This window comes from Streptomyces sp. WELS2 (assembly GCF_013870595.1).
In the GTDB taxonomy this organism is placed as follows: domain Bacteria; phylum Actinomycetota; class Actinomycetes; order Streptomycetales; family Streptomycetaceae; genus Streptomyces.
The window spans coordinates 1-51,554 of sequence record NZ_JACBWZ010000001.1 but is presented as its reverse complement, the minus strand read 5'-3'; the positions used below and the strand labels follow the sequence as shown (position 1 = coordinate 51,554).

Sequence of the window (51,554 nt, the reverse complement as noted above, 5' to 3'; positions counted from 1 at the left end):
GCTGATGGTGTAGTCGTTGCCGCCCGCGCTGGTGCTGTTGCGCAGGTACACCATGTGCTCGCCGCCCGCCTCGCCGCCGCCGGCCCCGAGGCCACCACCGGCCTCGCCACGCTCCCGGCCCGTGCCGTGGGACCGGCCGACCCGGCGGGGAGCCCGACGTGAACCACGACCAGGAGCCGGAGATCGTCGCCGTCTGGCACACCGCCAGCGCCGTCGGCCGGGCACTTCGAGGAGTTGCTCGCCGACGACACCATCCACGCGAGGACCGAGCCACCCTTCGGCGAGACATACCACGCCGCCGAGGAGAACCCCGACTACAACCCCTCTGCGACTCCCCGCCGCCCCACACGCGTTCCGCATGAGCTGCGCGGCCTGTGCCGTCTGCCGGCCGTGCACGTGCCTGCCCCGCCCTGGTGTCCTGTGCCATCGAACTTTGAGTGCGAGCCATCGAAGTTTGAGTGTCCAGGTTGTCCGGCCAGGCTCGGGCGCCGGAGCGGTGTCGGTGGTGGGCGGCAGACTGCGCGCTTGGATGCGTCTCGCGACACCGATCGCTGTGACCGTGCTGGGCTGGTGGGGGTGCGGTCGATGGGTGGCCCCTTGATCGTCGTTCCGCAGTCCTCGGTCAACGCCTGGGGTGGATGCACGGAGGACGGTTCCGTCCTTGGTGATACCGATGGCCGTGATGACTACGACCGCGCCTGCGAGGTGGGGGGCTGGGCCGGTGTGATCGCCGTGGGCGCGGGCTCCGTCACTGCGCTTGTACCGGCCGATGAACCTGCAAGGACGTGCTTCCTGCCGGAGAAGTTGCTGTATGTGCGGTGGCTGGCTGCGGACTCCGAGGCCGAGTTGTTCACGGCAGTCGAGGCGGTTCTGGCCGATCCGGACACTGCTTGGGAGGACGGCGGCCTGTGGGTCAACGATGGTCCGGCGGTGTTGATGGATTCGGCCGTAGCGGGCGCCGATCTGGGAGTGGAGTGTCCCGACGGGGGCGGCCGGACCAGGATCCGGTGCAGATCCCCGCAGGCCAGTGGAGGGTGCGGGCGGTCCATAAGGGCGGCGCGTTCCCATGGTCCGACTTGGTGCAGCTCGTCGCCGAGGACGGTCACCCCTGACGCTCAGTACCTCTGCCACTCACACTTCGGTGGCAATCGGTCAAAGTTCGATGGCGCAGGACAGCGGGATGGAGCACGCAGCACCGCAGATGCCCGTTCTCACCGAAGCCAGTCGTCGTCTCATCTAATCCAGTCGGGATACAGCTGGCTTCTGCGCGTCCCCGAGCGCGGGCTTGCTGCCGGACGGCAGGTGCTCACGGGCGGCCATCGTGGAGGACACACTGAGCATGCGCACTCAGGAGGTTTGAGTACGAGACAGGATCGCCGGGCGCGGGCCGGCTCGCTGGGATGGGGACATGAACACCGCCCCGCAGCCCGCCGCAGCCCGCACTGTCACCGGATGGTCTGTCGCCGGCCTCGTCCTGCTCGTGCCGACCGTCGTCGTCGCGTGGATCGCCGTACTCGCCACCAACCGCGGCAGCCGCTGCCTGACCTACGGCGAACAGTGCTCGACGGTCCCGGGCGAGGCCCTCTATGGTTGCTTCTGGATCGCTCTCGCGGCCGGTCTCCTGGCACTGATGTGGCCCCGAGCACGGTGGACGGGCGCCAGGATCGGGGTCGTATTCCTGCAGTGGGTTACTCAGCTCACGCTGGGCGCTCTGATCCTCAGCGGCGCGTGATGCCGACCCTCCGCAGGCCACGCCGCTGGCTTTGTCCGCGAGAACGGGTTCTGGCTCAACTTCTGTGACGCGGCCACGTTGAGTGACAGCTGAGCCCCTTTGAGTAGTAGGTGAAGTCGCCCGAAAATGACTCGTGGTATCCGGTTGGGATGACAGTTCGGGCCCGTGGAAGAGATCGTGCTCCGGTTGAAGGAGCTGTTGTTCCCGTCGATCGCGGACGTTGCGGTGCTGTCGGTGGATGTGAGCATCGCAATAGTGCGGGTCGACGCGGAATGCACTTCGAACGGTGCCGCTTGCCCGGCATGCGAGGTCTGGTCGAGGATCGGAGCGTTGGCCGACCTCGGCTTCCGCGGCCTCGACAACGGCATCCGCCCCGTGATCGTCACCGGCTACACCGCAAGCCGCACCCACAATCTGACCTCGGGCCAGAAGCAAGCCAACCGTGTCCTCGCCGTCGGACGCGCACCGGTCGAGCACGGCTTCGCCCACCTCAAGAACTGGCGGATCCTCACCAAACTCCGCACCGACCCCGCACACGCCACCCGCCTCCTACGGCGCTCTAGTCGTCCTGACGAACCTCGAGATCAACTGCTGACGCATGATCGCCTCCGTGGACTTACGCCCGCGACCGGCGTGAGCACCCCGAGAACCGATCACGCCAGCCCTCTGACCTGCTGCTTCAAGTTGGCGAAGGCTCACGGAGCATAACCACCGCACCCTCGCCATCATCGCCGCTGCTGCTCACCGCCCGCTGCGCTGACATGCAGGCCGGCACCGGCCTGGGCGCGGAGACCGCTGGCCGAGACGTGGTTGGCGAGTACAGGCCGGTTTGTGACAGAGCATCGTGCACCGTCTGCGCCCGGAGCAGCACGAACGCGGACCGGCACATCAGCCCGCCCGGCCTACTCCTCTCCGGTCCGCAGGAGCGTGCCGTTGGCGTTTGGGGCATAGGTTCGACGCGCATTCCTCTCAATCTTGCGGGCGACTTCCTCGTCCAGGTCCACGCCCTGCATGTGGGCAAGCCCCACCAAGTACAGGAACACGTCGGCCAGCTCTTCACCCCGGTCGGGAAGCTGCTTGCGCCAGGCCGCGAAAGATTTACCGACCTCCGCCGTCAGGAGCCCGAACTCCAGCGGCACATCGGCTCGGACTACGCCCACGAACTGCGCCACCGCCCATGACCGCCAACCCATCGTGACGTGCCGGCAGAAGGCGTGCGGGCAGGCGCAAAGCCAGCGGAGATCACCGCCGTCGGGGCCGGTGTCGTGAAACCATCAAGCGATGACCGAAACGAGCAGTGACGACAGCCACGCTTACCGGCGTGAGACGGAGCGGGTTGTCAACGAGATCGCCCAGGGGCTGCGCACCTTGGACGCTGGTGTGGGCTGGTTCTCCGCTCTGGCCCCGTCACGCCGGCAGGCGGTACTGCAGGAAGTCACCGGCTATGCGATGCAGGCGCACATCACGGCTGCGGACGGACGTGCAGGGGTGGCCCGCTCCGGTGTGAAGCCCACGGCCAACCCCTCGGTGATGATCTGCATGGACCCACCCCGCTACGGGTTCGCGGGGCTCCCCGCCGCCGAACACGTCAACGCATTCCGCGTCCTCGTTTCCGCGTTCACCATTGCCGACACGCGCCGCCGCGAGAGCTACTGCAAAGGCGCCTGCGGGCATGCATGGCACAACCTGCCGGCGGCAACCGACCAGCCGTAGCAGGCCGAGCCGGTCACCGACGAGCCGGGCCAGCTCGTCGGCGGTGTGAGCGCTGGTGGAGCATGGCTGGTGGGGCCGGGAGCAGACCGCGCGGGGGAGGCTCCGGCGCTGGATCGGCGAGCGCGGCGGCGGGCCGGGCACCCGCGCTTTCCGGCTGTCGTGGGCCCGGTTCGGCTACAGCTCGAACTCGAGGTCGATCAGGTTGGTGAGTTCGACTTCGAGGCCGTGGGCGCGGTGGCCGTTGTCGCGGAAGTAGATCTCGCCCAGGGCCTCGGCGGCGATCTGGCTGGCGGAGCTGGTCCCCGGTGGCGCCTTCCTCCCGGGCCGTGAAGAGGCGGGCGGCGTGCTGTGGGGCAGGGCGAGGGTGAGGTGGCGGATGCGGGCGTCGTCGGTGCTGCCGGGGGCGGCGGTGTAGCCGAAGGGCCCTGGACATCGATCATGATGCCTGCGGTGGTGGCCGCGGTCTGCTTGGCCTTGGCCTTGATCTGTGGCTGCCAGTGTGCGCGGACCTCACGCTCCAACCGGTTAGCGAGCTGGGGCCGGGGGGTTTTGATCTGGTTCTTCACGTCCCGCTCGTCGGTGCGCTGGCTGATACCGGGCAGGTCGGCCACCCGTCTGGTGCTGCGCTGGTGCCGGCGGACCAGGTAACGCATCTGTGCTCCGGCGGACTTCGGGATCGGGCGCGTGAACGCGCCCTGCACCGCTTTGTCGAGTCCTTCCCCGACCGTGACCATGCCGCGATTCCCCCCTTATTCTCCGGTGTCCTGGTCCCCCCTATGCTCCGGTGCCCTGGGCGGCGTGCTCGCCGGTCTTGATGTAGCGGGCGAGGTTGGCGACGTGGCCGTCGCCGGCGAGCTGCTCGAGAACGCCTGAGCCCCACAGCACGCTCTGGGTGCCCTCGTGCTTGACCATCCCCGGGGAGACACCGAGCCGGAACGATCCCGGCACGGTCTTGCCGTCGGCGCCGTAGGGCAGGCCGTCCAGCGGACTGGGCCCGTCGGCGGCATACACGGCGCAGTCGGACAGGACCGCGACCGGATACTGCCCGGTGGCCGCGGCAAGGGCGACCATCTTACGGTGCATGTTGATCCGGGCCCGGGAGATCACGGCGGCCCGGATGTCGGGCCGCCACGTGGGCCGGGCCAGCGCAGGCCAGGCCTGCCCCGGCTTCCAGCCGCCGCCGCGCGCTGCCCAAGCCGCCCGTGAGCTCGGTATCGAGTACACCGAGCAGGTGAAGCAGGCCGACCGGGACGCCTGGGCGAAGATCCGCGCCCACCAGGCCGGCGGCGCCGCCGCATGAACCTGACCGCGGTCCTGGACCACACCGCCCTGGCCGCTCTGTTCCGTGCGGACCCGTTCTTCACCGGCCTGTACATCGAGGCCTCGCGCGGCACCGGCCGCGTCATCATCCCGTCCCTGTCCGTGCCGGCCGCCGAACGGCAGGTCGCCGGCGCGGGCAGGCACGCGGCCACCCTGCGGTTCGCGGAGAACATGCCGTTCACCGCCGCGCACGCGGTGGACGCGATGGACTGGAAGAACACCGACTGGCCGGTGGCCCACGCCGCGGCGATCGCCCTGGCAGGCGGTGAAGGCCGGCGAGCCGCTGACCGTCCTGTCACGCGTCCGGGCGGGCGAGAAATCTACCTGCAGCCCGGCACAGCAGTGCAGCAAGATGTCACTGAGGAACGAAGGGGGGATCAACATGCCGAACAGCGGAGCCAGTATCACCGACCAGCTGGGCCCGTACGAATGGTCGAACGAGGAGACGGCCGCGTTCGAGGCGGCGATCGAGGCGGTCAACGGGGCGGTCGGCGCCTACAGCGCGCTCATCGCCTCTGAGGAGGCGAAGCCCGAGCCGGACCAGGCGGTCATCGCCGAAGCCCGGACGGCTCAGGTTCGGCTCGCCCACGAGCGCGAGGGCCTGCGCCCTACCGACCGCGAGCGGATCGCCGAGGCTCGCGCCAGCTACGCGCAGCTCGCACGCGAGGTACTGGGGAGGATCGCGTGATAGACCCGGCAGAGGTTGAGCGGTACCGGCTGCCCGAAGCGGAGAACCAGGGCGCGTATCGGGTCGTGATCACCGGAGCCGTCAACGGCTTGATCTGCGGCCAGAGTACGGCCGAGGAATGGTGTTGCCCTCGCCTGCGGTGATCACTAAGGTTAGTCGGGTGACTGCCGGGTCGGCCTTGGGCCATACACAAGTGAGTTCTCCGGCCTCGGCGTGAGCCCGAGGTGGGCCAGAGGCCCGCCCCCTTCTCCGCGTCTTTGCTCCCAGCGCCCGCATGTGGCGCCCTTTCCAGCGGATCCCAAGACCGGAGACACACCACTGATGCCCTATGACCAGCGCTACGCACATCAAGTCGACCTGCCGACGGCCGGCGTGCAGCTGAACCACACTGCCGTCTACGCAAGCGACCGATACCTGTCCGCGGAGTTTCTCGCCGCGGTCCTGGGCCTGAAGGTCGGCGCCCCGTTCGGGCCGTTCCTGCCCGTTGACCTCGGCAACGGCGTGACGCTCGACTACTACGAGAAGAGGAACGAGGCGATCCAGTCACAGCACTACGCCTTCCTCGTGCCTGACGAGCAGTTCGACGCCGCGATCGCCCGTCTGGAGGCGGTCGGGGTTACCTACTACGCCGACCCGGGCCACACCGACCCGGGAAGGATCAACGGCCTGTTCGGTGGCCGCGGCGCCTACTTCGACGACCCGGACGGCCACAACATGGAGATCATGACGCGGCCCTACGTCCGCCCGTAGGCTGCGACCGAGCCCTGCTCAGGTGGCGGCCCGAGTGAGGTCTTCGATCCAGATCATCGAGGCGCGTAGGTGGAGGCCGGCGAGGTAGCTCTCCAGGGACTTGTCGTACCGGGTCGCGATGCCTCGCCAGGCCTTCAGCTTGTTGATCAGCCGCTCGACGGTGTTCCTCTCCTTGTAGAGGTCGGCGTCGTGACCGAGGGAGCGGCCGCCCCTGGAGCCTTTCTACTTCCGGTTGGCGGTCTGGCCGACGTTCTCCGGGATGACGGCCTTTATATGGCGTCTGCGTTGGTATGCGCGATTGCCGCGGGACGAGTATGCCTTGTCCCCGGCGACCGCGTCCGGCCGGGTGCGCGGGCGTCCCACGGGCCCCGGACCCGGATCTTCCCCAGCACCGGGATGAACTGCGGACTGTCGGCGGCCCGTCCAGCGGTCAGGACGAACGCCAGCGGGCGGCACTTCCGGTCGGCCGCGAGGAGCACCTTGCTGGTCTGCCCGCCCCGAGAGCGACCGAGCAGGGCGGCCTTCAGCCGGAGCTTCCGACGGCGCCGGACACATCGCCGCTCCTCCCGCTCGGGATCGGCCTCGGCGTCCTGCCCCTTTGTTCTTCGAGGCTACCCCCTTTGACCTGGCCTTCTCCTCCTCGGCAGCAGCCTTCTCCAAGATGGTGAGGACGTCCCCGCTCATGTACATCCCGGGCGGCATCGCGGTGGGCACGTGCGGTGGTGGAGTCGATGCTGACCAGGGACAGGTCCACCTCACCCCGCTTCGCCGCCTCCGCGATCACACCCTCCAGCAGGGCCTCGAACCCGCCGGCGTCACGCCACTGCCGGAAGCGATTGGAGAGCGTCGACCAGGCCCCGAACTCCCGTGGCATCTCCCGCCACTGCCCGCCGGTCTTGAACCGCCAGATCACATCCTCGAACTGCTGCCGCAGTCGCTCGGGATACGGGCCGTACTCACCGATCGGTAAGTAGGGCCCGATGAACTCCCACTCCGCATCAGTCAAAGGATTCGAACAGACCGCAATCTGAAGCGTAAGCTCCTGAGTTCACGACGCAGACGGGCTGGTCCCCATGAACCAAGTGTGGTGAGCCGATGACGGACTTAGCTCAGGGGACGGTCTGTCCGGGTCAGATCGCGCTATCGATCGAACGCATCGCGGGCGTCTGGGACGAACTCCTGCTGCCTTACCAGGGACTCAAGCTCTGGCTCGCTAAGCCAGTCGTGCCAGGCGACTTCCTGGACATTTGGCCGGACGGATGCCGTGATGACGACCTCGTGCAGTCCGAGCCAGTAGGGACTGATTGCCCCAGCACACAGAAATTTGAGCACGAAGCGCGGGGCAGCATCAACGCCGAGTTCCTCCGACAGTTCCCGGGCCGCGGCCTCCTCGTACGATTCACCAACATCAGCGGCACCCCCAAGCATCCAGTTGTGCTGACCCGGAAAACGGGACGAATCGTCCGGGCGGCGATGAACAAGGAACCGTCCGTCTTCGTCGCGGCACACGATCGTGGCGATGCGATGAAGCCAGCCCTGACGAATCGCTTCGGCTCGGTCAACGACCCCCAGCACCTGGTCCTGCTCGTCGACGCGCTCAACCAGTTCACCCATGGGCCACACGATGCCAGGGGATGCTCGCGTCGAAGCCAGTGGGTTCTCACGCTGGCTTGCCCCGCCGGCGGGGCCGACACGAGGGGGCTGACAACCCATCGCAGTCCATCTGCGAGCCGCGCCGTCCCAGGCCATCCACATTCGAACAGAGCCGGAGGCAGGTGCCTCCCGAAGTGGTGGACATCTGCCGTCCGTTCTCGTAGACAAAGCCAGGGGATTGATGGGGTACACCGCCGTTCACCCGGTGTGGGGTCGGCTGGACGCGTCGATGGACGACCTCGGGTGTGGCCGTGCCTGTTCGGACGACCACCGGGTCAAGGGGCTGCGGCTGGCGTGTCCGGAGTGCGGCGGGCGGGTCTTCGCCCGGCCTCCGGGCAGGTCATCCGGCACTTCTACCACCAGGTTCGGCCTCGGGACTGCGAACTGGCGAACGAGTCGGCGGACACCACCTGCTGAAGCTGGAGCTGGCCATGGCCGCCCGGGCGGCGGGATGGCGGGCCGAACCGGAAGTGAGCAGCGAGGCCCGGAGCTGGCGGGCCGACGGGATGGTCTTCGACGAGCACGACCGCCCCTTCATGGCGCTGGAGGCGCAGTTGTCGCCCATGACGCAGGAAGAGACGCTGATGCGTACGGACCGCTACGCCCGGAACGGTGTGGCGGTGTGCTGGGTCGCCGTGCAGGACCGGCCGTGGCAGCGCGTCGTGTCCTCGCTGCGGGTGCGCTTCCCGAGTCAGCGGGGCGAGACCTGGACGGTGTGGCATGGGATGGCGCGCTACGCCTGGGAGCCGCGCACGCTGAAGGCGAAGGCGAAGTAGGTGCACATCGCCTGCCCGCTCGGTGATGCGATCAAGTGGGTCCTCGACGGGCGGGTGCGTGTCCACCCCGCAGCGAACGGAACGGCGTGGTGGACGGCTCCCGCGTACGAGGACCTGGCCCTCGTGCGCGCCCTGATGGAAGCAGACGCCGAGGCTATCAAGCGGGCTGCTGCCGCCGAGCGCCGCCGGAAGGACGCCGAGGAGCGCACCACCGCGGCCGCCCAGCGCCGCCGGTATGCCGAACGGATGGCGCTGGAGCGGCAGGCAGAGCTGCAGGAGCGACAGGCGGAGTTGCAACGCCTGGCGGGCTTCACGCAGCAGGGAGACTCGCGTGGACCACACGCCACCGTGCCCACCTCGCCGGAGCGTTGGACGGCGCCGACCCCGACCTGCCCGTGCTGCTCCTGGTGCGCCAGCCCAAGTTCATCGACCGGGCGGCAGCCGCCGGCATCGACCTCCAGCTCTCCGGGCACACCCACGGCGGCCAGATCTGGCCCTTCCAATACCTGGTCCGCATCGACCAGCCCGCCCTCGCCGGTCTCAGCCGGCACGGCGCCCGCACCCTCCTCTACACCAACCGCGGCACCGGCTTCTGGGGCCCGCCCTTCCGCGTCTTCGCCCCCAGTGAGATCACCCTGCACGTCCCCCGCTCGCGGTAACACCGCCGCCCGTGGCGGGTGGTTCGACCTGGTCGTTGCGGTGGGTATGGGAGGTGAACCGGCGACCAACTCCGCCTTCATGCCGATTTCATCGGCCTTCGCACACTCAGGGAGTGAGGAGTGCGACCAGCCGGTGGCCGCCACCACGGCGCGGACAGCGGACGACACGTCCGGGGTCCCCACAGGTGCGCCGCGCTCCGCCAGGAAGTTCACGGGCTCCCTACGGAAGGTCGACATGCACAGACAGATCAAGGACGTCAGGCGCCTTTTGGCCGCCCCGCTCGTCGCCCTGGCCATGCTCACCACCGGTGTCATCGCCTCCGCCACCACCGCGCGGGCGGCCGACTCCGCCGCCTGGACGTTCACCAACCCGGACGGCACCCTCAACGCGACCGGCACCGGTGACGGAGCGCAGATCTCCGTCACCCCCAACGGCACCAACTACACGAACTGGCGCCTGATCGCCGCCGGTACCGGCACCTTCCGCGTCGCCAACACCAACACCGGCAAATGCCTCTACTCCGTCCAGCCGCTCGTTCAGCGCTCATGCGGCGGAGGCGACAGCGACGACGGCCAGCTGTGGCACTTCCACCCTGTCACCGGCAAGCCGAACGCCTTCCGGCTGGTGCGCACCGATGAGAGCTACTGCCTGGACAACCGGGGCGGCCTGCACCTGTGGGGCATCCTGGCCCAGCCCAACCCCTGCGACGGCTCCGCCGGGCAGGAGTGGACGGTGCCCCAGGCGAAGGCGCCCGAGGCGCTGAAGCTCGCGCTCGACTACTACGCCGACCTGTGCTCCCGGAAGACCAGCACCTGTTCGTGGACGGAGAAGTCCGAAGGGCAGCCGGAAGTCCTGCCCCGTCAGCCCGCTTCGTCGATCTGGTACAACGACACCGACGCCACGATGAAGCAGGTCTTCACCACGATCTACCACTCCGGCTGGGCACAGTCGTACTCCGCGGGTCTGTCGTCCTCCGTCGGCGTCTCCGCCCCGGTCCAGGCGATGGTCACCAGCCAGCTCAACGCGACGCAGACCTACACTTCCGACGAGACCACCGTGAACGGCATCTCGATCGACGTCCCGCCCAAGAACTACGGATGGGTCGACTTCGCCGCCGTCGGCAAGAAGGTCACCGGCACGTGGACCTTCGACGCCGACCACCAGCCGTGGACGGCCGACGCGACCGTGACCGTCCCCGTCATCAACTCGGCGGCCGGGTCCACGATGTACGTCGCCCGCACCGGCGCGGACGCGCCCGGCACCGGCACCGGCGGCGCTGACGTCAAGCCCGCCGTCATCGCGAGGACCGCGTCGGCCGCCGTGGACGTGCCCGAGGGCGGCAGGCTGACCGCCTACCAGGGCGGGATCAGGGTGAGTGACGCGGACGGCTCCACGGTGGCCACGGTCATGCCCGGCACGGTCATCGATACCGACGGACAGATCCACAAGATCTCCTTCACCCTGAGCGGGACCACCGTCACACAGAACATCGAGGGCGTCACCGGGGACACCGTCACCGGCACGATCACACCCCCGGCCTTCTCCTTGGGCGACAGCGCCTCCACCGGCTCCGCCGTCGCCGAGAAGAGCGTCCGGACGATGTCGGCGGCGTCCTTCAAGGCCGCTGCCGCTGCCCGGAACAGCGACGCGCACGACAAGTGCATGGCCGCGAAGATCGGCACCAGCATCGTCAGCGGAGGGGTCATGGGCCTCCTGAGCGGGCCTCCCGGAGTGGCCACCGGCATGATGACCGGCGCCTTCAGCGGCATCGTCATGGGCCTCGCGACCTGCCCGAAGTAGTCCGACCGGACCTGAACCCCTGGGTCCCCCCGCCTGCGGTCCGGCAGGGGGAGCCGGGGGTTGCGACCCCGGCGCTGTGGCGGCGTGCCGCACCTCGGAGGTGGAGTCGGCGGACACCCGCCGCCCCGGCCGGCAGGTCAGCACCGCGGCCGTGCCGCGGCGGCGAGGTCGTGCAACAATGCACACGGATCTCGCCCGCGGCGTGCGGGCGGGTCAGGTAGGCCAGCAGGGAGGCGATCGCCCGCCGGTGGTCGACCCAGTTCAGGCGGGAGATGTAGTCACGGCGCGCGGAGCGGGCCGCACCCCATCCCTTGGGCAGGGCGATGGCCAGCAGCATCGGCAGCAGCGCCCAGTGCAGCGACGCCAGCGCGATCGCGGCCGCCGCCATGCCGATCACCACGCTGCCCACACCCACCGACCGGAGCATGCTGCGCGCCGAGTCGGTGCCGAACTTCCCCGCCTCCTCAGTGCGCTTGCCCTGTTCCAGGGCGGCGTGGGTCTTGACCAGCTCGCCTTCGTGGCAGACCTGGACCATGGTGGCGGTGGAGCGGACGTCGACACGGCCTCCGATCAGCTTCCAGGGCACCGAGTAGAGGGTGCGGCCGACCTTGATGTGGATGTCCGGGCCGACCATCGCGGTCGACCATCTGGCCAGCACGAACGGTGTCTGCGGCAGAGGCAGGAGGCCCTGGGACTCCATGGCCTCGAAGACCGCCATCGGCTTGGCCCCGTCCAGCGGCCGGCACTGCCGTTGCCCGGCGACGTTCCTCGCCCAGGTCAGGGTCTCGGCCTGCATGTGTTCCAGCGAGGTGAAAGTCCGCCCGCTCCAGAACGAGTCGCGGACATAGGGCATGGGCCGCTCCACCCTGGGCTTGTCCTTCGGCTTCGCGGCGCGAGCAGGATCCACCAACGTACCGTAGTAGGAGGCAAGTTCGGCGTACGACTTGTTGACCTGTGGGTCGTAGAGGTCTGGCTGTCCACCCCGGTCTTGAGATTGTCCGGCACCAGACGGCGTGGGACACCGCCGAAGTAGCGGAAGGCTTCCGGGTGCGCGAGGGTCCAGGCATGCTGGTCCATGTGCACCACCGGGCGGACGAACATGTGCCGCGAGGTCGGCAGCACCATCACGAATACCCAGATCCGGTGCCGCTTGCCGGTGGCCGGGTTGATCCACTGCCCAAGGAATCCGTAGTCGATCTGAGCCTCCGAACCCGGCTCGACGTTCTCCCTCCGCACCGTGACTTTGGAACGGGCGGCCTCGTCGGGCAGGTTCTCGTGCACCCAGCGCCGGAACGTCGACAGTGACACTCTCAGCTTTCCTTCGTCCCACAGGCGTTGGTGGATCGTGGTGACCATCGTCGTTTTCAGCAGCTCCTTGACGTAGTCGCGGTGCGGCTCGATCTCCTGCCACCTGACCTGGTTCAGCTTCCGGCTGGCCAGCTCCGGGAACCAGCTCTTGAGCAGCTTGGCCCAGTCCGCCTCACTCATGGGCGGTCCGCCCGGGGTGATCCCCGCTGCCTCCGCCGACGCCAGGTACTTCTGAACCGTCTTGCGGTTTCCTCCCAGCGAGGCGGACACCTGGCTCTTGGACCGGCCCGCGTACCAGTGCACGTAGATCTCGACGATGTCGACCACGGTGAACGTTCTCCTTGCCATCCGGTGCGTCCGTCGGCCTCTCGGCTCACGGATCGAGGTGCCGGTACGACTCCGAGAGGTCCAGACCCTCAACCCGGGCACCGGCATGCCCATGGGGAAACCGAATAATTCGCAAGGAATGCCTAACAAGCGATAAAATCATCCGAAACGTGGAACGTTACGCCAGTTCGAGCATGGTCGGCGGCACCATCGATGGTCGGCGCCCCGGTGGGGGATCGTGACCACGCGGGTGGGGAATTACGTGACGCTGATCATGTAGATCGTGGGGAATTACGTGACCGCCGACAGCGCGCCTGGTGTAGATGACTGGGCCGTCATTCGTCTGCGTTCTTGATTGCCTTTCGGGCCTCGCCCGTGAAGGCGGCGCGCTTCAGCAATCGTGTGTCGTGATCGGGGCCCTGACCCGGGGCGTGCAGCTGCGCCGCGATCCGGCTGTCACCGACGTTGTCCCTGAGTACCTGCATGATGACCTCGAACTCCGCCCATGCGTCAAAGTAGAGTTCTGCTGCAGCATCTTCGATGGACGACGGACCGTGCAGCCCGGCGACGTGTAGAGCATGGTCCAGATGCTTTAGAGCCGACAAGGCCGCCTGGATATCCGGCCGCTCTGTGTCATCCGCGTCTCGTGGCGGTACGAGCCGCCACATCGCATCGATCGCATGCCACGCGTCCGTAGAAGCGGCGAGCAAGTTGTCATACGCGGTGCGTCGCGATTCCTCACGCGCGCGGCTTCGCTCAGCGTCAGTTTGTTGACGCTGCAACCGGAGAGTGATCCATCCAGCCAGACCGGCAGCCGACAGGGTGGAAAGTGCCGTGATTAAGGCGACCGCGATGGTGTCCTGCATGGAGTAAGTCTCACCGGATCGAAGCCGATGTGACGCCCTCACGGGATACTTGGTCGATCGCGACCAGCGGGAGAGGGAAGGAATCGAGCAGTCCCACATCGAGCTGGGCTGGACGGGCAGGTCCCAGGAGCAGGAGCAGGCTCTGCCCGGGCAGAAGGCCCAGGGCCGCTGGTTCTCCCGCTTCTGAAGGCGACCCGGGCAAGCCTCTCGGATGGGAGGCTTGCCCACCGCGGGTGGCAATCAGGGGTGGCAACGGAGGTTGCCCTACAACTTGCCCCTCAAGTTGCTCTAGCGCGCTCGGGGTCAGCCGCATTCCCAGCGGTGGCTGCGACGGCGCAGCTTCGAGTCTCGACGGCCGTGGCGGAGGTGCTGGGGCAAAGGCGGCGACGGCTGCGTCCTGCCTTCTGGTGAACACGCCTACCGCACCTGGCGAAGCGGTGCTCCGGACTGCCTGTCGGGTGCGATACTGCTCGGTTGCTCGCTCGTTGATCACCGGACGAGTCCGAACGAATGAGGTGTGAGCGGCCGTGGCCATCGAGATCACCGAGGACTGCATCAATTGTGGTGCGTGCGAGCCGGAGTGCCCGAACGAGGCAATCTCGGAGGGTGACGAGGTCTACGTGATCAACCCCAACGCCTGTACGGAGTGCGTGGGGTTCTACGACCACCTCGCCTGCCAGGCGGTGTGCCCGGTGGAATGCTGTGTGCCCGATCCGAACAGGGTGGAGACCGAGGAGGTTCTGATCGATCGGGCCCTGAGCCTGCACCCCGACGACGAGGAACTCCGGCGCAAGGTGGAGGCCAACGACTACCCCAGCCACTTCCGGAAGTGAACCTGCCAGGCCGGCCGCCAAGGGAGGCGCGCCGGCCGATGAAGCCGTGAGGGGGAGGGGCTCAGAGCTTCGCGCCGGTCCCGCGAGCGTGCTGCTGGCGCACGAGTGCGGCGTGCATGCGCACCACGGCGGCATGGTCCGGTACGCGGTAGACGCGCGCGTCCCGGGCGTAGTTGTCGAGCATCTGCCGCCCGACCAGCAGCTTCTTCCCGGGGTCCTTCCCGCACGCGTTGAACAGTTCGCGGTAGCGGGCCTGGTAGTCCAGGCGGCTCTTGCGGCTGCTGCGGATCTGCGTGGCTGCCGCGGCTTGGCCGATACCTGCGACGCATGACGCCGCAAGGCCGGCGAACGTTGCTTGGAGCGCCTGGCGGCGCGTCGGTTCGTACATCACGTGCGGAAAGTAGCAGATCGAACATACACGGTCACCGGCTGAGTGGCGCGCGCGGTTGGCCCTGGCGCGGCGATGCCGCCCTACCCACCCCAGCGGGAAGCGGTACAGGTCAGGCCGGGGTGGCCTGCTTCGCGAGCGGGGGAGCGGGGAGCGGGGAGCACCGGCCTTTCTCCGCCGTGCGCGGCTGTTTCTAGTCGACTTCCGGGTGGGCGGGGGCGACTGCGTCGATGGGGCGGTGGTGCAGAGGGCGATGTCGATGGCCCCGGCCCGGCTGGTGCCGAAGCGGATCTCGATCGACTGCGGCAGGCGGACCCAGCCGGGCAGCACCGTCCGGTCGGGCTCGATCCTGCGCACCCCCGAGCCGGGCTCGTGGGACATCAGTGCGACTGCGAGTGCCCTTGCGGGTGAACTCGTCGGCATCCGCGTCTGTCCAGGTGGCGGGTCTGTTGGACTGCTGTCTGTCCAGTCCGGGTGATCACGCCCTGCCACCCTGCCCCACTCGAGTGCTCAGTCAGGGAGTCGGTCTTGAAGACTGCGTTCCGTGCGCTGTTTGCCGTGCCGTTGTCGGCGGGCACTGTGGCTGCTGTTCCCGCCGCGCCGTCGTCAGCCGCGCAGCCGGCTGGCGTCTCGTGTGCCCACGGTGTGTGCCGGGCGGAGTTCACCAAGACCGGGTGGACCGAGTTCACCGTGCCGCAGGGCGTGCACACCCTCACCGCGTATGCGTGGGATGCCGGTGGTGGTGGAGCAGGCGGTGCCACGGGGGCGGCGGCGGTGGTGGCGGGGGCACCGACGCGGCCTTGATCATCGCCAAGAACGTCCGGCACGGTGGTGGGGCGGCGGCGCCGGCGGTGCGGGCGGCACCGGTGCGGGCGGCTGCACGTTCGCCACGGGCCGCATCACGGTGGAACCGGGACAGAAGCTGAAGGTCTTCGTCGGAGAGGGCGGCGCGGGCACGTTGGGCGGCGCCGGCTCGCAGAAGCACCCCGGCAAGCCCGGCCCGGACGCCTACAACCCCGGCGACGGGCAGCCCGGCGGCGGTTCGAATGTCACCGCCCCCAGGATCGGCTGGCTGCTGGACGTCTCCGGCGGTTCCGGCGCCCACGCCGCCGGTGGCGGCCGGGGCGGCGAGGGCGGCTGCAACGGCGACACCGGGCCGAAGTGCGAGCGGTACCAGCAGACGCCGATCCCCACCCCCGACCCGCCGACCTATGGCCTGTGCGGCGGAGACGGTGGAATGTCCGGCCGAGGAGGCGCGGCCAGCAAGCCCAGTCCGGCAGGGAACTGTCAGATCGGCAAGACCGTCCGGGATGCCCGATGGGTGGTTTCGGACCCTGCCGAACAGGGCCATGGCGGAAGCCCGGGGGCACCTGGCGGCCAGGGCGGCTGGGGTGATTGGCCCGCGAACCCGGACGAGGTTGCTGCCACGGGCGGGCAGGACGGTGCCGGTGGCACCGGCGGGAAGGGCGGCATCGCCAAGGACACCACGGTCACTCCCCCGGGAGATGCCGGCCGGGGTGGCGACGGCGGCTCGGGAGGCCGTGGCGGCGACGGCGGAACCGGGGCACGCGGTGCGGCCTCGGAGTACCTGCCCGAGAACTACGGGAAGGACAGCCAGGGCGCACTGGTGGGCACCAACGGCCGGCCCGGCGCAGACGGGCTACGTTCCTGTTCACCTGGGGCGCCCGCACGTCCTGAGGAGTGCCCGGTGGACAGGGCCGTGTCCTTCACCTTGATCGCCGGTGGCGATGTCCTGATCCATCCTCCGCTGATCGAGCAGGCCGCCCGGGATGCCAGGGCGGCCGGTGGCCAGGGGCTCGACTTCCGGCCGATGCTGGCCGGGCTGAGGCCGGCGGTGTCCCGGGCCGATCTGGCGATCTGCCATCTCGAGACACCCCTCGCGCCGACCGGGGGACCGTTCACGGGCTTCCCGAGTTTCGCCGCCCCGCCGCAGATCGCCACAGCCTTGTCGGACGTGGGCTTCCACAGCTGCTCGACAGCGTCCAACCACGTGCTCGACCAGGGCGAGGCAGGTGTGCGCCGGACCCTGGAGGCCCTGGACGCGGCCGGCCTGCGGCACACCGGCTCGGCACGGAACCGGGCGGAGGCGGACCGGCCGAACATTATCGAGGTCAAAGGCGTCCCGGTCGCGCACCTGTCCTACAGCTACGGCTTCGGGGGCAGACTCCGGCCGGCGGACAAGCCGTGGCTGGCCAACGTGGTCGGTGAACGCGTCTTCGACGAGGCCCGCCGGGCTCGCCGCGCGGGTGCCGAAGTGGTGGTCCTCAGCATGCACTGGGGGCGGGAGCACGTGCATGAACCGAGCCCGCGCCAGCGCGCCTGGGCTCGGGAACTGACGGCCGGTTCGGCGGTTGATGTGATCCTCGGCCACCACGCCCACGCGGTCCAGCCGTTCGAGCGGGTCAACGGCACCTGGGTGGTCTACGGCCACGGCAATCTCCTTGCACGGCACCGTGTTCCACGAGGCACCACCGAGGAGGGCCTGCTGTCCTGGTTCCGGTTCGTGAGGGCCGACGGCTCCTGGCGGATCCGGCGCCTGGGCTTCATTCCCACGTTCATCGACCTGACCGGGCCCGTCCGCGTCGTCGCCCTGCCCGCCGCGCTGGCTGAGCCCGGCCTCCCGCCCGAGCGCCGGAGCCGCTACGAGCGGGCGTCCCACCGGACACGGACCGTCGCCCTATGCCGCGGCGCGGGGCCGACTGCTGAGTGCGGGAGAAGGTGTGCCATGCACCGGACGGCCTGGAACGCCGGGGACGCCGTTGCAGAAGCCACCCGCCTCCAAGCCGCCGCACCGCCGGAGCCACAGGACGACCAGGAGCCGGGCCGTGGCCGCGGCTGGTTCCGCCGGCGGATCTGACCGCACAAGCCCGCTGTGCGGCCGGCAACCGCCAAGCCGCACAGCGGGACCGGTCCCGAAGTCACCGCGCCACCGGCGGACGGACAGGCCCCCCCCGACGTCGACAGCCCACCCAAGGCCCTACAGGCCGTATGAGACGCAGCCGAGAAGAGACCGCACCCCAGGACCTGCCGGGCGATCTGTGGCACTCCCTGCCCCAACTCCAGCACACCCACCCCGCCCCCGTGGGCCACATCGGGCCGCTCGCCCGCCCGGTCGGATGGCTGTCCTTCGCCGCGGCCGCGGACACCGTCCTCGCGGCCCGCGTGCAGCTGTCCGGCACGGAGACGATGCACGAACCGAACAAGACGCTCCGTGCGATCACCGGGGGCATGCACGCCCACTTCACCGGCCCCGACGTTGCGCTGGAAGTCACGCTCGGCAGACAGCAGGAGCTCCCGATACACGCGGCATACACCGCCGGCCTTACCCGGCTCTTCCGCCACGCTGCGGGCACCATCGGTGCCCGCAGCGCGCCGGGAGGCGGCCGGTGCTTCCACTGCGACGGGACCGGGCGCGCCCGACCCTTGTGGTAGCCGGCTGCCGGACACGCGTGAGCAACACGCAAGAAGAACGCTCGCGCCCGGCGCCGTCCCGAGCGGTCTGTCCTGTGCCAACGAACATTGATCGTCTGCCATCGATGTTTTGGGCACCCTGTCAGACTGCCGGCCGGTGCGTGTGGTCGCGCCCGAGGGGAATTTGCAGACGCGACTATACGCCAGAAGGACTATTCGGCACGGACCTGCGCCGCCTGCATGCCCTTCTGGCCTCGTTCGGCGACGAAGGACACCCTCTGCCCCTCCTTGAGGGCCTTGAAGCCTTCGGCCTCGATAGCCCTGAAGTGGACGAACAGGTCGTCGCCCCCACCATCAGGGGTGATGAAGCCGAACCCCTTCTCGTCGTTGAACCACTTCACCGTGCCGGTCTGTCGGTTGTTCACGCTGCTGCCGATCTCTCTGCGGATGATGATCAACTCCAATCACACCACCCTCGCCACTCCGGCGTAGGTAAATCGGGCCATCGACCAGCGCAATCAACCTTCCCTACGTTCTTCACGGGTCCGGGCCAGCCCTGTCGAATTTTATCGTTACTGCGTTGATTGAGGTGGGGCTCAGAGAGGTCAGCACTCAGGCTGTCAACCGGTGTTGGCGACGGAGAGAGTCCGATCCTCCGCACGGGAGGGGACGCGAAGTGGCTCTTTGGAGTGACGAAGACCTGTCTGCGAGGTCGTAGTGTCGGACGGATGAGAGTGAGGGACGGCAGGTGGCCCGGGTGGGGTGCCGATGCCGGGCTGGTAGTACTGACGTTTGCGCCGGCGCTGCTGTCGCAGCCGTACGTGGACACCGCCGGGCCGGCCTGGGTATCGCTCATGGCGTACGAGGCGGTGGGCGTGGTGGTTGTGCTGTTGCGGCGGCGGCTGCCGGCCACCGCCTTCGTCGTGGGGTTAGGGGCTCTTCTGGCGGCGCTGGTGGGGAGTGCGGGCGAGGGGGCCAAGCTGTCACCCCTGGTCTTCCTGCCGCCGGCGGTGCTGCTCTACAACCTGGGCGACCGCGGCGTGAGCTGGCGGCGGACCGTGTCGGCGGTCCTCGGCGTCGCCGTGCTGGGCGTGGCCGGTCTGTGGCTGAACCGGATGACGACCGACTCCGGCGACTTCCAGGGCGGCCTGGACGTCCTCGCCGCGCTGGCCCCGATGCCGCTGGCCTGGGTGATGGGGTTTGCCGCGCGCACCCGGCAGGAACTGCTGGCCGCGGCCGAGCGGCGGGCGGCCGACGCGCGCCGGGTACAGGCCCTGGAGGCGGCACAGGCCACGCAACGCGAGCGGACAAGGATTGCGGGTGAGATGCACGACGTGGTCGCGCACTCGCTGACCCTGCTCGTCGTGCATGCGGAGACGCTGCGGGCCCGCGGCGGCGAGCTGCCCGACTGGGCCCGTGCCCAGATCGATGGCCTTGCGGCGGCGGGCCGGCAGAGCAGCGGCGAGCTGCGTGACTTGCTGCGGATGTTGCGCGACCCCGCGGACGCCGTCCCGCTCCAGCCCGTGCCGGACCTCGGCGAGCTGGACGCGTTGCTGGACAGCCACCGTGCCGCGGGGGAACGGTCGAGCTGACGACGGACGTCGCGCCGGAGTCCGTGCCGGGGCCGGTCCAGTTGGTGGTATACCGCGTCGTGCAGGAGGCACTGGTCAACGCTCGCCGGCACGCACCCGGAGCGCCCGTCCGGGTGACCGTCTGCGGCAAAGATGGCGGAGAGTTGCGGTGTGAGATCCTGAACGGCCGCGGCAGGCGGCAGGTCGCGGCCGGCGCGGGCATCGGGCTCGGCCTGGTCAGCATGGAGGAGCGGGTGGGCGCGCTGGACGGCGAACTCACCGCGGGTCCCACCGGTGACGGCGGCTTCCGTGTTACGGCGACGATGCCTTGGGAGCGTGCGGATGCCTGAGCAGATCAGCGTGCTCGTCGTGGACGACGAGCCGGTCATCCGTACAGGGCTGAGCGTGATCCTGGACAGCCAGGCGGGCATCACCGTGGCGGGCACCGCGAACGACGGTGAGGAAGCCGTCGAGGTGTGTGCGCGGCTGCGGCCGGATGTGCTGGTGATGGACATCCGGATGCCGCGCCGGGACGGCCTGTGGGCGCTGGGCGAGCTGGGCCGCCGGGGACTGCTCGGGCCGGGGCGCAGCCGGGCGCTCATGCTGACCACGTTCGACCTGGACGCCTACGTCGACGATGCGCTGACGGCCGGGGCCTCCGGCTTCCTGCTGAAGAACAGTTCGTACGAAGAGCTGGCTGCGGCCGTGCGTGCCGCGGCGGCCGGGCACAGCGCGCTGAGCCCCGAGGTGACCCAGCGGATCATCCAGGGCCATCTCAGAGGCCGGCGCCAGCCCAGCGATCATGACCTGGCCCGGCTGAGGGACCTCACCCAGCGGGAGGTCGACGTACTGCGTCTGATCCGGGATGGGCTGAGCAACGCCGAGATCGCCGACCGGCTCGTGGTGAGCCTGCACACGGTCAAGACGCACGTCAGCCGCGTGCTCACGAAAACCGGCTGCCAGAGCCGGGCACAGGCGGCGGTGCTGGCCAGGAACAGCCTGTCCTGAACCGCCCTCGGTCAGAGCGCGGGCCGGCGGGACGCCGTACCCCGCGAGGTCACTCCTTGGAGTGACCCCGCGCCGGTGGGAAGCCCGCCATCGAGCGATGTACCAGCGGCGCGCCGCTGACTGAATGGAAGGTGTGCGCGGGACCCGCCGAACGGCCGCTCATCAGGCGATCGTCCGGTCCCTCGACGCACGCAGCACATCGTCACGCGCCGAAGGGAACTGCCATGTCCGCACCCACACTGTCCCGCCGCCACCGAATCCGCCGCGGAGCGCTGACCATCGCCTTGACGACCTGCCTGGGCGCGGCGCTCGCGAACTGCTCGGACGAGGCCAAACCGGCCGCCGGGCAAAGCGCGGCGAGCCCGGTGGCCGACGCGCGGCTGGCCCGCCTCGCGCAGCAGGCGGCAGACACCGGCTCCCTGGGTGTCATCGTCCGGGTCGACTCCGGCGACGGGAAGCCCGTCGAGATCGCCAAGCAAGCCGCCTGGACCAAGGACGACCACCGCCTCGCCGCCGGCGATCAGTTCCGAGTCGGGTCCAACACCAAGCCGCTCACCGCGACCCTCGTCCTGCAACAGGTCGCCCAGCAGAAGATCAGCCTCGACGACACAGTCGAGAAGTGGCTGCCCGGCCTGGTCAAGGGCGGTGAGCACATCACCGTACGGATGCTGCTCAACCACACCGGCGGCCTGGGAGACTTCCTGCTGACGCCCCAGTTCCTGCCCTCGCTCACCGGTCAGGAGCAGCGCACGTGGAACCCGGGGGAACTTCTCGCCACCACTCCCGAACAGGACCCGCCGACCGAGCCGGGCGAGAAATACTCCTACAGCAACGCCAACTACGAGGCTCTCGGGCTGATCCTGGAGAAGGCCACCGGAAGCAGCCTGGCAGAGCTGATCGAGCAGAGGTTCACCAGGCCGCTCGGCATGAAGAACTCGTACCTGGCCACGGACGCGGCCTGGCCCGCCGGGAAACGCCACGCGACCGGCTACGAGCCGGACTCCAAGCGTCTGAAGGCCCTTCTTTCCGGGACCGTGGACCTGCCCGAGGGCGTCGGATTCGCCGGGCCCGAACGCCCCGGGGACAACATCGACACCGCCGCCATCGACCCGAGCTGGTCGTGGGCGGCAGGCGGTATGCTCTCCACCGCTCAGGACTGGCAGCGCTTCCTCACCGCGCTCATGTCCGGGCGGTTGCTGCCCGAGGCCCAGATGAAGCAGATGCGCACCACCGTGGACGCCCCCGAGGAGGGCGGAGCTTACGGTCTGGGCCTGATGAAGATGGACACGCCCTGCGGCACGGTCTGGGGTCACACCGGCGGCCTGCCCGGCTACTCCAGTGAGATCTACACCGACGCCACCGGCACCCGTAGCGTCGCGGTCTTCACCATCACGAACTTCGGCATCAAAGAAAAGAAGGCCGCCACCACGAACAAGGCCCTCGTCGACGCCGCGACCTGCCGAATGCTCGGCAAGCCCCAGCCCTCGGACAGCCCGACCGGTTGACGGCCGCGGACAATAGCCGCCTCCGCCTTCGCCGACCGCCTCGCTGCTGACCTGTACATGACGGCTGCCTTTACGTGCGTTCTGCACGAGAGGCCGGACGACCCGCATGCCGCGCCGCCTCCTGAGGCATCGGCACCAAAGACCGGCACTGGCGGAACAGCGGGTTCGTTCACATCGAGCGGATCTTGGTGGAAGAAGCCACCAAAAACTTCGAGCCGGACGCTCTCACTCGGCGGCCACCGTCGCCTGCCACGCACCCGGACGCATGCCTGTCGCCTTGCGGAAGAACACCGAGAAGTTGGATGCGTCGGGGAAACCGAGTACGTCGGCGCAGCGGGCGGCGGTGAGGCGGTCGTGTGCGAGGAGCCGTTTGGCCTCCAGGACGATCCGTTCGACGATGTACGCCTTCGCGGTGCGGCCGGTGGCCTGCTGCACCGCTCGTGAGAGGGTGCGGGGCGCGTATCCCAGCGTACGGGCGTAGTAGCCGGCGTCGTGGTGCTGCCGGAAGTGCGCTTCGACGCTGGAGCGGAACAACCGGAACACCTGAGGGGTGAGCCGTGCTTCGGTGTGCGGCGGGTGCAGCCGGGTGATGAGCGCGGAGAGCAGGATCTCGGGCAGCTCTGTCCGGGAGTCACTGGGTGGGGCGGAAGCTTCGAGGAGGAGATGGCTGCGCGCCGTGTCGACGAAGGGCCAGTCGGCGTCGGGGATGCTCCAGTGCGCGGCCGGGTCGGGGGAGGCGGCCAGTTCTCGGGTGACGTGGGTGACCGGCGCGGTCGGCACGAACAGCACGAGGTGTCCTGCCACGTCGGCGATGTCATCCCACCGGTGCACCGCGCCGGGCGGAATCCACACCGCGGACCGGTCTTCGAGCGGGTGGCGGTGGAAATCGACGGCGACTGAGCCGGGTCCGGCGTCGATGACGGCAAGGACGTGGAAGTCGGCGCGCTGCGTGCCGCCGTCGTTCAGCTCGCGAAGGCGGCCGAACGTCATCGTCTCGACCGAGGCGGCGGGGCGTCCCGCGGGCTGGTAGGTCATCTGCCGGATCACGCTCATGTGTCCAGTTTTCGCCATCGGGTGACCAGTCACACCAATGCCCCCGTCCGGGTGCAGAAGTTTCAATGAACGCACGGGGCAAATGACCCAGAGCATCGACCGGAAGAGCCATCATGGACACGACGCAGCAGACGCTACTGCCCACTTACGACCATCGGACGGGGACCGGACCGACTCTGGTGTTCCTGCACTACTGGGGTGGTTCCGCCCGCACCTGGGACCTCGTCGTCGACCGCCTGGCGGGCCGTGACGTGCTCACGGTCGACTTCCGCGGGTGGAGCCGGTCGAGCGCTCTGCCCGGTCCCTACACGCTCGGTCAGCTCGCCGACGACACGCTCGCCGTACTCGCGGACGCGGGGGTCACCGACTACGTCCTGGTGGGGCATTCGATGGGCGGCAAGGTCGCACAGCTGGTCGCGGCCACCCGGCCCGCCGGCCTGCGCGGCATGGTTCTCGTCGGTTCCGGCCCGGCGAAGCCCGCCGCAGAGGTCACTCCCGAGTACCGGGAAGCCCTGTCGCACGCCTACGACTCCGCCGAGTCCGTGGCCGGGGCACGGGATCACGTCCTCACCGCGACCGAGCTGTCCGAGCCGGTCAAGGCGCAGATCGTGACCGACTCGCGGACCGCCGCCGACGCCGCCCGCACCGAGTGGCCGCTGCACGGCATCGCGCAGGACATCACCGAACACACGCGCATGGTCAGCGTGCCCGTTCTCGTCGTCGCCGGAGAACACGACCAGGTGGAGCCCGTCGGCGTGCTCCGCGACAACCTGGTGCCCTACCTCTCCCACCCCGACTTCGTGGTGGTCCCCCACACCGGTCATCTGATCCCGCTGGAAGCCCCGGCCGATCTCGTCGACGCCATCACCGCATTCGCGCCGGCGGTCTGACCGTCCCCACGGTTGCCGGGCAGGCCGCGACTGTGGGAAGCCTGCTGTAACAGCGGAGCTCGCGCTGGGCAACTACCGGTGCCGGGCGATCCCGGAGGCGGCTGCCCGTGCGGCCGCCTCCGGCGCGCAGTGGATCGACACCGCCCCAACTACGCCACCGGCCAGGCGCAGCCCCTCATCGCCCTGGTCCTGACCGGCCGCCCGCACCTGCACATCGCCAGGAAGACCGGGTTCTTCGCCGCGGCCACCGGCACCGACGCCGTGAACGACGGGGTCCTCACCGGGTACCAGGCCGTAGCCGGGCACAGCCTCGCCCCGGACTTCATGCGCGGGCAGCTCGCTCGCAACCGCGAGCAGCACTGGGAGTCCCGCCGCCTGCGTCCGCCTGTTCGTCACCGCCGCCCAGCTCGTCACCACCGGCCGCCGCCGCATCCTCCGTATCGCCGGTCACTGGCGCCCACTCGATGCGACAGACGGGCACTGGGCCGGCCCAACATCAGACGCAGACCGTCATGAAAGGCCGAGGCCAGCGCTGAGTGCAGGCCCGCTTGGCGATGCGGCAGCAGAGGCCTATGTCCGAAAAACGATGGGCACCCTAGGCAGTGAGGGCGGCTCTGCCTACCTTGACCGGGTATGGACACCTTACGAAGAGCCCTCCTCCGGGGCATGGTCGGGGCACCCCTCGTCGCGGCGGCGGGGGAACTGCTCTCGTCGCCGGCCGCGTACGCCGCCGAGACCTCCCGCCGGCTTGACCCCGGTGACACCTGGCAGAGGTACTGGGCCGTCATCCAACGCCTGAACGACCGCGCGGCGCGGCAGGGTGACCGGGTCGGCCTCTGGCGGGTGTCGACCGACGAGATCGTACGGAGCAGCCCGCAACGCACTGGCACAAGGATCAGCCGGGTGCCCTATCCGGCCGGCCGCCCCTCCGACCCCCGGCGCGTCCCGCGTCTGAAGACCGGATTCCGCTGGGCGGACGATGACTTCCTCACCCGCAACTGGCGACCCCAGGGCATCACGAGCAACTACGACGCCCTGGGAGGATCCCCCGGTGCCACCGTGCTGCTGGTGTCCTGGGACGCCCACCCCGGTGCACGCGCGGAGGGCACGCGGATCAGCCTGGTGCACGTGCCGGCCTCCGGTCCGGTCCGGTACTGGCACGCCCTGCTGGCCGAACCGGAGATGCAGGGCCGGGACCCGGGGTTCCGCGCCGTCCATGTGCACGCGGGCGGTCTGGTCTGGTACGGCAAGTGGCTGTACGTCACCGACACCCGCGTCGGACTGCGGGTCTTCCACCTGGAGAACATGCTGCGGGTCCGGACCGCCGCACGGAACCAGGGCCGCTTCGGGTTCCAGGACGGCTACTACAGCGCCGAAGGGTACGCGTACGTCCTGCCCCAGGTGCTGACCTACCGCGACACGGCAGGCGGCTTCACCTACTCCCAGGTCGCGCTGGACCGCTCGCAGGCGACGCACCGCCTGGTGGTGAGCGAGTGGTCGCAGGACGGCCACCGGCCCAGGATCGCGCGGTGGCCGCTGAACCCGCGAACGGGTCTGCTGGCCAGGGGCACCTCGGGCGTCCCGATCGTCTACCCGGGACCCCGGTCGGTCCAGGGCGCGGTGAGTGTCGGGGGACGCTACTACCTGAACGTCGGCCACGGGGTGAGCGGCAACGGCGAGCTCCGGAGCTGGCGCCCGGCCGGCACCACCTGGGAACTCCCGCCCGGACCCGAGGACCTCAGCTACGACGCCCGCGGTGACGTGCTGTGGACCCTGGGCGAGTACGCGCCCGGGGACGACGACACCCACCCCGGTAAGTACCGCACCAGGTACGTGTACGCCCTGAGACGCTGAAGGCGCGGGGCGTCACGATCACACCCTGCGGAGGGTGCAGCCTCGGCCGGGGCTTCCGTCGGCCGAGGTGGTGCGCGCGTCACCTCCGCGCCGGTGCCGTAGCCGTCGTGGACGGTGTCGATCCAGCCTTCGGACGGCGTCTCGCGGTCATCACCGGGATCAGGGCGGGGAGCGTGAGCGCGGCGGAGGCCGAGATCACGCCTCCCAGGAGCAGGGTGGAGCGGACGCCCAGGACGTCCGACACCATGCCCACCAGCGGGGCGCCCACCGGAGTGCCGCCGAGGAGGACCAGGAAGTAGACGGACATGACGCGGCCCCGCAGGTGCTGGTCGGCATGGAGCTGTGTCAGCGCGTTGGCGGTCGTGGTCACGGTCACCGCGGCGAAACCGGTGGGCAGCAGGAGGGCCATGAACGTGCCGTAGCCCGGCATCAGACCCAGTGCTGTCTCCAGTGCCCCGAAGACGACCGTGGCGGTGGTCAGACGGCGTACCGTGGGTTGCCTGCCGCGACTCGCCCCGTAGAGCGCGCCGGCGAGGCTGCCCAGGGCGTACGCGGCGGAGAGCCAGCCGAAGGCGGCGGCGCCCGTGCGGAAGGCCGTGATCGACACCAGGGAGATGGTCACCTGGAAGTTGAGGCCGAAGGTGCCGACCAAGGCGATCAGGACCAGCGGCAGGAGCAGTCCGGGCGTGGAGGCGATGTGGCGGAAGGCGTCGCGCGGCCGGGTGCGGCCGGGGCGGGGCCGGCCACGCTCGTCCGGGGCGCCCGCGTCGTCCGTCCTGATGGTGATCAGGCCGTAGAGGACGGCCAGGTACGAGGCCGCGTTCACGAGGAATACCGGGCCCGTGCCGAAGACGGCGACCGCCAGGCCGGCGAGGGCGGGGCCGGCGGCGCGGGCCACGTTGAACTGCGCGGAGTTCAGGCTGACCGCGGTGGTCACGAGCTCGCGCGCGACCAGATCGGAGAGGTAGGCGCCCCGGGCGGGGCCGTCCACGGCGGTGGCGGTGCCCAGGGCGAAGGCCAGCGCGTAGACGGACGGCAGGTTCACCTCCCCGGTGATGGTCAGCAGTCCGAGCAGCAGCGACTGCGCCCCCATGGCCGTCTGGGTGAACAGCAGCAGCCGCCGCTTGGGGTACCGGTCGGCGAGGACGCCTCCGGTCAGGCCGAACAGCGTCTGGGGGAGGAACTGCAGTGCGGTCACGATGCCGACCGCGCCGCCGCTGTCGCCGGTGAGGCGGAGGACGAGCAGGTCCTGGGCGGCGCGCTGCATCCAGGTGCCGATGTTGGACGTCAGCTGTCCGAGCAGGTAGTGACGGAAGTTCCGGACGGTGAGTACGGCCTTCACCGGCACGCGGGGGCTCGCGCTCATGACAGTCGGCGGGCGTACGTGCCCGGGTCAGGCATCTCGGCTTCGTCGACGTGGTGGAAGGTCGGGTGGGGGTGCATGAGGAAGCCGTGGTGGGAGATGTTCCAGGCGTAGGCGCCGGCCATGGCGAAGGCGACCCGGTCGCCGACGCGCAGCCGTGCGACCCTGACCCGGCGTGCCAGGACGTCCTTGGGTGTGCACAGCTGTCCGACCAGCGTCACCGGCTCGTCGCGGACCTCCGGCCGGTCCCAGGGGCTCGGCCAGACATCGTCGGGGATCACCTCGAAGGGCTGGTCGTGCTGTTTCGCGCTCGGGGTGCGCAGATGGTGGGTGCCGCCGCGCAGCACGGCGAACGCCTGGCCGCGGCTGAACTTGATGTCAAGCACCTGGGTGACGTACCACCCACAGTAGGCGGTGACCGATCGACCGGGTTCGATCCGCAAGGTGAGACCGGGGTTGCGGGCCAGGGGCAGGCGTAGTCCGGCGCCGAACGCGGGCCAGTCGAACCTCTGGCGGGGGTGCGCGTAGTCGACGCCCATCCCCCCTCCGACGTTCACCTCGGACAGGCGCACGCCGCGACGGTGCGCCGCCCAGTCCCCGGCCCAGGCCAGGATCCCGTCGACGAGCGCCAGGTGGGCCGCGGCCGTGAGGCCGCTGGCCAGGTGGAAGTGGAGGCCGCGCAGCCGGATGCCGGGGGCGGGGGCGATCAGCTCCAGACAGCGGTCCAGCCGCGCGGGGTCCATGCCGAAGGGGCTGGGCCGGCCGCCCATGACCAGGCCGGCCCGGTCGAGATCGACAGGCAGGTCGACGGGGAGGTTGACGCGGAGGAGGACGTCGACCGTCCGGCCACCCAACAGGCTGGCGAGCAAACGCAGTTCGTGTTCGCTCTCGATGTGCAGGCGCTCCACTTTGGCGTCGAGCGCGTGGCCCAGTTCCGTCCGTGTCTTGCCGGGGCCCCCGAAGGCGACCGGCGTGTCGGGAAGGAGCGCACGGACATGGCTGAGCTCGCCGCCGGAGGCCACCTCGAAACCGTCGACGTGACGGGCCAGGGCCCCGAGGATCCGGGGGTCGGAGTTGGCCTTGGCCGCGTACAGCAGTCCGACACGGTCCGGCAGGGCGGCCCGGACGGCGTGGACGTGCTCGCGCAGGGCCGGGAGGTCGTAGAGGTACGCGGGCAGGTCGTCGTCGGTCAGCCGGACGACATGGTCCAGCAGGGCGGCCCTCACCGGATCGCCTCGCGGGGGAAGTCCGCGCCGAGGGGGCTGGTCAGGGGGACGTAGGTGGCGTGCCGGTCTGCCTTGCGGGACCAGCGCAGGAGCAGGTTGGCCTTCGCCGGCAGAGGTACTCCGGACAGCAGGGCGCGCAAGCGCGGCGGTTGGGCGGCGGTGCGGGCGTAGGCGTGGAGGTGGTCGCGGACCAGGCCCCAGAGGGCGGGTTCCAAGGTCGGGTCGAGGTCGGCCAGGGCGCCGAGCACTTCGGCCGCGTGGTTCACCAGGAGGCAGTACGCGACCCGGTTCCAGCCACGTTCCGGGTCGTAGGTGAGAGGACCGCGGACGTCCTCGGGCAGATCCGAGAGGGCGCGCTCGTGGTGCCCGGGCAGGAGCTTGGTGCCCTCCAGGTCGCGGAAGAACATCTGTGCCGGAGTGCCGTCCGCGTGCACGCCCACGACGACGTTTTGGAGGTGGGGTTCGAGTACGACGCCGTATTCGAAGTAGGCGGCCAGCACCGGTGGCAGCAGCAGCCGCAGGTACGCGTCCCACCAGGCCAGTACGTCCCCGTCACCGCGGGCAAGCAGACGGGACACGTGCGCCGCGCCGGAGGGGTACTCGTCCGCCACCGCGGCGGCGAGCAGGGGCGTCACCCCGGGACGCAGGTGGCGGCGCAGGCCGGAGCGGACGATGACTCCGAGGCCCTCCAGGAGGGCGGTGTCGCCGGCCGCGTCCAGTGTGCGGTAGCCGGGCTCGGCCAGGAGCGCGCACCCGGGGAAGCGACCGGCGAGTTCGTCGAAGACGGGCCGGAGCAGGCGATTCAGGGCGACGGCACCGGACAGCTCGTAACTGGCGTGCCTGCGGAGGCAGTTGGTGAGGCGCACGTTCAGGCTGAACTTCAGGAAGGTGTCGCTCTCAACGTCGTACAGCGTGCGCACCGACGCGGTCGGCACCAGTTCCGGTCCGCTCACCCCGGTGTCGGCCACATCGCCGCAAGCCATGGCCTCGCGCAGTGCCTGGGGCTCCCCGAGCAGCCGGAACTGCCAGGGGTGCACCGGCAGGACGGCGAATCCCGGGCCGGTCGCCGGGTGCAGCGCGTCCAGCTCGCGCAGCTCGCCCTCCTCCCGCACGAGGTGGCGGCGTACGGCCAGGTAGCGCAGGCGGAAGCGCGCGCCCGTCTCCGGGCCGTACGCCAGCCAGTCCGCCGGGTCGCCGGTGCGGGACTTGGGAGTGGGGTGGAAGCGGTGCCCGAACACCAGGGACTGCTCCGACGCCACGTACGGGTTTGTGTGCGGTGTCGCGCCCGCCCGCTCTGCGAGCGCGGTGCGGATCGTCTCCCGGCTGTCGGCGACCTGGGCGAGGAACTCCTCGTTGGCGACACCCGTACGCAGTTCCAGTTCGTGCCGGATGTAACCGGCCAGCTCTCGCCAGCTCACGGTCGTCCAGGCGTCGTCGTCAAGCCGCTGTACCGGGCCCTCGAAGCGGTGCGCTCCGATCAGCGAGACCCGGCGCAGCCGGGAACGCAGCAGGATCCCGTGGCGCGGCAGTCGGAGCAGGAGGTGGTCGCCGCCGACCGTCACCTGGTGTTCGGGGGCGGAAACCTCACGGATCAGGCAGTTGAGCAACGTGTGGGCAGTGACGGTGTCGGCTGTCGTGACGGGCGCGCTCGCGCCTGAGGGGGTGGTGCCGGGGGCAGTGCCGGTGGTCATACGGTCGCTCCAGGGGGACGGTGGTCGGTGTCGGAGTTCAACGGCACGACGCCAGGGGATTGCGGACGGGCGTCCACCGGGCCCTGCCCGGGTCCTCGGCCAGGCGCATGGTGATGGTCGCCTTCAGGGGCATGGTGTCGCCGAGGAATGCGGCCTCGTCCTCCTGCTCCGGCAGACCGGCGTACACCCGGCGGCCGGCCTCGGCCACCACGCCCCACAGCACTCGTGCATCGGCCCCCTGCGCCCGGCTGAGCACGTCGACCAGCTCGCCGAAGACCCCGCTGATCAGACCGCCGAACAGTTTGGTGCGCAGCGCCTCCATGTCGTCGCCCGCGCGGGTGCCGAGCAGGGCAGGCGGGGTGAAGCCGCAGCGAGCAAGACGGCGCGGGCTGACCCGTACGCCGTCCAGGTCCCGGTACAGCACCGGCACCGGCCGCCCGTCCCGCAGGACGACGAGGGTGTTCTGACCGTGTGCCTCCAGTGCCACGCCCATGGACAGCAGTGTCAGAGCGGGCGGCAGGACCAGTCCGGCGAAGTCCGACAGCCAGCGCACCGGGTCCCCCGCCACCACGGCGGCTCCGGTCGCGTGGACGGCGGTGAGCGGAACCGCGATCTCCCCGGCGTCGAGGCAGCACTCGGTCGACTCCCGGACCATCACCGCGAGGCTCGCCGACGGCTGCCCGTCGACGCACACCGCGCCACCGCCCAGTTCCCGCAGAACGCGCAGGCTTCCGCCGTACCCGGCCTTGTCGACGACGGCCGAGACGAGGTCGGACAGCGGGGGCCCGTCCGCGACCTCAGCCGGGGAGATGGTGCGACGGTAGTTGGTGACCTGAACGTCGAGGGCGGTCTTGATGTGGCAGCCCGGCAGGGCGCCCAAGGGCACCAGGGTGCGCATCGACAGCAGCGGCCGGGCCGGGATCGTCTCCTCCATGACGGCCAGGTCGGGGTGGTGCACGAGCACATGGTCCCGCTGCCACGGATGCAGCGGCATCAGGACCGCGTCGCCGTCCCGCAGGTGCCGCGGCCAGGTCCCGGCCCCCCACCAGCGGTCGGACGGGACGCGGAGCAGCGCCAGCCGGACGACCGGGTGGTGCTCGGGTGCGTAGGCGAGCACGTCGGCGATCGACATGCCGGTGCGCGTCCGGCAGCAGGGGTGCTGAGGATGGCCGTCGACGACCGCCTGCTCGGCATCCGCCGAGTCCTCCGGCACGCCCCTTCCTCCGGCGTTCGCGGCCCGGGCCAAGGCCAGGTTGACGACGCTGTTGTCCAGCTCGGCCGCCAGCCGCTCCGCGGCGGAGGTACGCAGGTCCAGCTGGGCCAGCAACTCCACCGGCCCGCTGATCGGCCCGTCCGGCCCGGACACGGCGAAGTCGTCGGGCACCTCGGCGAACGGCCGGGCGCTGGACTCGACCGCCGAGAGTGTGCCGCCACGTCGCAGCTCCACCACCAGGGCGCCGGCGTCCCGGCGGCGTCCGAGGACACCGGGCACGGGTTCTCGCGCGAAGGCCCCCCACAGCCGGCCCAGCACGGTGGCGCGCGCTCCAGGGAGCGCGGCCGGCCGTGAAGGGCTCCACCAGGTCCGGGCGCGCGAGGCGTAGTTCATCAAGGGGCATGGGACATCCCAGGTGCTCGTGGGGGTACGTGCCGCACGGTGCCCCGGTGGCACCGGCCGTGCGACCGACGCTACGGGAAGACGATCAAGCGAATTGCCAGAGCACATACAGCGGGAATCCCGGGATTACTGCGATGCTGCCGTTTTCCTCCCCGTCCCCCGGCCGATTCCGCCGGCAGCGATTTCCTCGTACGCGGTCCGCCCGTATATCGGTTTCCCGCTGTCGCCTGGGTGCCCGCGCCCGCGGCGCTCGCAGCCTTAACTCCCCGCTTACTCCTCGCTGTCCATGTCCTGGATGTCGTCGTCGCGGCACTCTCCCGCGGTTACGCCGAGTGTGCGGGATCACCGACTCGGGGGAGATTCCGGCGTTTGCTCCACACCCCCCGGTAAAGATCTGTGAGCCTTCCGGCATGCGTGTCTTGCTGATCGAGGACGACGACCGGGTGGCCCTGCCGCTGATGGAGGGACTGCGCCGTTTCGGATTCACCGTCGAACACGCCAGAACGGGGGCCGACGGCCTTGCCGTGCCGGAGGCGGCGATGGTGCTGCTGGACCTGGGGCTGCCCGATATGGACGGCCTCGACGTCTGCAGTGCCATCCGGTCCCGCTCGTCCGTGCCGATCATCATGATCACCGCACGGGACGACGAGGTGGACCGGGTGCTCGGTCTGGAGCTGGGCGCGGACGACTACGTCTCCAAGCCCTTCGGCGTACGGGAACTCGTCGCCCGGATCCGTGCCGTCGCCCGCCGCGCTCGTCCGGCGGGCGCGGACACCCGCCGTACGGAACCGGATCCCTCGGACGACCCGGCACCGACCAGGACGCCCGACATCCAGCGGATCGGCCCGCTGACCATCGACCGCCGCACCCGGCAGGTACGTCTGCACCAGGCACCCGTCGCCCTGGCACCCAAGGAGTTCGATCTGCTCGTCTGCCTCGCGGAGGACCCCGGAGCGGTCTGCTCCCGCCGGCAGATCCTCGACACGGCGTGGGAACCGAACTTCTTCGGCCCCACCAAGACCCTGGACGTCCACATCGCCGCGCTGCGCCGCAAACTCGGCGACTCCGCCTGGATCGAGAACATCCGCGGAGTCGGCTTCCGCCTGGTCCCACCGGCACACGCCGACACCACGTCCGCCGCAGTGCCGACGCGCGGGGGAACACCCCGGTGACTCGGCGCCTGCTGCTCAGCCATCTCAGCCTCATGCTGTTCGTCCTGCTCGCACTGGAAGTGCCCTTCGGCGTCTTCTACGCCCGCAGCGAGCTGTCCCGCTTCTCCCATGCGGCGCAGCAGGGGGCGATGACGCTCGCGGAGGTCTGCGAGGACAAGATGGAGCATGGGCTGACGGCCGACCTGCCCGAACTCGCCCGCGCATACGGGCGGCGAACAGGCAGCCGGGTACTCGTCGCCGACCGTCGGGGCATCGTCCTCACCGACACCGCCGCCCGGACCCTGCCCGGCAAGGACCTGTCCGCAGAGCCGGGCGTCTTCGCCGCGCTGCGCGGCCGTCCCGCCGTCGGCACCCGCAGCGACCCGTCCACGGGCGGCGACATCCTCTTCGTCACCGTGCCGGGCGGCTACGCCGCCGCCGTCGCCTGCGTCGTGCGGACCACCTATCTCCTCGGACCGATCACGGCGAAAGTCCACGCCACCTGGCTGGTCCTCGCGGCTGCCGGGCTCGGCGTCCTGGCCGCCGTCTCCGTGATCGGCTTCGCTCTCGCCCGCTCCGTCACCCGTCCGCTCCAGACCCTCGAACGCGCCACCGCACAACTCGCCGAAGGCCGGATCACCGATCCACCGGCCGCCGACCAGGGGCCTCCGGAGCTGCGCCGCCTCGCCGCGTCGTTCACGAGAACCGCGACCCGGCTCCAGCACCTGCTGCAGGCTCAGCAGGCCTTCGCCTCCGAGGCGTCACACCAGCTGAAGACTCCGCTGACGGCCCTGCGCCTGCGCCTGGAAAACTTCGAACCGCACCTCGACCCCTGCGCCCACAACAGCCTGGACCAGGCACTCGGGGAACTGGAGCGGCTCAGTCGTATGGTGCAGGGGCTGCTCGCGCTCGCCCGGCTGGAGAACTCCGCGATCAGGCCGGAGACAGTCGATCTCCCCGCCGTCGTGGCCGATCGCGCGGCGATCTGGGCGGCCTTCGCCGACGAACAAGACGTCGACCTCATTGTCTCCGGGGCCGCGGCCGTCAGGGTGTGGGCGGTGCCCGGCGCCCTGGAGCAGATCATCGACAACCTGCTCTCCAACGCACTGCGTGTGTCCCCGCCGGGATCCGCCATCGCGCTGGCGACCGTCGTTCCCAAGGAAGACAGCCGCACCCCGCCCATGGCCGAGCTGCATGTGACTGACCAGGGGCCCGGCATGAACGAGGCCGAACGGCAGCGCGCCTTCGACCGCTTCTGGCGAGCCGCCGACGCCGACCACGACGGCACGGGCCTCGGCCTGCCGATGGTCCGGCACCTCACCCGCGCCGGCGGTGGCGAGGTCACCCTGGAGGCGGCTCCCGGCGGTGGACTCGATGCCGTCGTCCACCTCCAGCGGGCGGCAAGCCGCACGCACCGGGGCCACCCGGGCACCTGCGCGGACGTGGTCCCCGCAGGTCTTCCCAAGCCCGCGAGGTGACACGGCGTCCGGCGGGGTGTCGTCCTGCCCGGCCTGCGCAGCACGCGGGCTCGGGCGGCACGAGGAGCGCAGCGGTTCGGGCATCAGGTCCCGGATACCGTCGTGCCGGGCGAGGAACAGGGGTCGGCTTCCCATGCGTGATTTTAGACCGCTCGTCCCGAACACCGCGGGGCGTGTCCTACGGCGCGGGACGCGACCAGCGCGTCGACCACGTGATGTACGAGATCAGCGACCGGCAGGTCCGCGTCAGCGTCATCCACCTCGGTCGCCTGCGCTGATCCCCCACTTTCCTTCCGGTGCGCCCGGCCCTCCGGCCGGGCGCACCCGTGTTCTCCGCTCGTGGATCTGTGTTCGTGGAGGAGTACGTGAATTCCCCGTTCCCGCACCATCAAGCCGACGTCACTCGCAAAAATGCCCAAGCCTGAGCCTTCTGCAACACCCTTTAGTAGGGTGATGGTCCTGACCCGCCCCACCGGGAGCAGAGGGCGAACGCGCGCCGCCGCGGGAGTATGGACATGCTGATCAACACTGGTTTATGCACTGAGGACGTGGCCCCAGTGGACCGGTTCGACTACTGGCGTGAGCACATGTCCAAGAGCTATGTGCCCGCACAGATTCTCAGCGACCACGCGGCTGAATTCCCCGCGTCACAGCGACTCCTGCACCTCGGCGCTGTGCGCCTGTGGAAGACCGAGCACCCCCAGATGACACTGCGGCGCACCCCGAAACTGATCGGGCGCTCCGACCCCGAGATGTATCACCTGTCCCTCGCCCTCCGCGGGACCATGACGTTGACCCAGGGCGACCGCGAAGCGGCCTACGGCGCGTACGACCTCACCCTCCTCGACACCTCACGCCCCTACCTCTTGGAAGCGCGCACCGGATACGCCCAGGACCGTGTCCTGGGCACGGGCGTCTTTATCCCACGACACCTGCTGCCCCTGCCGGCGAAGAGCACCGACCAGCTCATCAACTGCCGGATGTCCGGGCATGACGGGTTCGGAGGCCTACTGGCTCACTTCCTCAGCCGGATCTGGGCAGACACCGGCGCTTACCAGCCTGCCGACGGGCCACGGCTGGGCACCGTCGCCATCGACCTGCTCTCCGCACTGCTCGCCCACACCCTCGATGCCGGCAACACACTCGAACCGGAGACCCACCGCTGCACCCTGCTCCTCCGTATCAAGGCGTTCATCCACCAGCACCTGCCCGACCCCCGCCTCAGCCCCCGAACGGTCGCCGCCGCCCACCACATCTCCCTCAGCTATCTCCACCGCCTCTTCCAGCACGAAGAGACGACCGTCGCCGCCTGGATCCGTCTGCAACGCCTGGAACGGGCTCGTCACGACCTCGCCAACACCGCACTGCGCCACACACCCATCCACGCCATCGCTGCCCGCTGGGGCTTTCCTCGCGCGGCCGACTTCACCCGTGCCTTCCGCACCATCTACGGCATGCCACCCAGCGACTACCGTAACGAGGCCTGCGCCCTCACCGAGTAGACGCATCGCCAAGCGGGTGTGGACTCCCCGCTAACGACGCATGGGTCTTGGCTCCATACGGTCTTGTATGTGCGGTGGCGCAGTCACGTGCGCATGCGCCGCCACAATCCAACGGGAGGAAAATTCATGACAAGCACCAGGCTGGCAGCGCTCGCCGCCACCGTGGGAGTCGCCGCGTCGCTCCTGTCCGCCGTCCCGGCGGCCGCGGCGCCCTCGGGGCCGGTGATCTGCGACCCGGGCAGCATGGCACTCAAGTGGAGCTCCGTCTCCAAGAAGTGGGTCGTCACGCACGCGCAAATTGTCGAGAACTTCACTGGCGGACCGGTGACCAAGAAGGTCTCGGCCAAGAAGGTGAACACTGTGCGCTCGCAGGTCGAGAAACAGGGCGGCGGCAGCATCGGGGCCGACTTCGCGATCGTCAAGCTGGGCGTCGAGGTGAAGGTGCACCTGCAGAAGAACAAGAGCGTCACCAACCAGAGTTCCGAGAGCATCAAGTACAAGCTCACCCGGAAGGGCGCCTACGTCCTGTACTCGGGGACGAAGAAGGTGAGCGGCTACTACACGGCCTACCGTTGCGACGGCGGCACCAAGTGGATCAAGACCGGACAGTACGGCAAGGCACAGAGCTGGACGGTGCCCGTGGAGGGTGGCGTCCGCTGCAAGACGCGGGTGCCCAAGAACTCCCTGGCTCACAAGGCCAAGAGCTACTGTCGCTGATCCGCACGCACCGGCCCGTTCCCTGATGACCACTGGGACGCGGACCGCCACAGGGCCTTGGGTGGGACATGAGGGCTTTGGGAGACGTGACGACGCCCTCCTCCTCCGAGCCAATCCCGGTGCCGGTCCGGGTGCTGCCGTCCGGCGGCCAGGAGGTCGTCGCGCACCTGTGGTCCCGGCGGCAGGCCCGCGACAGCTGGAGGTACGAGGTCGGGCTCCCGGCCTATCGCAACGGCCCCGGCGACACGGTGGAGCCTGCCGAGTACCGGGTCTGGGGGCGCGCCCCCGAGCACGTGCGGCCCGTGAACGGCGTCTCGTACGACGCCGTGCCCACCGAGTACCTGGAGCAGCCCTCGCCCGTCCAGAAGGCGCTGGGGACGCGGCGGCCGTCCGGCTGGGTGCTGGCGAAGGTCGGCGGCCGCGGTCCCGGCCGGGCGGTGTCGTGCACGCCGTCGACTGCGAGGAGGCGCCGGCCGGGGCGCCGGTGCTGCCTCTGGAGCGGGCGCTGAACGCAGCCGAGCAACCAGGGGTGCGGCTGTGCTCGCTGTGCGGCGCGGCGACCGAACTCGATCCGGTCCTCAAGGGCTTCGACCACGGCTTCGACGGCGAGGACTAGTACTGCAACGGTGCTTGCCGTGACTGATGGCCAGGTCGGTCGTTGGTGTGGTCATGGGTGGGGATCTTGCTGATGTCAGGCTGTGGGCCGGTGAACTGGACGCTCTGCCGGTTGCTGAACGGGGATCGAGTGGGATGCCGACGAGGTCCTGGACGACGTACGCGATTACGTCATCGAACACCTCGGCGACCGAGACGCCGTGCTGATCGTCGACGACACCGGCTTCCTGAAGAAGGGCCTGCGGTCGGCCGGGGTGCAAAGGCAGTACTCCGGAACCGCCGGCCGGACCGAGAACTGCCAGATCGGTGTGTTCCTCGCCTACGCCACCGGCCGCGGACGCACGCTGATCGACCGGCGGCTGTATCTGCCCACGTCGTGGACGGACGACCGGGAACGCTGTCATCGGGCCGGCATCGGCGACGAGGTCGACTTCGAGACGAAGGTGGCCATGGCCAAGGCAATGGTCCGCAAGACCATCGCGGACCGGATCCCGTTCGCCTGGGTGACGGCGGATGCCGCCTACGGCTTCAGCAAGGGTTGGCGCTTCGAGCTCGAGCAGGCCGATGTCTTCCATGTTATGGCCACCACCCGGCACGACACCGTCGTCACCCGCTGGGCACTCGACCACCCCGTCCACGACCTGTTCCCCAGCCTGCCGCGGCAGAAGTGGAAGCGTCGTTCCTGCGGCGAAGGGGCACACGGCCGGCGGATCTACGACTGGGCCCGCGTCGAGGTTCGGCCCTGGCACCGCGAGGACCGCCGGCGCTGGGTGATCGCCCGCCGCAGCGTCAGCCGCCCCGAGGAGATCTCCTACTGCATCTCCTACTGCCCGGCCGACACCACACTGGACGAGCTGATCCGCGTCGCGGGCGGCCGCTGGGCTGTTGAGGAATGCCACCCGCCTCACCGACCGCCGGCCCGCACCCGTCGGGCACATCCTGCACTGGTCGACATGGCGCCGCCGACGCCAGCACCGGGCCTGCGTCAGTCACTACAAACGACGCGGACACAGTCCCTGAAAACTGCCCAGCACTCAGCACAAACACCGTTGCAGTACTAGCGACCGACTGTGATCGCCCAATGAACAATGGACTGCGCGGTCACGCTCACCGTTCCCTGCTCATGGGTGCTCTTCAGGTCCAGCTGGTTGTAGGTGCTGCTGATGTCCCCGGCCACACACTTCAGCAGAAAGCTCACCCCGACCGGTTTGACCTCAACGGTCAGCTTGCCTTCGCCCTTGCAGTTCACAAGAACCGCAAAGGGTCCGCTCTTGAGGCCGCCCTCAACCTCCAACTCCCGGTTGCCGCTGGCATTCACAGCCTGCGCGACGACTTCGCCGTCCAGCAGGACCGGTGCCTTGGTCATGGTTGCACCCGGAATGTGTTCGGGACGGTCAGGAGCCGGTGTGCGTGCCGACGAGGACGAGGGGGCGAACGGGCCCTTTGCGGCCGGTGTCGGGCGCGTCACTGTCATCGTTGCTGCAGCCAACGGCGAGGACGGCAACGGCGGTCAAAGCGGTCGCGGCTAAAAGGGGGTTCAGCTTTCCCACGAATACCAGCCTACGCGGTAGGCCGATACCCATCGTCCACTGAACGGTGGCACCACCCGCGCCGCCCGGCGATCCGGCGCGGGCCGGCAAGAGCCGGTGCCACCACCAGCCGGTACCGACGGAAGCCGGCGCGGCCGTGCGGACCTTGTCCACGTAGTCGGCGTGGGTCGGGTTGAGCCGGCTGAGCACCGGTTCCGCGGTGGGCGGAAAGGTCGGGTCGGACGGGTCGCCGTCGTCGTGGCGGTCCCAGGCGTCGGCGTCGCCGTTTCACGGGTCACGGGCGCCGTGCAGGCCGCAGAAGACACCGCTGCCGATGGTGTCGCGCGCACCGCTGAGGGTGCCGGTGGGCACCGTGACGTCCGGCGGGCGGACACCGCCGGTGGCCGGGTCACGCAGGACGGTGCTCAGCGGTTGCCCGCTCGGCGGTCGCGCACCGCCCCGCGCCCAGTCGGCCAGGCGGCGTAGCGCCGCGTTCATCGCCCAGTGGCCGAGCCCGTCGTTGGAGGGGGTCGAACCGGCGGTGCAGTCCGCCGACGGCGCGGCCAGACCCGCCCCCTTCCGCACGGTGACCTCGCCCGCGTCGTAGGCCCACTGGTCGCCGTGCGCGGTGCCGGCCAGCTCCCAGGGCACGACGCTGTCGGTGGCCGATTGCCGTGCGGCCGCGGTGCCCGGCGCGTCGGTCCCGGTGAGCACGACGAACGTGGGCACCGGCAGGTCGTTCCTGATCCGGGACGGGTTCGGCATCCGCGGGGTGTCGGCGAGCGCGCCGCCGACCGGAGCGGCGATCGCCCTGTTGCTGTGCACCATGAAGCCGTCATAGGCCCTGGACGGCGTTGACGTACGTCGTCATGAAGCCCGCCGGCTGAGACTCGCCGTCGGCGAGCCGTGCCCGGACCGGGAACCCGCCGAGCGGGTCGGGTCGTCCGGAGTGCGCGGCGCCTGGCCCGCCTGGGAGAAGATGTCGTAGGCGAAGGACGGCCCCCGAGCGGGGCCGGCCTGCCCGGCGGGCCGACGCCGCCGTGTGGACGCAGCAACGGCCGGTCTGTTCCCGGCCCGGCCCTGCGGCTCCGAGTCGGCCGGCCGACGAGCGGCACGCCGTCATGGCGCACCCGTTTCACCCGCCGCCCCCGTCGAACAGCGCGTCGTGCTCACCCGCGTAGCCCCCATGGGCCCTGTGTGACCGCCGGCACGTGAACGCCTTGCGTTTCCGACGAGTCCACCGTCTTTCGGCGGTTCCCAGCACCTGGTTCTACGCGGCCGGGGCCGCCAGGCGGAAGCCCACACCGATCGCTTCGAGATCGGGTTCGTAGGCGCCGTGCCTGCGGGCGCAGCGCGCGAGGTCGCGGTCGTGGCGGAAGGCGCCGCCTCGGGTGATGTGCGGGTCGAACGCCCAGCCCTCGGTGTTCGGTACGTCGGCGGGCGCGCCGGGGTAAGGGGCGTACCGGGTGGAGGTCTACTCGTCGGCGTTCCCCGCCATGTCCAGCACCCCGAACGGGCTGGCGCCCTCGGGAAACGAGCCGACGGGTGTCGTGCTGCCGATGCCGAGGTCCACCAGATTGGCCAGGCCGGTGCGGTACTCGTCGCCCCAGGGGAACTCACGGTCGTCGTCCCCCCGTGCCGCACGCTCCCACTCGTCCTCGGTGGGCAGCCGTATCTCGAGGCCGCCGAGCCGTTCCTGGAGCCACCGGCAGTAGGCCGTCGCCACCTCCCAGGCGACCCCGATCACCGGATGGTCCGTCGGCCCCTGGGGGACCGGTCGCCCCGTGGCCGCCGCGAAGCGTGTCCACTGGCCCACCGTGACCGGGGTGCGGGCGATCCGGAACGCCGGGACGTGGATGTCCGCGCGCGGGGCCTCCTTCAGGTACCACTCCATCGGCACGCCGGTGTCCGCGTAACGGCGGGCCACTGCCGCCACCTCGTCGACCGGCGTGCCCCGGCGCACCACCCCGGCCGGAATGTCGACCCAGTCCACTTGCTCCACCTGCAAGGCTCCTCCTCGGCTCGAGCGGACGGATCTCATGATCGCCCCCTTGGGCGGGGCCTCCATCGGCCGATGGGCCTGCCGCGACAGCGACTTTGGAACGAGGGCGCCGGTCCCGGGACCCGGTCCCTCGCTCACCCGGGCACTTCGACTCATCGGTTCGGCACGTCTGTTGCCGTCGTCCGCTGCTCGCCGGACCGCATGGCACGCCTGAGCCCTGACGTCAGGGGATCCGGTCGGGAAGGGGTGCCGGCCGACCCGCCTCCCGGCCGACCCGCCTCCCGGCCTACCCGAGTCCCGGCCGACCCGCCTCCCGGCGGGCGCGCCGTCTTGGCCCGGCGTGCGGATAGGGTCGTGCCGCGGGTCGATTGCAGGTCGGCGCCGACCGGCCGTAAGCCTCGGCGATTCACCTGCTCTCGCGTCGTCCGACAGCGGGAGCGCGCTCCGCTCCGGCGCCCCCTGGGCATGCCCGCGGGCGGACGACCTGCGCTCTGGGCCGCCGATCGGCGTACCCCTCGCCGTGCGGCTTCGCGGGGCACCATCCGATCCTTCTCCGGCTCCCGATCGCCCACAGACCGCCATACCCCGGCCGCACCGAAAAGTGCGCACTCGGCTGGGAGGCGGAGTCCTCTCGTTGCCAGGACGTACCGGTGGCGCGGCGGCGGCTCTCACCTCATCGCGACGACGACCTTGCCGGCTCTGGCGCGGCCCTTCTCGGCGTACTCCATAGCCTCGCGGGTCCGGTCGAAGGGGAAGACGCGGTCGACGACGGGACGGATCTCTCCGGCGTCGACGAGCCGGGTGAGTTCGCGTAGCTGGTCGCCGTCGGCCTTCATGAACAGGAAGGAGTAGGTGACGCCCTGGCGCTTGGCGTGGCGCCGGGTCTTCGAACTGAGCGCGTTCATCACCTGCCGCAGGACCAGGTTCGCGCCCAGTTCGCGGGCGAAGTCCGCGTCGGGAGGCCCCGCGATGCTGATGACCTTCCCGCCGGGCTTGAGGACCCGCAGGGACTTCTCCAGGGTCTCGCCGCCGAGGGTGTCCAGGACGACGTCATAGCCGTCCAGGACCTCCTCGAAGTCCTGTGTCCGGTAGTCGACGACGACGTCCGCGCCGAGTTCCTTGACCAGGCCGGCGTTGGCCGCGCCGGCGGTGGTTGCCACGTGCGCGCCCAGATGCCTGCTCAGCTGGAGGGCGATGGTGCCCACTCCGCCGGAGCCCGCGTGGATCAGGACCTTCTGCCCAGGCTGGACCTGCGCCCTCTCGACCAGTGCCTGCCATGACGTGAGCGCGACCAGGGGAAGGGAGGCGGCCTCTTCCATGGTGAGGGTGGCCGGTTTGGGCGCCAGGTCGTTCTGGTGGACGGCGATGACTTCGGCGAAGGTGCCGATGCGGTCCTTGTCGGGCCGGGCGTAGACCTCGTCGCCCACGGCGAATCGGGTGACGGCCGCACCCACCTCGACCACCACCCCGGCGAGGTCGTTGCCCAGAGTGAGGGGAAGACGGTACGGCAGAATCGCCTTGAAGTCGCCGTTGCGGATCTTGAAGTCCAGTGGGTTGACGCTCGCCGCGTGGATCCGGACCAGGACGTCCTCAACGCCTGCCTGCGGGTCCGGCGTCTCGGTGATGCGACCGCCGTTCCGGTCACTGTACCGCTCGATCATGAAGGCCTTCATCGGCGTCTTTGTCTCCTGTCGTCCGCATGGGGACATGTTCACTGTGCCTGCCGGTCATCTACAAACACGTCGTACTTTGTGATGATTGTTTCGTGTCCGCGAAGCCCCGCCGCGGCGGGGCCGCCACCACCGGCGCCGTATCCGTCGCCGGATATCGAGCGCAGGTGGAGCGATGCGCGTCTCAGGCCGCGTTCGGCGACGCGGCCAGGCTCTGCTTCACATGCCGGGTGAGTTCGTCGGCGAGGATCTCGGGCAGTCCCGCCTCGATGCCGTCCAGGGCCTGCGCGGCGACCTCGGCGGGGTCGGTCTTCAGGTCGGCGGGAACGCTCGCGGCCATGGCGGTGTCCATGTATCCGACGTGCAGCGCCGAGACGGCGATGCCGCGGGGTGCCAGCTCCTCCCGGGCCGCGCCGGTCAGCGCCCACGCTGCGGCCTTGGCCGCGGCATACGCTCCGAGGCCGGCCGGGTGGTGCCAGGACAGGACGGACAGGACGTTGAGCACGGCACCACCGCCGTTGGACTCGATGACGGGGGCGAAGGCCCGCGTCACGGCGAGCGGGCCGAAGAAGTTCGTGTCCATTTCCAGGCGCACCGCGTCCGGACTGCCGGCGATCAGCGGAGTTTCGGTGGAGATGCCGGCGTTGTTCACCAGCAGCGTCACGTCGGAGGCGATGCGCGCCGCGGCCCGGATCGACTCCTCGTCCGTCACGTCGAGCCGCAGCGGGGTGACCCCCGGCAGGTCCACCGTCTCGGGGCGCCGGGCCCCCGCGTACACCGTCGCTCCGCGCTCGACGAGCTGCGCGGCCAAATGTCGCCCGAGTCCCCGGTTGGCGCCGGTGACCACCGCGACCGTGTCCTTCAGTTCCATGCCCACTCCAGCGGTACGGCCGTCGGTGAGCGACCGACGGCATCGAATTAGATTACATACACAATCTAAGCACCGGTCTAGGATAGATGCCAGTCGACATCAATCGGGAGGTGGCCGATGGGCCGCGTATCGCGGGCGCAGGCCGAGGCGAACCGCAGGCGGGTCGTGGAAACCGCGTCCCGCCTGTTCCGGGAACAGGGGACTAACGTCAGCGTCGCCGACATCATGAAGGCGGCCGGACTGACCCACGGCGGCTTCTACAAGCAGTTCGCCTCCAAAGAGGCGCTCATCGACGAAGCCACCGCCCACGCCTTCGACGAACTCACCCGGCACCACAAGGACGGACTCGAGCAGCACGGCGGGCAGCGAGGCGCCGCCCAGCGCGCACTGATCGACGCCTACCTTTCCCCCGGACACCGCGACAGCCCGGCGGACGGGTGTCCCGTCGCCGCACTCGTCACCGACATGGCGCGCGAGGGCGAAGGCCAGGAAGCCCGCCGGATCTACACGGAAGGCGTGGGCGTCTTCGCCGAGTGGCTCACCACTGAGGACCAGGACGGCATCACGCGGCTGTGCACCATGCTCGGCGCACTCGTCCTGGCCCGGGCCACCAACGGCTCCCCGCTCTCCGAGGAGATCCTCACCACCGCGCGCGCGGCACTGACGGCACCACGCGAAGCGCGACGGGACTGATCGATCCGGCGGTCACGGTCACCCCCGAAGAACCTCGCGAACCGCGATCAGGTCGTCTTGAGCCTCCCGCAAGGCATCTTGTAGGCCCTGGCGGTCGGCCTCGGAGGCGGCAAGTCGTTGCTCCGGCTCCTTATCGTCCTCTTGGAGCTTGTCGACGCGGACCGCCAGTTCCTTCCCACCGGTCTGGTGCGGCTGCCGGCCCAGGTGGCGCTGAACTGTCACTGGCCGTTCATGTTCCGGAGCGGCCGTTTCCCGCGTGCCTGACGACTACGGGCGGAGATGGCAGCCGGCATTGCGGCGCGAGTGGCCACTGCTCCCCGTTGGCTGGTCGCGAGGCGGGGCGGCCTCGCGCATGGCTCGAATCAGCTTGCTGCCCGCCCCGGCGGGCGGGCAGGGTCTGGATCATGCTTGAACTACGCTCCGCGAAAGCAGACGACTGGCCCCTTTGGCGGGAGTTGCGACTGTCCGCGCTCGCCGAGGCGCCCTATGCGTTCGGATCGCCCCTGGCCCAGTGGCAGGGCTCCGGTGACCGAGAGGAACGCTGGCGTGCGCGTCTGTCGATTCCTGGCGCGTGCGATCTCGTCGCGCTGCTCGACGGTCTCCCGGTGGGCATGGCCAGTGGAGTGCCCGGTGAGGGAGCAGGGAACGTGGAGTTGATCTCGATGTGGGTCAGCCCCGCGGCTCGTGGTAAGGGCGTGGGTGACTACCTGGTTCAGGCGGTCGAGCGGTGGGCGGTGGAGCGCGGTGCCACGACGTTGTGGTTGTCCGTCAGGCCGGACAACCACAGGGCGACCGCGCTCTATGAGCGGCACGGTTTCACGGACACGGCTGAGTCCGGCGATCTTCTGCCCGACGGGGTGGGCAGGGAGCGGCTCACGGCGAAGAGTCTGGCCGCTGTCTGATCCCCACATCCGGGAACGGTGGGATCCCCCACGTGCTCGGGCTGCGGCGGCGAGGAGGCGGCCGCCCCAGCGGATGTCCTTCCCTCTGCGGATGCAGGCGCGTTCCTTACGTTGTGCGGCGAGTACGTCGGGGTGGCGGGCGTGGGCGTTACGCCACCGCAGGTAGCGGTTCAGGGCCCCAGTCTGCGCGGGATGGCTGCGGTGGTCCGGATTCGCCAGGGTGAACTGCAGTGGCAAACATCGTTGCAGTACTAAAGGATCCCCGCATTCTGATCGCGGACAGCAGCTCCACCTGCTCCGGGGACAGCGTCCCGGCCCGGCCGTGAAGGTGATCGACGAGCGCGGGCAGGAGATCAAGCGGTCCTCGTGGCCTTGCGAACGGGGCCGGCTGTGCGGGCCGTGCGGGACGCAGGCCGCCGATTGTGTGGAGGCTGAGCGCGTCGCGCGCTGCCAGGCGGGGGAAGCCGAACGCGCGGCAGCCGGAGCACCCGCCGCGAAGCCCCGCGGCCGGTTCGGTATCAGGCGTCGCTGGTAACGGACGGGCGCAAAGGCCAGGGTGGTTGTGGGTGGCGGTCCTGCAACCCTGCACCGCCGCATGGAGAAACCGTTTGGCGGACCACGAAGATCACTGCTACGTTTCCGGTGGCCGTGCGAGAGAACGAGGAGGTGGGACCCGTGAACGCTGTATCGACATGGGTGCTCCCCTCCGGGGTCACGGTCGGGCGGTAGGTCGTCCGGGAGCGCCGTTCCAGAGCACTCCCGAAAGGCACGACCGTGCACTTCACTTCTGAACAGCGCCTCGACGACGGTGTCCTCGAGCGCGAGTTCGTCCTGGGCGAGATCCCCGGCTTTCTGTGGACGCCCACGCCCACGTCCGCGCCGGCGCCGCTGATCCTGATCAGCCCGCCGCCGCTCGGACTGGGCCTGATGTACCCCCGGCTCGCGGGGCGGGCCCGGTACTACGCGGCGGAGTACGGCTTCGCCGTTGCCACCATCGAGCTCCCCGGCAGCGGTGACCGGCCCCGTCTGGCCGTCCTCGACCAGGCCCGCGCCGACCTGCGCCGGGTGATCGAGGCCGGCGAGCCGGTCAGCGGCGAGATCGTCGACGCCCTCGTCCTCCCGCTGGTCGAGAGGGCCGTTCCGGAATGGCAGGCCACCCTGGACGCGCTCCTCGCGTTGCCCGAAATCGGCGGCCCAGTCGGGTACGAGGGGGGCGTCATCTCCATCGGCGTCCGGCTGGCGGCCGTCGAGCCGCGCATCGCGGCCGCTGGTCTCTTCGCCGGGAGTTTCGTGCCCGCCGCCATGTTCGAGGAGGCCCGCAAGGTCACCGTTCCGCTGCAGGTCCTGCTGCAGTGGGACGACGAGGGGAACGACCGGCAGGCGTCCTTGGACCTGTTCGACGCCTTCGGCTCCAGGGAGAAGACCCTGCACGCCAACATGGGCGGGCACACCGGCGTCCCGCAGTACGAACTCGACGCCGGGGCCCGCTTCTTCGCCCGCCACCTGAAATGAGACCGGGCCGCCGGGCCACCTGCGGACAGTAGGCCAGTTGGCCGGCAAGCTGTTCGTCGATGGCAGGTCCTAGCGTTCCCCTGCTGCTTGCCGCGGACCCCTGCCAACCCGACAGGGGTCGCCGGTGCCCGACGACATGAACTGTCCGATTGCTCCACAGCTTAGAGTGCCGCCAAAGTGGTGTGTAAGCGCTGGCGGTTCTCGTGAACAAAGCCACGAACCCGAAGAATTAGGTGGTCTGTGCGGTGCACGCCCCGTTCTTGTCTGGTCTTGCGGTGGTGCCGGCTTCGGCGAGTGTGTTCGTGGCCGCTAATTTCTTCGCGGGTAAGTTGTTGGCCAGGATCGGGCCGCGTGCTCTGTTGATTATCGGGTTGGTTTTCATCGGTGCGGGTGCCGGTTTGTGGGTGTGGACGCCGGTTGATGGTAATTGCTGGGCGCATCTGCTTCCGGGTTTGGTTCTTAACGGTATCGGTCAGGGTCTTGCTTTCCCGGCCATGATCATCTCCTCGTTGAGTGGAGTGGACCAGCCGCAGCACGGGGTGGCCGGTGCGGTGAACGTGACCGCTCAGCAGATCGGTTCCAGTGTCGGTGTGGCAGGGCTGGTTGTGATTGCCACAGCCACGGCGGGTGGCGGGGACGCGACTGGCCGGCTTGCCGGGTATCACACCGCTTACCTGACCGCGGCGATCGCTTGTTTCTTCGGTGCGCTGGTTGCGATCTCTCGGTTTGGTGTCGGTGGTGGTGAGAGTCGGTCGCGTTGGTCCCGGGGTGGGTGTTACGGGGCTGGTCAGTGGGTGTTCCTGGGTGGATGAGCCACTGTCATGAGATGAAAGATTGATGGGTGGGATCGCTGTCGTTGGGCTTTATCGCATGACGGCTGATGCTGTCTCAGGTCCGAGAGTTCTCAGTCCAGTCGCCCAGTAACCCAGGCGGCCTGCCACGGGCGTAGCTGCCCGAGCAGGTAGAGATCTTTCACGGTGTGGGTTACGTCGAAGGCGGGACGGCTTTCGTGGGCTGCCGTGAGGAGCCGCCCGCCCGAGTTTCAGGCGATCGGTTCCCGTATCAGTAGCTGACGGTTTGGCCGTCTTTGTACACGATGAAGTAGTTCCTGGAGGGGAAGGTGATCTTGAACACCATGCCGTACTTGCGGCGCAGGTTCGTGACGCTGGTGGAGGCCGGCTCGCTCAGGCACCGATGGACAGGTGGATCGCTGGGGGAGCATGCCGGTGGTTCCTCGATCAGCTCACGCTTTCCGCTCTGGCGGACTTGGTCCCAGTTGAGCGTGACCTCAGCCCCGCCGAATAGTTGGTTCGGCTCACCAGTGCCCGGGCCCTGCGGGTCGCCTGTCTTGCCCCGGTAGTAGTCAACGACCTTGGTCGCGTAGAAGAACGGGGCACTCTCCATCCGCTCCACGATGACCAGGGTCTCGGGCTGTCCGACCAGCGCGTACCGACCGTGCGAGGCGGGCTCGCTGTCCGGCCCGTGCATGCGCAGCATCTCCTCCAAGCGGACGCGGTGCTGCGTTCCGTGCCTTGGGCGTACGGGCGTCTCCTGGAACGGCAGTTACCACTGGGACGGGTGGGTAGAAACAGCCAAAGAGGTCATGATCTTGGGACCTTTTCCCCAAGTTCCCACCGCGCCATTGATCTAGCGTCGGGTCCTGTTCCGCCCGGCGATGCCCCCGCGCCGGACCTCGACGAACGCGAAGAAGACCCAGGGGCGTTGTGTGTCCGGATCTCCCGACCAGCCCCGTATGCCCCCCACACCTGCAAGGAAAAGCGCACGTGAACAAGAAACACATCCGCATAGCCGCTACCACTGCCGTGACCGCCGTCGCCCTGGGCGTCGCCGCGCCGACTGCCGGTGCTGTTGAAGCGGTCCGCGAGGCGAAGACCGCCTCGCGGACCGCCGAACCGCTGCGCCCGACCGCTGCCGACGTGCGCGACCTCGTCTCCCGCATGAGGTCTGACGGAGTGGACCAGAACCAGATCCGGGAATTCGAGCAGTACGCCAAGCAACTGGAGGACCCGAAGACCCAGGACCGGATCCTTGGCTCCGGGACAATCATCCGCAAGCTGATCGTCGCCGGCCTGCGACACGGCGGCGTCTGGGCCGGGAAGATCGTCGGCAAGGTCAGCAAGAAGGCCGGCGACTACCTCACTCGCAACGGAGGCAAGATCGCCGATGCGATCGAGGACGTCGAAGGCTGGACCGAGACCGCGCTCGCTGTGGCCATGGTGCATGCGGGTGTGCCTACCGACATCGCCACCGACATCGCCAAGGGCATCATGCTGGTCGCCATGTGATCAGGAGGAACTCTCCGGCGACACCCCGTCTTCCGGAGGACGGGGTGTCGCCCGTACATGCCTCGGCGCCGGAAGGAGTGCACGGTGGACGACAGCCATCAGCCCAACGACGAAACGACCTGGGCGTCCCTCTCTCGGCGAGAAAAGGCCCTCGCCGCTGCCGGCATGACCGGTCTGCTCCTCGGAACCATCACTGCCCTCCTCGTGGCGCTGCTGCTCGGTCTCTTCGCCGTCGCCGCCGCGTCACCCCGCCTAGTGGAAGTCGACGGGATCGGACCCCTGTTCTGGGCCGTGGCGCTGTTCCTGCCGTGCAACGCCCTCGCAGCCCTGTTCACCTGCCCACTGCGCTGGGGCCTTCGACTCACCGGTCTCGCATCGCGGACTAAGAGGACGACGGAGGCAGCGCTTTCCGTGGCGACGACATTCCTCGCCGTCCTGTTCACCGAATACTTCACCCCCGGCTTGCGGGTACACCACCCGTGGCTGCCAGCGTTGCTGGCCGCGTTCCTTGTCGCCCTGGCCAACCTCGGGATACGGCCGCCCAGTCGCCCAGGCGCGGCCACGGGCGCAGACACCGGAGCAGATAGCCGGCCGTGAGCGTGGCGGCCGTGATGACGACGTCCACCATCAGGACCAGCGCATGCCGATCGCGGACAGCAGTTCCATCCGCTCCGGCGTCAGGGTCGCGGCCCGGGAGCGCTGGTTCCCGATCCAGGCACCCAGTTTGTGTTCCCGTACTTCCTGGTTCTCGCCGGCGATCCGTTCGACGTGCTTCCTGGGGACTTGGAGGTGTCCCTCACGCTCGTAGAACTGGCGGGCGGCCTCGTAGTTCATAGCCCATTTGTCGGCCTGGGTACGGCGCGGCGGCGGCTTCTCCTCCTCGCCGGCGGGTGTGATGCCGAGGACGTGTTCGCACAGCCATTGCTGCACGGTCGTGAGCTGGTCCCAGCCGAGCCGTACCGACTGCACCCACCGGCCGAGGTCCTCGCCCTGGCGCATGACGGCGCCTGCCTCGGTGGGCAGCACTCCACCGGTGTCCAGGTGCATCCGCACCAGGTGGAAGCAGCGCTGCCACGTCACCGGCCAGCTAGGGCACCAGGAGGCGTCGATCTCCTCCAGCTGCTCGCGCCGCTCGTCCGACAGGGCTCCGGCCGACGACTCCACTGGCGGATCCTCGGCACGCCGCTGCTCGATCTCGGCCGCCTTGCGGGCGGCGGCCCGCGCGTTCTTCAACCAGATGCCCACCCGGTACCCCTGGAAGGTGGCGTCCAGCGGGGCCAGGAGGTGCCCGTGTTCGGCCGCCCACCCGCGCGCGGCCGCGAGGCCCTCCTCCCACGCGACGTCGAAGTGCGACCAGATCATGCCGAGCTTCTCCAGCTGCCGGGCGCGGTCCTCGTCCATGTCACCGCGGGCGTAGAACCGGCGAGCATCAGCGATCCACTGCCCGAGCGGGAACCCGGCGAGCGAGGCCGGCCACCCCTCGCCTTCCGCCTCCTGCTCGTCGGCGGCGGGCACGCGGTACGTGAACGGCACCTTCAAGTCGCCGTGCAGCCGTGCGTAGATGACGGCGGCCTCCACGCCGCGCCGCCAGTGCTCGTGCTCCGGGTTGAGGACCCGCAGGTTGATGAACGCCGCCAGCGCGGCCGGGTCACGGGGCGTGGAGAACTTCAGCAGAGCCTTGGCAGGGGCGCTGACGCCTCCGGAGCCCTCGCCGTTCCCGCCCGCGCTCTTGCCGCTCTCGTCCTTGCTGACGGGCTTGTAGCGGCTCGGTGCCTGCTGCTCCGCCAGGGTCTCCACGATCCGCGCGTCGTGCGCCCGCAGCGCCTCCAGCAGCTTCGCCAGCCCGCCGAACGCCCGCGAGGTCAGCATGTTGTCCGCCGTCTCCCCGGGCCCGAGCAAGACCGGCACGACCAGGCTGGCCATCTTCCCCCCGCCCGGCTGCATCCGCAGCGCCCGACCCACCGCCTGGACCAGGTCCGGCATCGAGCCGCGCACATCCGCCCAGAAGACGGAGTCACAGTTTTTGGTGTCGACCCCCTCTCCGAGGACCTTCACCGAACCCAGGAAGCCTTTCTCCACCACCGTGCCGTCCGTGGCGATTCCGGCGGCGAACTCGGTGAGAACCCGCCGCCGGTGGTTCGGCTTGTGGTCGCCGCACAGCCAGTCCGCCCAGACCGTGCGCGGGTACAGCTCGGGGTCGGATGCGTGTAGCTGCGTGGCGACGTCGGGGAGGCCGGCCGCGAACGCCTCGGCCTCACGGACCTGGTGGTGGAAGACCAGCGTGCGGCGGAAGCCCTCCTCCGCCGACGCCTTCACCAGAGCGGTCTGCAGAGCGGCGAGCCGCGCCCCGCGGACCTCCGCCGAGCGGCCTTCGGCACCCAGGAGCTGCGCGGCCTGGAGCGCGGTGTCGGTGACATCCACGCATACGACCTGGTAGGGGGCGCAGATCCCCCGATCGATGGCCTCCGAGAGCGTCAGCGTGAAACAGCGGCTGCCGAAGGGCCCCTCAGGGTCGTCTTCCATGCTCGCGACCAGCTCGCCCGGTGCGCCGGCCGCGTCCTCGTCCCCGAGCTGCCACAGCCGC

General features: G+C 69.7%; 46 protein-coding genes and 11 pseudogenes. 33 read left to right on the top strand and 24 right to left on the bottom strand.

All coding sequences use genetic code 11. The features are described 5' to 3' along the window. Window positions 1–585: 585 nt before the first annotated feature. The 3 genes and pseudogenes from H5J33_RS36970 to H5J33_RS38560 all read left to right on the top strand — a co-directional run. Window positions 586–912: pseudogene (locus H5J33_RS36970) on the top strand (Imm21 family immunity protein); the annotation flags it as partial. A gap of 496 nt (window positions 913–1,408) precedes the next feature. After that, window positions 1,409–1,732, top strand: a complete 324-nt coding sequence (locus H5J33_RS00265; protein ID WP_181792666.1) for a hypothetical protein — start codon at window positions 1,409–1,411, stop codon at window positions 1,730–1,732. Window positions 1,733–1,897: 165 nt separating this feature from the next. After that, window positions 1,898–2,440 (top strand): transposase family protein, encoded by a 543-nt coding sequence (locus H5J33_RS38560; protein ID WP_399552733.1) that lies wholly within the window; start codon window positions 1,898–1,900, stop codon window positions 2,438–2,440. A gap of 194 nt (window positions 2,441–2,634) precedes the next feature. Here H5J33_RS38560 and H5J33_RS00255 read toward each other — a convergent pair whose 3' ends face one another. Further along, complete coding sequence (locus H5J33_RS00255) at window positions 2,635–2,904, bottom strand: hypothetical protein (protein WP_181792665.1); 270 nt, start codon at window positions 2,902–2,904, stop codon at window positions 2,635–2,637. A 109-nt stretch (window positions 2,905–3,013) separates the two neighbouring features. On the opposite strand from H5J33_RS00255, the gene H5J33_RS00250 reads away from it, so the two are divergent. Next, entirely contained in the window at window positions 3,014–3,445 is a 432-nt protein-coding gene (locus tag H5J33_RS00250) for a DUF5958 family protein (protein ID WP_181792664.1), read from the top strand. Between the two features lie 174 nt (window positions 3,446–3,619). Here the strand turns inward: H5J33_RS00250 and tpg are convergent. After that, window positions 3,620–4,179, bottom strand: a pseudogene (gene tpg / locus H5J33_RS36965) (telomere-protecting terminal protein Tpg). 40 nt (window positions 4,180–4,219) lie between these two features. After that, a pseudogene (locus H5J33_RS00245) lies at window positions 4,220–4,633 on the bottom strand (transcriptional regulator); the annotation flags it as partial. On the opposite strand from H5J33_RS00245, the gene H5J33_RS00240 reads away from it, so the two are divergent. From H5J33_RS00240 to H5J33_RS00225, 3 genes are all read left to right on the top strand, one after another. Next, window positions 4,527–4,745 carry a hypothetical protein gene (locus tag H5J33_RS00240; RefSeq protein WP_181792678.1) on the top strand — a complete coding sequence of 73 codons (219 nt, stop codon included), beginning with the start codon at window positions 4,527–4,529 and terminating at the stop codon, window positions 4,743–4,745. The pseudogene H5J33_RS00245 and the gene H5J33_RS00240 sit on opposite strands and share 107 nt — an antisense overlap. 285 nt (window positions 4,746–5,030) lie before the next feature. Then, a complete protein-coding gene (locus H5J33_RS00230; RefSeq protein WP_309485279.1) occupies window positions 5,031–5,453 on the top strand; it encodes a hypothetical protein in 423 nt (140 codons plus the stop codon). Window positions 5,454–5,774: 321 nt separating this feature from the next. Next, window positions 5,775–6,203, top strand: coding sequence for a VOC family protein (locus H5J33_RS00225; RefSeq protein WP_181792663.1), 429 nt, complete (start codon window positions 5,775–5,777; stop codon window positions 6,201–6,203). Between the two features lie 18 nt (window positions 6,204–6,221). Here H5J33_RS00225 and H5J33_RS00220 read toward each other — a convergent pair. Both H5J33_RS00220 and H5J33_RS00215 read right to left on the bottom strand, forming a co-directional pair. Continuing rightward, window positions 6,222–7,230 (bottom strand): annotated as a pseudogene (locus tag H5J33_RS00220) (IS5 family transposase). A 113-nt stretch (window positions 7,231–7,343) separates the two neighbouring features. After that, window positions 7,344–7,817 (bottom strand): NUDIX hydrolase, encoded by a 474-nt coding sequence (locus H5J33_RS00215; protein ID WP_181792662.1) that lies wholly within the window; start codon window positions 7,815–7,817, stop codon window positions 7,344–7,346. A gap of 470 nt (window positions 7,818–8,287) precedes the next feature. Between H5J33_RS00215 and H5J33_RS36960 the strand changes: the two genes are divergently transcribed. The 3 genes and pseudogenes from H5J33_RS36960 to H5J33_RS00200 all read left to right on the top strand — a co-directional run bounded on the left by H5J33_RS36960 (window position 8,288) and on the right by H5J33_RS00200 (window position 11,092). After that, a complete protein-coding gene (locus tag H5J33_RS36960; RefSeq protein ID WP_258564757.1) occupies window positions 8,288–8,632 on the top strand; it encodes a hypothetical protein in 345 nt (114 codons plus the stop codon). 344 nt (window positions 8,633–8,976) lie between these two features. Further along, a pseudogene (locus H5J33_RS00205) lies at window positions 8,977–9,291 on the top strand (metallophosphoesterase); the annotation flags it as partial. Window positions 9,292–9,526: 235 nt separating this feature from the next. Further along, window positions 9,527–11,092, top strand: a complete 1,566-nt coding sequence (locus H5J33_RS00200) for an RICIN domain-containing protein (RefSeq protein ID WP_181792677.1) — start codon at window positions 9,527–9,529, stop codon at window positions 11,090–11,092. A 166-nt stretch (window positions 11,093–11,258) separates the two neighbouring features. Here H5J33_RS00200 and H5J33_RS38555 read toward each other — a convergent pair. The 3 genes and pseudogenes from H5J33_RS38555 to H5J33_RS00185 all read right to left on the bottom strand — a co-directional run. After that, a pseudogene (locus tag H5J33_RS38555) lies at window positions 11,259–11,813 on the bottom strand (Mu transposase domain-containing protein); the annotation flags it as partial. A 56-nt stretch (window positions 11,814–11,869) separates the two neighbouring features. Then, window positions 11,870–12,727: a hypothetical protein gene (locus tag H5J33_RS38205; protein ID WP_309485278.1), complete on the bottom strand. Its 858-nt coding sequence runs from the start codon at window positions 12,725–12,727 to the stop codon at window positions 11,870–11,872. 335 nt (window positions 12,728–13,062) lie between these two features. Further along, entirely contained in the window at window positions 13,063–13,593 is a 531-nt protein-coding gene (locus H5J33_RS00185) for a hypothetical protein (RefSeq protein WP_181792661.1), read from the bottom strand. A 49-nt stretch (window positions 13,594–13,642) separates the two neighbouring features. Here H5J33_RS00185 and H5J33_RS00180 point away from each other — a divergent pair, with 49 nt between their 5' ends. Then, window positions 13,643–13,780, top strand: coding sequence for a hypothetical protein (locus H5J33_RS00180; protein ID WP_181792660.1), 138 nt, complete (start codon window positions 13,643–13,645; stop codon window positions 13,778–13,780). A 340-nt stretch (window positions 13,781–14,120) separates the two neighbouring features. Further along, a complete protein-coding gene (locus H5J33_RS00175) occupies window positions 14,121–14,426 on the top strand; it encodes a YfhL family 4Fe-4S dicluster ferredoxin (protein WP_181792659.1) in 306 nt (101 codons plus the stop codon). Window positions 14,427–14,487: 61 nt separating this feature from the next. Here the strand turns inward: H5J33_RS00175 and H5J33_RS00170 are convergent, their stop codons facing one another. Continuing rightward, window positions 14,488–15,195 (bottom strand): hypothetical protein, encoded by a 708-nt coding sequence (locus H5J33_RS00170; RefSeq protein WP_181792676.1) that lies wholly within the window; start codon window positions 15,193–15,195, stop codon window positions 14,488–14,490. 523 nt (window positions 15,196–15,718) lie between these two features. Here H5J33_RS00170 and H5J33_RS36685 point away from each other — a divergent pair. Beyond that, window positions 15,719–17,692, top strand: a complete 1,974-nt coding sequence (locus tag H5J33_RS36685; RefSeq protein ID WP_181792658.1) for a CapA family protein — start codon at window positions 15,719–15,721, stop codon at window positions 17,690–17,692. A 131-nt stretch (window positions 17,693–17,823) separates the two neighbouring features. After that, entirely contained in the window at window positions 17,824–18,267 is a 444-nt protein-coding gene (locus tag H5J33_RS00160) for a hypothetical protein (RefSeq protein ID WP_181792657.1), read from the top strand. A gap of 191 nt (window positions 18,268–18,458) precedes the next feature. Here H5J33_RS00160 and H5J33_RS00155 read toward each other — a convergent pair whose 3' ends face one another. After that, window positions 18,459–18,671: a cold-shock protein gene (locus tag H5J33_RS00155; protein ID WP_181792672.1), complete on the bottom strand. Its 213-nt coding sequence runs from the start codon at window positions 18,669–18,671 to the stop codon at window positions 18,459–18,461. A 429-nt stretch (window positions 18,672–19,100) separates the two neighbouring features. Between H5J33_RS00155 and H5J33_RS36955 the strand changes: the two genes are divergently transcribed. From H5J33_RS36955 to H5J33_RS00140, 4 genes are all read left to right on the top strand, one after another. After that, on the top strand, window positions 19,101–19,838 hold the full coding sequence (locus H5J33_RS36955) for a sensor histidine kinase (protein ID WP_258564756.1): 738 nt from the start codon (window positions 19,101–19,103) through the stop codon (window positions 19,836–19,838). A 23-nt stretch (window positions 19,839–19,861) separates the two neighbouring features. Next, window positions 19,862–20,167: a sensor histidine kinase gene (locus tag H5J33_RS38550; RefSeq protein ID WP_399552731.1), complete on the top strand. Its 306-nt coding sequence runs from the start codon at window positions 19,862–19,864 to the stop codon at window positions 20,165–20,167. After that, window positions 20,160–20,825 (top strand): response regulator transcription factor, encoded by a 666-nt coding sequence (locus tag H5J33_RS00145; RefSeq protein WP_181792656.1) that lies wholly within the window; start codon window positions 20,160–20,162, stop codon window positions 20,823–20,825. The genes H5J33_RS38550 and H5J33_RS00145 overlap by 8 nt, the downstream gene beginning before the upstream one ends. A gap of 224 nt (window positions 20,826–21,049) precedes the next feature. Further along, window positions 21,050–22,330, top strand: a complete 1,281-nt coding sequence (locus tag H5J33_RS00140; protein ID WP_181792655.1) for a serine hydrolase — start codon at window positions 21,050–21,052, stop codon at window positions 22,328–22,330. Between the two features lie 225 nt (window positions 22,331–22,555). Here H5J33_RS00140 and H5J33_RS00135 read toward each other — a convergent pair whose 3' ends face one another. Beyond that, on the bottom strand, window positions 22,556–23,383 hold the full coding sequence (locus H5J33_RS00135; RefSeq protein ID WP_181792654.1) for an AraC family transcriptional regulator: 828 nt from the start codon (window positions 23,381–23,383) through the stop codon (window positions 22,556–22,558). 113 nt (window positions 23,384–23,496) lie between these two features. On the opposite strand from H5J33_RS00135, the gene H5J33_RS00130 reads away from it, so the two are divergent. The 3 genes from H5J33_RS00130 (at window position 23,497) to H5J33_RS00120 (ending at window position 26,127) form a co-directional block, all read left to right on the top strand. Then, on the top strand, window positions 23,497–24,273 hold the full coding sequence (locus tag H5J33_RS00130) for an alpha/beta fold hydrolase (protein WP_181792653.1): 777 nt from the start codon (window positions 23,497–23,499) through the stop codon (window positions 24,271–24,273). Window positions 24,274–24,402: 129 nt separating this feature from the next. Then, window positions 24,403–24,789 carry a hypothetical protein gene (locus tag H5J33_RS00125; protein WP_181792675.1) on the top strand — a complete coding sequence of 129 codons (387 nt, stop codon included), beginning with the start codon at window positions 24,403–24,405 and terminating at the stop codon, window positions 24,787–24,789. 150 nt (window positions 24,790–24,939) lie between these two features. Next, the gene (locus H5J33_RS00120) at window positions 24,940–26,127 is read left to right on the top strand and encodes a hypothetical protein (RefSeq protein ID WP_181792674.1); all 1,188 of its coding nucleotides are present in this window, start codon (window positions 24,940–24,942) and stop codon (window positions 26,125–26,127) included. A 79-nt stretch (window positions 26,128–26,206) separates the two neighbouring features. On the opposite strand, the gene H5J33_RS00115 is transcribed toward H5J33_RS00120, so the two are convergent. From H5J33_RS00115 to H5J33_RS00100, 4 genes are read right to left on the bottom strand one after another with little or no spacing between them, the layout of a single operon-like run. Next, window positions 26,207–27,493, bottom strand: coding sequence for an MFS transporter (locus H5J33_RS00115; protein WP_220211783.1), 1,287 nt, complete (start codon window positions 27,491–27,493; stop codon window positions 26,207–26,209). Continuing rightward, complete coding sequence (locus H5J33_RS00110; protein ID WP_181792652.1) at window positions 27,490–28,716, bottom strand: type III PLP-dependent enzyme; 1,227 nt, start codon at window positions 28,714–28,716, stop codon at window positions 27,490–27,492. The genes H5J33_RS00115 and H5J33_RS00110 overlap by 4 nt, the downstream gene beginning before the upstream one ends. Next, a complete protein-coding gene (locus tag H5J33_RS00105) occupies window positions 28,713–30,407 on the bottom strand; it encodes an IucA/IucC family siderophore biosynthesis protein (protein WP_181792651.1) in 1,695 nt (564 codons plus the stop codon). Before H5J33_RS00105 ends, H5J33_RS00110 begins: the two co-directional genes overlap by 4 nt. Window positions 30,408–30,444: 37 nt before the next feature. Further along, the gene (locus H5J33_RS00100; RefSeq protein ID WP_258564754.1) at window positions 30,445–32,013 is read right to left on the bottom strand and encodes an IucA/IucC family siderophore biosynthesis protein; all 1,569 of its coding nucleotides are present in this window, start codon (window positions 32,011–32,013) and stop codon (window positions 30,445–30,447) included. A 419-nt stretch (window positions 32,014–32,432) separates the two neighbouring features. Here H5J33_RS00100 and H5J33_RS00095 point away from each other — a divergent pair, with 419 nt between their 5' ends. The 6 genes and pseudogenes from H5J33_RS00095 to H5J33_RS00070 form a co-directional block, all read left to right on the top strand. Continuing rightward, window positions 32,433–33,194, top strand: a complete 762-nt coding sequence (locus tag H5J33_RS00095; RefSeq protein WP_181792650.1) for a response regulator transcription factor — start codon at window positions 32,433–32,435, stop codon at window positions 33,192–33,194. Next, window positions 33,191–34,651: a HAMP domain-containing sensor histidine kinase gene (locus tag H5J33_RS00090; RefSeq protein ID WP_181792649.1), complete on the top strand. Its 1,461-nt coding sequence runs from the start codon at window positions 33,191–33,193 to the stop codon at window positions 34,649–34,651. Before H5J33_RS00095 ends, H5J33_RS00090 begins: the two co-directional genes overlap by 4 nt. Before the next feature lie 515 nt (window positions 34,652–35,166). Then, a complete protein-coding gene (locus H5J33_RS00085; protein ID WP_181792648.1) occupies window positions 35,167–36,153 on the top strand; it encodes a helix-turn-helix domain-containing protein in 987 nt (328 codons plus the stop codon). Between the two features lie 126 nt (window positions 36,154–36,279). Then, window positions 36,280–36,870: a hypothetical protein gene (locus H5J33_RS00080; protein ID WP_181792647.1), complete on the top strand. Its 591-nt coding sequence runs from the start codon at window positions 36,280–36,282 to the stop codon at window positions 36,868–36,870. Between the two features lie 68 nt (window positions 36,871–36,938). Further along, window positions 36,939–37,486 (top strand): annotated as a pseudogene (locus tag H5J33_RS00075) (DUF6233 domain-containing protein). Between the two features lie 124 nt (window positions 37,487–37,610). After that, a pseudogene (locus tag H5J33_RS00070) lies at window positions 37,611–38,381 on the top strand (IS701 family transposase); the annotation flags it as partial. A 161-nt stretch (window positions 38,382–38,542) separates the two neighbouring features. Here the strand turns inward: H5J33_RS00070 and H5J33_RS00065 are convergent. The 6 genes and pseudogenes from H5J33_RS00065 to H5J33_RS00045 form a co-directional block, all read right to left on the bottom strand. After that, complete coding sequence (locus tag H5J33_RS00065; protein ID WP_258564753.1) at window positions 38,543–38,851, bottom strand: hypothetical protein; 309 nt, start codon at window positions 38,849–38,851, stop codon at window positions 38,543–38,545. A gap of 28 nt (window positions 38,852–38,879) precedes the next feature. Continuing rightward, window positions 38,880–39,224: a hypothetical protein gene (locus tag H5J33_RS36945; protein ID WP_258564752.1), complete on the bottom strand. Its 345-nt coding sequence runs from the start codon at window positions 39,222–39,224 to the stop codon at window positions 38,880–38,882. 78 nt (window positions 39,225–39,302) lie between these two features. After that, window positions 39,303–40,137: pseudogene (locus tag H5J33_RS36940) on the bottom strand (alpha/beta hydrolase domain-containing protein). 147 nt (window positions 40,138–40,284) lie between these two features. After that, window positions 40,285–41,055 (bottom strand): annotated as a pseudogene (locus tag H5J33_RS00055) (formylglycine-generating enzyme family protein). 629 nt (window positions 41,056–41,684) lie between these two features. Beyond that, window positions 41,685–42,689 carry an NADP-dependent oxidoreductase gene (locus H5J33_RS00050; RefSeq protein ID WP_181792646.1) on the bottom strand — a complete coding sequence of 335 codons (1,005 nt, stop codon included), beginning with the start codon at window positions 42,687–42,689 and terminating at the stop codon, window positions 41,685–41,687. A gap of 181 nt (window positions 42,690–42,870) precedes the next feature. Next, window positions 42,871–43,557 (bottom strand): SDR family oxidoreductase, encoded by a 687-nt coding sequence (locus H5J33_RS00045; protein ID WP_181792645.1) that lies wholly within the window; start codon window positions 43,555–43,557, stop codon window positions 42,871–42,873. Window positions 43,558–43,674: 117 nt separating this feature from the next. On the opposite strand from H5J33_RS00045, the gene H5J33_RS00040 reads away from it, so the two are divergent. Together H5J33_RS00040 and H5J33_RS00035 are read left to right on the top strand one after the other, a co-directional pair. Then, a complete protein-coding gene (locus H5J33_RS00040; RefSeq protein ID WP_181792644.1) occupies window positions 43,675–44,250 on the top strand; it encodes a TetR/AcrR family transcriptional regulator in 576 nt (191 codons plus the stop codon). Between the two features lie 404 nt (window positions 44,251–44,654). Beyond that, the gene (locus H5J33_RS00035) at window positions 44,655–45,152 is read left to right on the top strand and encodes a GNAT family N-acetyltransferase (RefSeq protein ID WP_181792643.1); all 498 of its coding nucleotides are present in this window, start codon (window positions 44,655–44,657) and stop codon (window positions 45,150–45,152) included. Between the two features lie 48 nt (window positions 45,153–45,200). On the opposite strand, the pseudogene H5J33_RS36935 reads toward H5J33_RS00035, so the two are convergent. Then, a pseudogene (locus H5J33_RS36935) lies at window positions 45,201–45,380 on the bottom strand (IS630 family transposase); the annotation flags it as partial. A gap of 546 nt (window positions 45,381–45,926) precedes the next feature. Here H5J33_RS36935 and H5J33_RS00030 point away from each other — a divergent pair. After that, entirely contained in the window at window positions 45,927–46,664 is a 738-nt protein-coding gene (locus H5J33_RS00030; protein ID WP_181792642.1) for a dienelactone hydrolase family protein, read from the top strand. Between the two features lie 245 nt (window positions 46,665–46,909). Continuing rightward, a complete protein-coding gene (locus tag H5J33_RS00025; RefSeq protein ID WP_181792641.1) occupies window positions 46,910–47,476 on the top strand; it encodes an MFS transporter in 567 nt (188 codons plus the stop codon). Between the two features lie 250 nt (window positions 47,477–47,726). On the opposite strand, the gene H5J33_RS00020 is transcribed toward H5J33_RS00025, so the two are convergent. Beyond that, window positions 47,727–48,170 (bottom strand): hypothetical protein, encoded by a 444-nt coding sequence (locus tag H5J33_RS00020; protein ID WP_181792640.1) that lies wholly within the window; start codon window positions 48,168–48,170, stop codon window positions 47,727–47,729. A gap of 278 nt (window positions 48,171–48,448) precedes the next feature. Between H5J33_RS00020 and H5J33_RS00015 the strand changes: the two genes are divergently transcribed. Next, window positions 48,449–48,970 (top strand): hypothetical protein, encoded by a 522-nt coding sequence (locus tag H5J33_RS00015; RefSeq protein WP_309485276.1) that lies wholly within the window; start codon window positions 48,449–48,451, stop codon window positions 48,968–48,970. A gap of 84 nt (window positions 48,971–49,054) precedes the next feature. After that, entirely contained in the window at window positions 49,055–49,567 is a 513-nt protein-coding gene (locus tag H5J33_RS00010) for a hypothetical protein (RefSeq protein WP_309485275.1), read from the top strand. A 30-nt stretch (window positions 49,568–49,597) separates the two neighbouring features. On the opposite strand, the gene H5J33_RS00005 is transcribed toward H5J33_RS00010, so the two are convergent. Beyond that, window positions 49,598–51,554: helicase associated domain-containing protein (locus tag H5J33_RS00005; protein ID WP_258564751.1), on the bottom strand; the 1,957-nt coding region annotated here is incomplete at its 5' end.

Coding starts and splice junctions, on each gene's coding strand:
- H5J33_RS00100 (WP_258564754.1), bottom strand. CDS start 32,013: ATGAACTACGCCTCGCGCGCCCGGACCTGGTGGAGCCCTTCACGGCCG.
- H5J33_RS00065 (WP_258564753.1), bottom strand. CDS start 38,851: ATGACCAAGGCACCGGTCCTGCTGGACGGCGAAGTCGTCGCGCAGGCT.
- H5J33_RS00225 (WP_181792663.1), top strand. CDS start 5,775: ATGCCCTATGACCAGCGCTACGCACATCAAGTCGACCTGCCGACGGCC.
- H5J33_RS00140 (WP_181792655.1), top strand. CDS start 21,050: ATGTCCGCACCCACACTGTCCCGCCGCCACCGAATCCGCCGCGGAGCG.
- H5J33_RS00115 (WP_220211783.1), bottom strand. CDS start 27,493: ATGAGCGCGAGCCCCCGCGTGCCGGTGAAGGCCGTACTCACCGTCCGG.
- H5J33_RS00240 (WP_181792678.1), top strand. CDS start 4,527: ATGTTGATCCGGGCCCGGGAGATCACGGCGGCCCGGATGTCGGGCCGC.
- H5J33_RS00035 (WP_181792643.1), top strand. CDS start 44,655: ATGCTTGAACTACGCTCCGCGAAAGCAGACGACTGGCCCCTTTGGCGG.
- H5J33_RS36960 (WP_258564757.1), top strand. CDS start 8,288: ATGGCCGCCCGGGCGGCGGGATGGCGGGCCGAACCGGAAGTGAGCAGC.
- H5J33_RS00105 (WP_181792651.1), bottom strand. CDS start 30,407: ATGACCACCGGCACTGCCCCCGGCACCACCCCCTCAGGCGCGAGCGCG.
- H5J33_RS00120 (WP_181792674.1), top strand. CDS start 24,940: ATGGTCGGGGCACCCCTCGTCGCGGCGGCGGGGGAACTGCTCTCGTCG.
- H5J33_RS00080 (WP_181792647.1), top strand. CDS start 36,280: ATGACAAGCACCAGGCTGGCAGCGCTCGCCGCCACCGTGGGAGTCGCC.
- H5J33_RS00050 (WP_181792646.1), bottom strand. CDS start 42,689: ATGAAGGCCTTCATGATCGAGCGGTACAGTGACCGGAACGGCGGTCGC.
- H5J33_RS00185 (WP_181792661.1), bottom strand. CDS start 13,593: ATGCAGGACACCATCGCGGTCGCCTTAATCACGGCACTTTCCACCCTG.
- H5J33_RS00130 (WP_181792653.1), top strand. CDS start 23,497: ATGGACACGACGCAGCAGACGCTACTGCCCACTTACGACCATCGGACG.
- H5J33_RS00145 (WP_181792656.1), top strand. CDS start 20,160: ATGCCTGAGCAGATCAGCGTGCTCGTCGTGGACGACGAGCCGGTCATC.
- H5J33_RS00200 (WP_181792677.1), top strand. CDS start 9,527: ATGCACAGACAGATCAAGGACGTCAGGCGCCTTTTGGCCGCCCCGCTC.
- H5J33_RS36955 (WP_258564756.1), top strand. CDS start 19,101: ATGGCGTACGAGGCGGTGGGCGTGGTGGTTGTGCTGTTGCGGCGGCGG.
- H5J33_RS00265 (WP_181792666.1), top strand. CDS start 1,409: ATGAACACCGCCCCGCAGCCCGCCGCAGCCCGCACTGTCACCGGATGG.
- H5J33_RS00215 (WP_181792662.1), bottom strand. CDS start 7,817: ATGGGTGAACTGGTTGAGCGCGTCGACGAGCAGGACCAGGTGCTGGGG.
- H5J33_RS00170 (WP_181792676.1), bottom strand. CDS start 15,195: ATGTCCCACGAGCCCGGCTCGGGGGTGCGCAGGATCGAGCCCGACCGG.
- H5J33_RS00135 (WP_181792654.1), bottom strand. CDS start 23,383: ATGAGCGTGATCCGGCAGATGACCTACCAGCCCGCGGGACGCCCCGCC.
- H5J33_RS00040 (WP_181792644.1), top strand. CDS start 43,675: ATGGGCCGCGTATCGCGGGCGCAGGCCGAGGCGAACCGCAGGCGGGTC.
- H5J33_RS00250 (WP_181792664.1), top strand. CDS start 3,014: ATGACCGAAACGAGCAGTGACGACAGCCACGCTTACCGGCGTGAGACG.
- H5J33_RS00045 (WP_181792645.1), bottom strand. CDS start 43,557: ATGGAACTGAAGGACACGGTCGCGGTGGTCACCGGCGCCAACCGGGGA.
- H5J33_RS00095 (WP_181792650.1), top strand. CDS start 32,433: ATGCGTGTCTTGCTGATCGAGGACGACGACCGGGTGGCCCTGCCGCTG.
- H5J33_RS00160 (WP_181792657.1), top strand. CDS start 17,824: ATGAGACGCAGCCGAGAAGAGACCGCACCCCAGGACCTGCCGGGCGAT.
- H5J33_RS00085 (WP_181792648.1), top strand. CDS start 35,167: ATGCTGATCAACACTGGTTTATGCACTGAGGACGTGGCCCCAGTGGAC.